Below are 56216 nucleotides of genomic sequence, written 5' to 3'. Positions count from 1 at the left end.
CGAGGCGTTGTCAGCCACCGCGCCGCCGGTGATGGCGATCCGCGCCGAAGGCGCTGACGAGCCGCGCATCACCCTGACCCGACCGGTGCTGTCGAATGCGATCCACACGCATCTGCTGATCATGGGCCCCGAAAAGCGCGAAGCGCTGGAACGGGCGCAGAAAATGGACCCGATCGACGCGCCGATCCGGGCGTTCCTGGATCAGGCGACCGTCCACTGGGCGGAATGAGAGGATTGAGATGAACGATATCTGGACCCGCCTGAAAGCCCACCGCGCTGCGCAGGACACCGCACGGATCGACGATCTGTTCGAAGCCGATCCCGCCCGCGCGCGCGATTTCTGCGTGGAAGCTGATGAACTGGTCTTTGATTATTCCAAGACCATGATCGATGCGGATGTGCGCGGCCTGCTGCTGGAACTGGCGCAAGATGCCCGGATCGAGGAACGTCGCGAGGCGATGTTCACCGGCGAAAGGATCAATGAAACCGAGGGTCGCGCCGTCCTGCACACGGCCCTGCGCAATCTGTCGGGCAGCGTCGTCGTTGATGGTCAGGATGTGATGCCCGCCGTGCGCGCGACCCATGAGCGGATGTCGGCGTTTGCGCGCGATGTGCGTTCGGGGGCATATCGGGGGCAGGGCGGTAGGATCACCGATATCGTGAATATCGGCATCGGCGGTTCGGATCTGGGCCCGTTCATGGCGACGCTTGCGCTGGCGCCCTATCACGACGGGCCTCGGGCGCATTTCGTCAGCAACGTCGACGGAGCCGACATCGCCGACACTCTGGCCGGGCTGAACCCCGAGACGACATTGGTGATCGTCGCGTCCAAGACCTTCACGACGATCGAGACGATGACCAACGCCCGAACCGCCCGCGAGTGGATGGCGAAGACGGTGTCCGCGCCGGCGGCGCAGTTCGCGGCGCTGTCTTCCGCCATCGACAAGACTGCCGCTTTCGGCATCGACGAATCGCGCGTCTTCGGTTTCGAGGACTGGGTGGGCGGACGCTATTCGATGTGGGGGCCGATCGGCCTGTCGCTGATGATCGCTGTCGGTCCCGATGATTTCGACCACTTTCTTGCCGGTGGCGCCGCGATGGACGCGCATTTCCGCAGCGCGCCGCTGGCCGAGAACCTGCCGGTGCTGCTGGCGCTGGTCGGCATCTGGCACCATCAGGTCTGCGGCTATCCGACCCGCGCGGTGCTGCCCTACGACAATCGCCTGATCCGGCTGCCCGCCTATCTGCAACAGCTAGAGATGGAATCGAACGGCAAGCGCGTGGCGATGGACGGCAGCGACCTGCCCACCGTTTCCGGCCCCGTCGTGTGGGGCGAGCCGGGGACCAACGGACAGCATGCCTTCTATCAGCTGATCCATCAGGGCACGATGCCGGTGCCGTGCGAATTCATTCTGGCCGCGCGCGGACACGAGGACGAACTGGCCCATCACCACATCCTGCTGGCCGCCAACTGTCTTGCCCAGTCCGAGGCGCTGATGCGCGGTCGCACGCTGGATGAGGCGCGGGCGCTGATGCAGGCCAAGGGGCTGGAAGGCGCTGAACTGGATCGGCAGGCGCGGCACCGGGTGTTCCCCGGCAACCGTCCCTCGACGACCCTTCTCATCCCGCAACTGACGCCCTTTGCGCTGGGGCAGATCGTTGCGCTTTATGAACATCGGGTCTTTGTCGAAGGTGTGATCCTGGGGATCAACAGTTTCGACCAGTGGGGCGTTGAACTGGGCAAGGAACTGGCACTGAAGGTCGAGCCGCTGTTGAAGGGCGAGGCTGCGCCCGGTCACGATCCATCGACCCAGCATCTTGCAGGGCTGTTCAGGTCGATGCGCGGCTAGGCTGTGTCCGAATGCGCGTCGTGCGACAGGGGGCCTTCGGCGGTCTGGAAAGCCGCTGGCGGCTTTTCCTTGGCGGCAAGACCGACTAGGTTCGCGCGCAGGAAAAGGATGCGGACATGTCGTTCTTCACGAAACTGCGCGAGCGGCTGACCCGCTCATCCTCGAAAATCGGCGAGGGGCTGGACGATATCGTCGGCGACGGCGCACCTGCGGATGATCGGGCAGTAGTGCCTGCCGACGATCAGGCGCAAGCACCAGCCGAGCCTTCACCAACTTCTGCGCCCGACCAACCTGCACCGCAGCAATCGTCCGGTCTGGTCGGACGGCTGTTCAGACGCGGCGACGCGTCAGCCCCCGACGAGCCGCGCCGGGCGCTGGACGACGAGATGCTGGAAGAGTTGGAGGATATGCTGGTCCAGACCGATCTGGGCGTCGAGACCGCGTTGCGGGTGACGGCCAACATCGCCGAAGGCCGGATGGGCCGGCGGGTGTCCTCGACCGAGCTGAAGCAGCTGCTGGCGGCCGAGATTGCGCGGATCATGACGCCGGTGGCCAAGCCTTTGCCGCTGTATCCCAGAAAGCCGCAAGTGGTGCTGGTTGTCGGTGTGAACGGGTCCGGCAAGACCACCACCATCGGCAAGCTGGCAAGCCAGTTCAAGGCGGCTGGCAAGAATGTCGTGATTGCCGCGGGCGATACGTTCCGTGCGGCCGCGGTCGAGCAGTTGCAGGTCTGGGGTCAGCGGGCGGGCGTTCCGGTCATGGTGGCCGCGCAGGGATCCGATCCTGCCAGCCTCGCCTTCGACGCGATGACGAGGGCCGAGGCGGAAGGCGCGGATCTGCTGATGATCGACACGGCAGGGCGGCTGCAGAACCGTCAGGATCTGATGGAAGAACTGGCCAAGATCGTCCGCGTGATCCGCAAGAAAGACCCCTCGGCGCCGCACAACACGCTTCTGGTGCTGGATGCGACGACCGGGCAGAACGCGCTGAGCCAGGTCGAGACATTCCGCAAGCTGGCCGATGTCTCGGGTCTTGTGATGACCAAGCTGGACGGCACGGCGCGTGGTGGCGTGCTGGTCGCGCTGGCCGACAGGTTCGGCCTGCCGATCCATGCGATCGGCGTGGGCGAACAGATCGACGATCTGGATGCATTCGACGCGGAAGAGTTCGCGCGCGCCCTTGTCGGCCTGTAGTCGATAGTCCGCAGCGGCCGGATGCGCGCCCGGAAAAGCGCGTTTGTCATCGCATGCCGATGCCACGCGCACATTCCGCGCAAGCACGCCAATTATCTGATCTGCAAGGGAAGTGGCAGCCCGTAGGGGAATCGAACCCCTCTTTCCAGGTTGAAAACCTGGCGTCCTAACCGATAGACGAACGGGCCACTTTCTGAACGCTTCCGGGCGACCCGGCGGCGTGGAGCGGTGTTTAGGCAAAGCGGCCGATAGGCGCAAGGGGAATTTTGGACGCCCCGGCGAATTTTTTCAGGCCTGCTGGCCGGGGTGTTTCTAACCGCTAAGCGAACCTGCAAGAACAAGCCACAAGGGCAGGGTCAGCGCTGAAAGAACCGTCTGCCAGGTGAACATGTCGGCATAGAATTCAGCGTCACCGCCCATCTGCCGCGCAAGGATATAGCCGACCGGGGCGCCGGGCGCCGCCGTTGCCAGAAGGCCCGAGGCAAGCTGGCCGCCGGGCAGCTCCATCAGAACCGCGACCCCCAGAAACAGCGCCGGACACAGCAGCAGCCGCATCGCGACGCCGATCCACATGGCCGGGTCGCTTTGCCACAGGCGCCGGATCTGGATCCCCGCACCCACCGTCAGCAGCCCCACGGCAAGCGCCCCCTGTCCCAGCCAGTCCAGCGGCGCGATGATCCACGGCGCAAGCTGGATGCCGCTGAGATTCAGCGCCAGCCCCGCGACGCAGGACAGCACCAGCGGGTTGCGCAGAACCTCGGCACCGATGCGACCAACGACCTGCGGGCCGGTCGTTCGCGGCCGAGAGGCGTCCTCGGGCGGAAACAGCGTCAGCGAGATGATCGCCGCAATATTGAAAGTGGGGATCAGGAACGCAAAGGCCACCGCCAGATCGCTGAGGGCACGCGGTCCCAGACCCTGTGCCGCGACCGCAAGGATCAGCAGCGAATTGAACCGCATCGCGCCTTGGAACATCGAGCTGGTGCGCGGATTGTTCAATCGCAACGGTCGCCGCAGGGCCAATGCCAGCGCGCCGGTGGTGCCAAAGGCAATCACCAGCGTCAGCAGGTACTGACCCAGCGCACCGATGGTCAGTTCCGACCGGTAGATCGAAGTCAGCAGGATTGCCGGGAACAGGATGCGGAACCCAAGCTGTTCGATGCCGGGCCAGTTCTGCGGCGCGATCAGGTTCCAGCGCCGCGCGGCATGTCCCAAGGCGACCAGCGCAATCACGGGAAGGATCGATAGGGCAGCTTGCATGACGTTCCTTGCGGATCAGCGGGCTTCTTGCAGCCTCTGTCGCGGGCTTGTAAACCGCCGCTGAACGAAAGGGAAAGCCATGTCGATCACCGAGGACGAGGCCCGCAAGGTCGCGCATCTGGCGCGCATCGCGGTCGAGGATGAGGCGCTGCCGGCGCTGGCGCGCGAACTTAGCGGAATCCTGCAATTCATGGAGCAGCTGAACGAGGTCGATGTCGAGGGAGTCGAGCCGATGACCGGGGTGATTCCGATGCGGTTGAAACGGCGCGAGGACGTCGTGACGACGGGCGGGATGCCCGACAAGATCCTGGCGAACGCGCCCGACGCCCGAGAGGGGTTCTTTGCGGTGCCGAAGGTGGTGGAATGAGCGACCTGAACACACTGACCATTGCCGACGCGCGGGACGCCCTGTCCGGCGGCGAGGTGACATCGGTCGAACTGACCGAGGCCTGCCTTGGGGCGATCGGGGCATCGGGGCCGCTGAACGCATTTGTTCACGGCACGCCCGAGAAGGCCGCCGAAATGGCCCGTGCGGCGGATGCGCGGATCAGGGCGGGCGATGCGGTCGCGATGACCGGCATTCCTGTCGGCATCAAGGATGTATTCTGCGTCAAGGGCGTGCCCAGCCAGGCGGCGAGCCGCATTCTGGACGGCTTCACCCCCGAATACGAATCCACCGTCACGCAGAATCTGTGGAATGCCGGCGCGGTGATGCTGGGCAAGCTGAACATGGACGAATTCGCCATGGGGTCCACCAACGAGGCCAGCTGCTATGGCCGCGCGGTGAACCCATGGAAAGGGGCCGATGGTCAGGAGTTGACGCCAGGCGGATCGTCGGGCGGATCGGCTGCGGCCGTGGCAGCGGATCTGTGCCTTGGTGCGACCGGTACCGATACCGGCGGCTCGATCCGTCAGCCCGCGGCGTTCACCGGCACGGTCGGCCTGCGCCCGACCTATGGCCGTGTCAGTCGCTGGGGCGTGATCGCCTATGCCAGTTCGCTGGATCAGGCAGGGCCGATGACCAAGACGGTGCGCGACGCGGCGATCATGCTGGGCGCCATGGCATCTGTCGATCCGCAGGATTCGACCAGCGCCGATCTGCCGGTGCCGGACTACGAATCGCTGCTGACCGGCGATATCCGCGGCAAGAAGATCGGCATTCCGCGGGAATACCGCATCGACGGCATGCCCGACGATATCGCCGCGCTGTGGGACAAGGGTGCCGACATGCTGCGCGATGCCGGGGCCGAGATCGTCGATATCAGCCTGCCGCACACGAAATACGCGCTGCCTGCCTATTACGTCATCGCGCCGGCCGAGGCGTCCTCGAACCTCGCGCGCTATGACGGCGTGCGCTATGGCCGCCGCGCCCGGCTGGGGCAGGGCGACGGGATCGTCGAGATGTATGAAAAGACCCGCGCCGAGGGTTTCGGCCCCGAGGTGCAGCGCCGCATCATGATCGGCACCTATGTGCTGTCGGCAGGCTTCTATGACGCCTATTACAACCGCGCCCGCAAGGTTCGTGCGCTGATCAAGCGCGATTTCGACACGGCGTATGCGGACGGCATCGACGCGATCCTGGCGCCGACAACGCCATCGGCTGCTTTCGCCTTGGGGGCGATGGACAATTCGGACCCTGTCGCGATGTATCTTCAGGACGTGTTTACGGTCACGCTGAACCTTGCCGGTCTGCCGGGCATCTCGGTCCCGGTCGGGCAGGACAAGCAGGGCCTGCCGCTGGGGCTGCAACTGATCGGCAGACCCTTCGAAGAGGGCGAACTGCTGAATCAGGCGCTGGTTCTGGAACGCGCCGCGGGATTTGTGGTCAAGCCGCAGCGCTGGTGGTAGGTTCCCAAAGAATGGAACGGTTGGCGGAGGCAATATGCGCGGCTGGGTGTTGATTTCGGTGCTGGCGCTGGCCGGCTGTGGCGAGCATTTGGGCTGGAATCCGAACTATCAGTTCGGCGCTTCCCGCTATGGTGAATACCGGGCGGCGCGCGAGATTGCCCTGACCACCGATCAGAACGCGCCGCAGACCATCCCGATCACGTTGCCGGCCAAGGCGCCGACCCCCGAGGACATCGCCGGGCAATCGCCTGTGCCGGTGCCCGCCACGATGGGCGTCGGCGCGCGGCGCGCCGCGGCGGCGCCGACGCAGATCGCCCCCAAGGCGATGCTGCCGACCACATCCAGCGGACCCTATCCCGGCACGACGCCGGTTCTGGTCCGCTACGCCTTTGCGGTCGATCATGCTCCGGGAACGGCGATTTACGGTCGATCCGGCGCGTCCGCCGCTCAGGCGGCGCGCGCCTGCGCAGGTTTTGCCAGCGACAACGATGCACAGACGGCATTCCTTGCTGCTGGTGGGCCGCGTCAGGATCCGCGCGGCATGGATCCGGATGGCGACGGCTTCGTGTGCGGCTGGGATCCCGCACCCTTCCGCCAATCGCAGCTTTGACATCGACAGGCCTCAGTCCGAATCACGGCGATCGCAGGGGCCAGCGCCCCGAGATGGTCGTGCTACACTATACCGGCATGGCGGATGCGACATCCGCGCGTGACCGTCTGTGTGATCCCTCGTCCGAGGTCAGCGCGCACTGGCTGATCGACGAGGACGGCACCGTCGAATCGCTGGTCCCCGAGGACAGACGCGCATGGCATGCCGGCGATGGATCCTGGCAGGGCCGCGACGACGTCAATTCCCGCAGCATCGGCATCGAGATCGTCAATCCCGGTGACCGGCCCTTTGCGGCGGCGCAGATGGATGCGCTGGTTGATCTGCTGGACGCGATCCGTTCGCGCTGGCAGATCGGTGCGGATGCGGTCATCGGGCATTCGGACATGGCGCCCGGTCGAAAATCCGATCCCGGCCCGCGGTTCGACTGGGAACGGCTGGCCCTTCAGGGGCATGCGACATGGCCGGGGCCGGATGCGGCGGCACGGCCTCTGTCGGAAAGCCTCGACAGGATCGGCTATCCACCCTGCGATCCCGAAATTCGCCTTGCGGCGTTCCGCCTGCGGTTTCGGCCATGGGCGCGCGGGCCCGAGACCGCCGACGACCGCCGCTGCGCCGCGGCGATTGCCACGGTCTGATCTTCCTTCTTGCGAAAACACCCCGTGGCAAGCCGTGCATCTTGCGTGACGGGGGCTGCGCCCCATTGACCGCGGCTGTCGCGCGCGCCATATCAGCCTCGCGCGGAGGGCCGGATGGCCGCGGCGGTGAAAGTCGTCGAGGAAAGTCCGGACTCCATGAGGCGACGGTGCCGGGTAACGCCCGGCGGGGGCAACCCCAGGGAAAGCGCCACAGAGAACAGACCGCCGCTGTCCGCAGCGGCAAGGGTGAAACGGTGGGGTAAGAGCCCACCGGGGGGCTGGCAACAGTGCCCGCATGGCAAGCCCCACCGGGAGCAATGCCGAATAGGGACCGCGCGCGGGGGCAACCCCGCAGGGCCGCCTTGCCCCAGCAGGTCCGGGTAGGCAGCTTGATCCGGTCGGTAACGGCCGGGCCAGAGGAATGGTCATCGCCCCGGCAGAATGTCGGGGGCACAGAATCCGGCTTACAGGCCCTCCGCGCGACAACTGCATGGCAGCCATGCAGACCACGAATCGCCGAAATTTTCAGCGATTCACGGTTGACTCTATAGGCCTCGCGGATAGAAGGCGGGTTCCAACGAATTCCACGGGGTCTCGCATGCTGCGACTTTCCCCGAAGCAGGAGCGAAGACCATGGCGAAGCCGACGACCATCAAGATCCGGCTGAACTCGACGGCCGGCACCGGTCACTTCTATGTGACCAAGAAGAACGCACGGACGATGACCGAAAAGATGACGGTTCGCAAATACGATCCGGTCGTGCGTCAGCATGTCGAATACAAGGAAGGCAAGATCAAGTAAGATCTTCCTGTCTTGACGGATTGCAGGGCCGCGCCATATGGCAGCGGCCTTTTCGTCGTTTTCGGGTCTGGCGCATCGCAGCCGTCTTGCGACCGCCCTGCGGGTTGCCTAGCTTGCGATCATGGAACTGACCGTCAACCGACAACGCCACCAGATCGACGCCGAAGCCGGGATGCCGCTGCTTTGGGTGCTGCGCGATATCCTGGGGCTGACGGGCACGAAATATGGCTGCGGCATTGCCCAATGCGGAGCGTGCACGGTCCATATCGATGGCGTGGCGGTCCGGTCGTGCCAGATCGCGCTGGCGGATGTCGGCGGCGAGGTCACCACCATCGAAGGTCTCGGCACGCCCGATGCGCCGCACCCGGTCCAGCAGGCCTGGATAGATCATCAGGTCGCGCAATGCGGTTACTGCCAATCGGGCCAGATCATGTCCGCCGCCGCGATGCTGGCCCTGCAGGGCGAACCTGATGACGCGCAGATCGACCGCATCATGTCGGCCAATCTTTGCCGCTGTGCCACCTATCCCCGCATCCGCGCTGCGATCCACGATGCCGCGCGCCGTCTGGCGACAGGCTGATGTCGCGGGCGGGACGCATCGCGCGACGCGGCTTTCTGGTCGGATCGGTCGCGATCGCGGGCGGTGTGGCATTCGGTGCGTGGCGCTATACCCGCCCGCTGCCCGATCCTTTCGCGAAGGGCCTGTCGCCCGGCACCGATGCGTTGAACCCTTATGTCCTGATCGACGCATCGGGCATCACGCTGATCGCGCCGCGCGCGGACAAGGGTCAGGGCGCGCGCTGGATCCAGGCCGCGCTGATTGCCGAGGAACTGGATATCGACCCGGCCGGCGCGCGCATCGAGCCCGGTCCCGTCAGCAAGACCTACTACAACACCGCGCTGCTGCAGGAAAATCTGCCCATCGATCCGACTGATACCGGCTGGCTTGCGCAGACGCTCCGGGCCGGGTCGGACGTGCCGGCGCGCCTGCTGGGGCTGCAGATCACCGGCGGTTCATCATCCGTGCCGGACGGGTTCGAGAAACTGCGGAGCGCAGGCGCAGTCGCGCGCGAGACACTGAAACAGGCCGCGGCGATGCGCGAAGGTCTGTCCCGCGCGGATCTTCGCACCGGCGACGGCAATGTCATCCTGCCCGATGGCCAGCGCATTCCCTATACCGAACTGGCCGCCGAAGCGGCGTCCATCGTGCCGGTGCAGGATGTCGTGCTGCGCGCACCCTCTCAATGGCGGATACTGGGCAAGCCCGTCCAGCGGGCCGATATCGTGGCGAAATCTACCGGCACCCAGCGATACGGCATCGATCTTGCTTTTGACGGGATGCTTTATGCATCGGTCAGGGCCGCGCCGGCGGGGTCAAGCGTCGCGAAGGTCGAGGCGGCGGCTGCCAAGGGGATGCGCGGCGTTCATTCGATCGTCCCGATCAGGGACGGGATTGCCGTCGTCGCCGACAATACCTGGCGTGCCATGCAGGCACTGCAGGCGATCACCATCGACTGGGCGTTCCCAGATCTTCCCGGCGATCAGCAGGCGGTCTGGGACGGCCTGACAGCGGCGCTGGACACGGCGCAGATCGACAGCCGACCCCGCGAAATCGGTGACGTCGAGAACGCCCTGGCGGCGGGAGCCGTGATCGAGGCCGAGTACCGTGTTCCGTTCCTTGCCCACGCGCCCCTGGAGCCGATGAATGCCACCGTCCGCATCACCGACAGCCAGTGCGAGATCTGGACCGGCACGCAGATCCCCGATTTCGTCGTCGCAAAGGTGGCCGCGCTGACCGGGCTTGGCGAAGACAGCATCCAGGTTCACAACCAGATGATCGGCGGCAGTTTCGGCCGGCGGCTGGAACTTGATTTCATCCTGCAAGCGGTTCAGATCGCGCAATCGGTGCCTGGCCGTCCGGTGAAGATGATCTGGTCGCGCGAGGAGGATTTCGCCCATGATCAGCCGCGCCCGGCGCAGATCGCGCGTGGCCGGGGGCGGGTCGCGAATGGGCAGATCGTGGCGCTTGATCTGGCCATCGCCACGCCTTCCGTCACGGCATCGTGGTTCGGTCGCGTCTGGCGCGCCCTGCCGGGACCTGACGCAACGATCACGGCTGGTGCAGGCGATCAGCCCTTGGCGATCCCGAACTATCGCGTCACCGGCCATCGCGCGGATGAGGTGTTTCCGGTCAGCAGCTGGCGCTCGGTCGGGGCATCCGGCAACGGGTTTCTGCATGGGTGCTTTCTGGACGAACTTTTCGCGGCTGCCGATCTTGATCCGCTGCAGGGCATGATCGACCTGTGTAGTCACGATGTGTCACGCCGAGTGCTGAACGAGTTGCGCGAAATCTCGGGATGGACGGGCCGCGCGGCAGGGCAGGGACGCGGCAGAGGGGTCGCGTTCTGCCTGTCCTTCGGGGTGCCTTGCGCCCAGGTCGTCGACGTGGCGGACACAGCGAAGGGGATGCGGATCACGCGTGCTTTCGCGGTCGCCGATATCGGCACGGTCCTTGATCCGGTGAACGCCCAGGCGCAGCTGTCCGGCGGGATGCTGTTCGGTCTGGGTCACGCGATGAACTGCGAACTGACCTACCGCGATCATGTGCCCGAACAAACGAACTTTCACGAGTATCAGGCGATGCGCCTGCATCAGGCACCCGAAATCACAGTCCGTCTTCTGGAAAACGGCCCGCTGCGTGGGCTGGGCGAACCCGGTGTGCCGCCTGCCGCGCCGGCCTTGGCCAACGCGATTTTCGCGGCCACCGGGCAGCGCATCCGGGAACTGCCATTGTCCCGGAAAGTTCGTTTCGTATGATCCGCGCCGCGCTTGTCCTGTTATTGCTTGTTCACCCCGCCGGGGCCGAGGTCATGTCATCCGTCGTGGCACCGCCCCAGGAAGGGTCGGTCATCCGCGAGGACGGGCTGGCCGCGTGGGATCGTGTTCATGCCGTGGTCTCGCATCCCAGATGCGCGAATTGCCATGTCGGTGCGGACAATGTCCCGATGTGGTCCGGCCCCGAATATCCGCAGACCGGGCCGCACGGCATGAATATCGACGCGGGCGACAGCCGGATCGGGGCCGAGACACTGCCCTGCACCACCTGCCACGTCACCTCGTCCGCGCCGGCAAACGGGCCGAACGACGCGCCCGCCGCGATGATCGACTGGCAGTTGGCGCCGGTCGAGATGATCTGGTTCGGCCAAAGCAGTGCCCAGATCTGCGCGCAGATGTCGGATCCCGCCCGCAATGGCGGCCGCGACTGGATCCAGCTGGCCGAACATCTTCGCGACGATGCCGCGCATGGTGGTTTTGTTGCCTGGGGGTTCGCGCCGGGAGGCGGGCGTCAGCCCGCGCCCGGTGACCTGCAATCCCATATTGACGACGTCCTGAAATGGGGCGCAGCGGGGCAACCATGTCCGGGATGATCACCGACCCATTCGTTGCGCTAGCGGTGCGGCCGGGTGGCGCGCTTGCCTTGCTGATCCGGGCCGAAGGCGGGTTTCCGCGTCGCCCCGGCGCGGTGATGGCGCTGTGGCCGGACGGCAGCCGTATCGGCCGTCTGGGGGCGGGGTGCATCGATGCCGACATCGCCGCCCATCTTGAAGGTCCCGATCCGGTCAAGCGGTTGATCTATGGGGTCGGCGGGCCGGTCGACCTGCCCTTGCCCTGTGGCGGCACGGTCGAAATCGCTTTGATCCGCAATCCCGACCCCGACTGGTTGAATGATGTCATGAACGACCGACGCGTCCGCACGACCGGTCAATGGACCGTGGATCTGACGACCGGGCGCGCAGCCCGCGACCCCTCAGGTCGGCACGGGCCGCGGGATTCGGGCTTTCATCTGACCCTTCCGCCCCCCTGCGCCGTGCATATCCACGGCAATGGCGACGAGGCTGAGGCATTGGCAGGAATGCTGCGCGGCCTGGGACTGGACTGTCATCTTGGCGCGCAGGCGGTGCCGGTCGATCAGCATACGGCCGTGGTCACCCTGTTTCACGATCATGACCGCGAACTGGCCCCCTTGAAGGCGGCACTGCAATCAGCTGCATTCTATGTCGGTGCGCTGGGATCGCGCCGCGCCCAGCTTGCCCGTCTTGCAGCATTGCGAGAGGCGGGGCTGACCGAGGCGCAACTGGTCCGGCTGCGTGGGCCGATCGGGGTCGTCGCACCCGTGCGCGAACCGAAACTGCTGGCCGCGTCGGTTCTTACCGAAATTCTTGCCGCCTATGAACAGGAATTCGGATGATCCGCGCCGGGCTGTTGCTGGCCGCCGGGGCTTCGCGCCGCTTCGGTGCCGACGACAAGCTGCTGGCATCGCTGCGGGACAAACCCCTGATCGCATATGCCGCCCAGGCGATGCGAGACACGGCGCTGGACCAGCGTCTGGCCGTGATCGCCAACCCCGCCCTGGTGCCGCATCTTGACGGGTTCAAGATCCTGCGGATCGTGCCCGGCATGCAATCCGACAGTCTTCGCGCCGGTCTGGCGGCACTGCGGCGCCCCGATCGGCTGCTGATCACGTTGGCCGACATGCCGTTCATCGACAGTCGTCATCTGGACCGTATCCTTGACGCGACCACGGATGACTGTCCCGCCGCAAGCAGCGACGATGGTCGGCCGATGCCGCCCGCGTGTTTTCCGTCAAGCTGGCTTGACCGCCTGTGCGGGCTGACCGGCGATCGCGGCGCGGGACAGCTGATCCGCGACCTTCCGACCGATGCGCTTGTGTCGGCGCCCGGGCGTCTTGTCGATATCGACACGCCGGATGATCTGGCCAAGGAAGAAGGGGCGACCTGAACAGGCCGCCCCTTGCGTTGATCGGATCGTGGGGATGCGATGATCCCGCGACGAACTAGCCCAGAACCTCGGCGATCGAATCCTTCGTGACCGACACAATCTGATCCGCCTCGGCCCTTGACAGGCACAGCGGCGGGGCAAAGCCCAGAATGTCGCCCTGCGGCATGGCCCGCGCGATGACGCCGCGCTTCAGCATCGCCGCCACGACCTTGGCCCCCTTGCCTTCGGAAGCGTCGAAGAACTGACGCTTGTCCTTGTCGGCGACCAGTTCGACCGCGCACAGCATGCCTTCGCCGCGAACCTCGCCGACATTGGCGTGCCCGCCGACCTGATCGCGCATGGTCTGCCAGAAATAGTTTCCGGTTTCGCCGGCGTTCTTCACCAGACCCAGATCGTCGATCAGCTTCAGGTTTGCGATTCCCGCCGCCGCGCCGATCGGATGGGCCGAATAGGTCCACCCGTGGCCCAGGACACCGTATTCGTCCGAACCCTTGACCAGCACGTCCCACATGCGCTGACCGACGATGCTGGCCGACAGCGGCGCATAGGCGCTGGTCAGGCCCTTGGCGCTGGTGATCAGGTCAGGCTTGATACCGTAGTGATCGCTGCCGAACATGCTGCCCAGACGGCCAAAGCCGGTCACGACCTCATCCGCGATCAGCAGGATGTCATGCCTGTCCAGCACCTTCTGGATCGCCGGCCAGTAACCTGCGGGGGGCGGCACGATGCCGCCGGTACCCAGGACCGGCTCGCCGATGAAGGCTGCGATGGTGTCGGCGCCCTCGGCGGCAATCAGGTCTTCCAGCTTCTGAACGCAATGGGCGACGAAATCGGCCTCGGACATGTTCAGGTCCGGACGGCGATAGTAATAGGGCGCCTCGGTATGGATCACCTGGCTCAGCGGCAGGTCGAACTTCTTGTGGAACAGCTCCAGCCCGGTCAGCGATCCGGTCATCAGCCCCGATCCGTGATAGCCGCGCCAGCGGCTGATGATCTTCTTCTTTTCGGGGCGGCCAAGGATGTTGTTGTAATACCAGACCAGCTTGACGTTCGTTTCGTTCGCGTCCGATCCGCCAAGGCCGAAATAGACCCGCGCCATGCCTTCGGGCGCCCGGTCCATGACCATCTTGGACAGGGTGATGTTGGCTTCCGAACCATGTCCCGCATAGGCGTGGTAATAGGATAGCTCGCGCGCCTGATCGGCGATGGCTTCGGCGATTTCCTTTCGGCCATAACCCACGTTGACACAGTAAAGCCCTGCGAACCCGTCCAGCAGCCTGTTGCCGTCGCGGTCGGTGATGAAGACGCCCTCACCGCCGGTCACGATCCGCTGCGGGGCATCGCCCCGCGCGAACTGACCCAGATTGGTCGAGGGGTGGAAAAAGTTCTCGCGATCCCATTTCGCCAGTTCGTCATTCGTCAGCATATTTTTTCCTTTCATCCCCAATCGCGGCAGACATACTTGATTTCGGTAAAGGCCTCGAGGCCTTGCCGGGCGCCCTCGCGGCCGATCCCGGATTGTTTCATGCCCCCGAAGGGGATCGGCGCGCCGGTGACCTTGGTGCGGTTCACGGCCACCATGCCATATTGCAGCGCCCGCGTCGCGCGGTAGATCCGGCGCGGATCAAGGCTGTGGACATAGGCCACAAGCCCGTATTCGGTCGCATTCGCGCGGGCGAAGACTTCTTCCTCGTCGTCGAACACGCTCAGCGCGGCGACCGGGCCGAAGGTTTCCTCGGACATGATCGCAGCCTCGTCGGTGACATCGGCCAGAACGGTCGGCTTGAAGAACAGCGGCCCCTTTTCCTCGTCCACGCCGCCGCCGCACAGCAGCTTCGCGCCCTTGGACAGCGCATCCTGCACATGGGTATTCTGCTTGTCGATCTGCCGGTCATGGATCAGCGGCCCGATATCGGGATCCTGCATGCCGTTGCCCAGGGTCAGTTTTTCGACCGCCGCGGTGAACTTGGCGCAGAACTCGTCGTAGATCGGGCGATGGATGTAGAAGCGGTTCGCGCCAAGGCAATCCTGACCCGAGGTCGCGAATTTCGCCTTGACCGCTTCGGTCACGGCGCGATCGATATCGGCACCCTTGAAGACGATGAAGGGGGCATGGCCGCCCAGTTCCATCACCAGTCGCTTCACGGTGTCGGCGGACTGGCGATACAGAAGCCGCCCCACCTCGGTCGAGCCGGTGAAGGACAGCGCCCGCACGCGGGCATCGCGCGTCCATTCGCCGACGATCGTCGCGGCGTCCCCGATCACCGTGTTGACGACGCCTTCGGGAAAGCCCGCGCGGCGCGCCAGTTCCGACAGCGCCAGCGCCGACAGCGGCGTTTCCGCGGACGGGTGGATGACCACCGTGCAGCCCGCGCCAAGCGCGGCGGCGGCCTTGCGGGTGATCATCGCGCAGGGAAAGTTCCACGGCGTGACCAGTGCGGCCACCCCGACAGGCTCGCGCCACAGCTCCATCTCGGCATCGGGCAAGTGGCTGGTGACGCCTTCGATATTCGGGCGCAGCGCCTCTTCGGCATAGAAGGTCACGAAACTGGCGGCATAGTCGATCTCGCCGCGGGCCTCGCTGATCGGCTTGCCCTGCTCTGCGACCATGATCCGGGCCAGATCTTCCTTGGCCTCGAGAATCATCGCGTGCCAGCGATGCAGGATCTGGGCACGGTGTTGGGGCAGCATCGCGGACCACTGCCAGAATGCCTGCTGCGCGGCATCGACGGCATCGCGTGCGCCGGTCGCGTCGCTGATGGCAACCTGCGCCACCAGTTCGCCGGTCGCCGGGTCGCGCACCGCCAGCCGACCTTCGCCTGCGAAATCGCCACGGCCGGGCAGCAGTCCGGGATCGGTAATCTTGTCGGTCAGTTGGGAAGACAGATCGTCTAGCATCGCGCACCTCCTTGTTGCGACCTAGATGCATCCTGCCCGGCAGAGGATTTCACCAAACCACGCGCGACCGGCAGAGAAATCCGCTGGATATGCACGAATTTTCTGGAACTCTCTCTGTCCGGCAACCGCGCGAACCGGGCAAGACGAAGGGTCAGACACCAAGAATGGCAAGGGCAGGCGGCAGGTTCTTCACCGGCTTGGTGACGATATAGCTGAAATAGCGGCGAACCCCGGCGCGGCTTTCCAGCAATCCGTCCATCAGCGTCTGGAATGCCCCGACATCGACCGCAACGACCTGCATCAGATAGTCGTAGCCGCCGCCGATCGCCCAGCAACCGGTGATCTCGTCCATCCGTGCGACGGTGCGTTCAAAGATCTGAAAGCTCTCGGCACGGTGGCTGTCGAGTTCGACCGTCACGAAGACAAGGACATGCGGGCCCAGGCCCGAAAGGTCGATCTCGGCCCGGTAGCCGACGATCAGCCCGGCCTTTTCCAGCCGCTTCATCCGTTCCCAGCAAGGTGTCGGCGACAGGTTCACGCGGGCGGCAAGTTCAGTCTTGGAAATGCGCCCTTCGCGCGACAGCGTCGCGAGGATGGCGATGTCACGATCGTCAAGGCGTACAGGGTTCATGATTCGCTTCTTTCCCCAGCGCCGTGAATTGTCAATCTGGACAAGCGCCTGTTGCTTGGCGAATCTGGGCGTATGTCGCATTGGCCGCTGAGACGAGAGGATATCACCCGGCCTGCCTATCGCAGTCTGGCCCAAGGGATTGCCGCCGCCATCGACGCGGGCAGCCTGCGTCCGGGCGACCGGCTGCCGCCGCATCGCGATCTGGCGTGGCGACTGGGTGTGTCCGTCCAGACCGTCAGCCGCGCATATGAGGAGCTGATTCGCGCCGATCTCATCTCGGGCGAGGTGGGGCGCGGCAGCTTCGTCAAATCCGGACCCCGCGAAACGCTTGAGGTGCCATGGTTCAGGGCAGGGGTGGATGCGCGGCCCGTCGATCTGTCGATGATGACGCCCGTGCGGCTGCCGATGATCGTCCGCGCCTGGCAGGATTCGATGCGGCGTTTTGCCGAACGCCCCCCCGAACACGCGATCTGGTCGTTTCGTCCCCGTCAGGGGTTGTCCGCCTATTCGGGCATCGCCGCCGCGTGGCTTGCCAGATGTGGCGTCGTGGTGCCGGCGCAGCGCATCCTGCTGACAAACGGCTGCACGCCGGCGCTTGTGATCGCGCTGATGAGCGCCGCACAGCCGGGCGACGAGATCGCGACGGAAAGTGTGACCTGCCACACCCTGAAGCCCGCGATCCGTCACCTGAATCTGCGTCTTCGCGGCATCGCCTGTGATGCGCGCGGGATGCTGCCCGATGCGCTGATCGCTGCCGCGCGAATGCCGGGTCGCAAGTTGCGTGCGGTGTTCCTGCTGCCCTCGGGCGGAGGCCCCGAGGCGCGCATCGTCGATCGCGAACGCCGCGAGGAGCTGGCCGCAGCCGCCGCCGAATGCGGGCTGATCATCATCGAAAGCGACGTGCTGGGTCCGGTCGCGCCGCGACGGCCGCCGCCGGTCGCAAGCTTTGCCCCCGAGCGCAGCTTCTATTTCACCGGCCTGACGAAATGCCTGTCGCCGGGACTGCGGCTGGGGTTTCTCGCACTGCCCGAATCGTTGGCAGAGCGGGCATTGAATCGTCACCTTTCGGTTGCATGGATGGCAACGCCGATGGTCGCCGAAATCGCCGCCGACTGGATCGACAGCGGTGTCGCGGGCCAGATCCTGATTGCCCAACGGACCGAGTTGCTGGCCCGCAACAGGATGGCGCAGCGCATTCTGGGCAGTGCCAGCCTTGGCTTCAACCATGGCCTGCATCGCTGGATGCCGCTGCCCGAAGGGACAGACGAACAGGCTGTGCTGCATGCGGCACTGGCGCGGGGCATCGCGCTGGCCCCCGGTTCGGGCTTTGCGGTCATCGACCGGCGACCCGCGCTGCGGTTGTGTCTGGGGGGCGTCAGCCAGCGCGAACTGGAGGATGCGCTGCATGTTCTGGCGACAATTCTGCCTGGTGAAATCGGTGCGCTGCGGGCCTTTGGACAGGGGGCTGTTTGACACCCTCGGGCAAAATTGTCATGATTTAATATATGAATTGACTTGCAACGCGGTTGCTCAGAACTGTGCGAGTCAGACAGATCGGGACAACCTCCCGAATCCTGAAACCCGGAGGCCAAGGACGTGCCGCGTCACAAGGCCCCACAAACAGGAGGTATCATGACCTACAAGACAATCACCGCCGCCAGCCTTGCCGCCCTCATTCTGGGTGCGGGTGGCGCGATGGCCGACACTTGGCGCTACGCCTTTGAAGAGGCGATGGAAGAGGTGCAGGGCAAGTTCGCCCAGAAGTTCAAGGAAGAGGTCGAGGCCAATTCCGATCACGAAATCCAGCTGTTCCCGTTCGGAACGCTTGGCGAGTCCGCGGATATCATGGAACAGGCCCAGTCGGGCATCCTGCAGTTCGTGGACCAGTCGCCCGGCTTTACCGGCGCGCTGATCCCCGAGGCGCAGGTGTTCTTCGTGCCCTACCTGCTGCCTGAAGATCAGGACACGCTGGTGGAGTTCTTCCGCACCTCGAAGGCGATCAACGAACTGTTCCCGCCGCTCTACGCGGAGCAGGGCCTGGAGTTGCTGACGATGTTCCCCGAGGGCGAGGTCATGATGACCACGACCAACGAGGTGACCAGCCCCGAAGACCTGAACGAGGTGAAGTTCCGGGTCATGACCAACCCGCTGCTGGTGGGAAGCTATCAGGCATTCGGCGCCACGCCGACGCCGCTGCCTTGGGGCGAGGTCTATGGCGCGCTGCAGACCGGCATCATTCAAGGTCAGGAAAACCCTGCCTTCTTCATCGAGTCGACAAAGATGTACGAGGTGACCGACTACATCACGCGTGCAGGCCACAACAACTTCACGACCGCGGTCATGGCCAACAAGGAGTTCTTTGACGGTCTGTCCGACGAGGACAAGGAAGTCGTCCAGAACGCCATCGACGCCTCGTTCGACTATATCGTCGAGTATCAGGACGGGCTGACCGAAACCTCGCTGGAAAAGATCATGGAGGCCAAGCCGTCCATGACCATCACCTCACTGACCGAGGAACAGCGCGCGCCGTTCAAGGACACGGCAGAAGAGGTCGAAGCCGAGTATCTCGAGATCGGTGGGGATCAGGCGCAGGAGATCCTGGACCAGATGAAGGCCGACCTCGAAGCCGCAGCGGGCGGTTCCGAAGGGTAAGCCAAGCCGGACCCTGATTGGGTCAGCGATCGTGCCTGGTCACGGCCGCCTGACGATGTGACGCGATGGGGTCCGGCCGCCAGACGGCCGGCCGGATCCTGACAGCAGCCCTTTATCGCCCAGCACAAGGGACAGCGGCCATGACTCTTGACGACAAGCATGCCCCGAAACCCGATCCGGACGTGATCGCGGCGGCCGAAGTGGCGGCCGTTGACGAAGACGACATCGACGATTCCAAATATGTATCCGGTCTTCCGGGACTGTTGGGGGTGATCGATGTCGGGATCGCCCGGATCGAGGCCGTCCTGCTGGCGATTGGCGTGCTGCTGATGGCGCTGAACACCATGGCCAATGTCGTCGGGCGCTATGTCTTCGGCGAAAGCCTGTTCTTTTCCGAGGAATTGAATCGCGCCCTGATTATCCTGATCACCTTCGCCGGCATTTCCTACGCAGCGCGCCATGGCCGGCATATCCGTATGTCGGCATTTTTCGATGCGATGCCGTTCAGGATGCGCAAGACGATGATGATCGTCATCGCCGTCGTGACATCGGCTGCGATGTTTCTGCTGACCTGGTATTCCGTTGATTATTTGCTCTCCCAGGCGTCGCGCGGGCGGTTGTTGCCGGCGCTGCAGATCCCGCAATGGTGGATCATCGTCTGGGCGCCGCTTGGGTTTTTCCTGACCGGGCTGCAATACGGGCTGACCGCCATCAAGAACCTGATCGACAAGGATATCTGGCTGTCGACCAGTACCCTTGAAGGCTATGACGACAGTGCGGAAGAGGAGGTCTGAGCCATGATGACGTGGATGATTTTCGGCACCATGATCGTCCTTCTGCTGTTGGGCTTTCCGATGATGATCCCGCTGATCGCGGGGTCGCTGATCGGGTTCGTGGGACTGTTCGGCGGCTTCGGCCAGCTGGATACGATGGTGCAGCAGATCCTTGGCGGTATCCGACCCGCCAGCCTGATCGCCGTGCCGATGTTCATTTTCGCCGCCGACATCATGACGCGCGGGCAGTCCGCGACGCGCCTGATCGATCTGGTCATGTCGTTCGTCGGTCATTTTAAGGGCGGGCTTGCGATTGCAACGGCCGGGGCCTGCACCATGTTCGGTGCGGTGTCCGGTTCGACGCAGGCGACGGTTGTCGCGGTCGGCGGTCCATTGCGGCCCCGCATGCTGAAGGCCGGATACAACGACAGCTTCATCCTTGCGCTGATCGTGAATTCATCCGACATCGCCTTCCTGATCCCGCCCTCGATCGGCATGATCATCTATGGCGTCGTGTCGGGCACCTCGATTTCCGAACTGTTCATCGCGGGGATCGGGCCGGGGCTTCTGATCCTGGTGATGTTCTCGATCTACAGTTATTTCTACGCCTTGCGGAACAATGTTCCCACGTTACCCAAATCGACCTGGGCCGAGCGTAGGCAGGCGGTCTTGCGGGCGCTGTGGCCGCTGGGTTTCCCGGCGATCATCATCGGCGGCATCTATGGCGGGATCTTCTCGCCGACCGAGGCGGCAGCGGCCTGTGTGCTGTATGCGCTGTTTCTCGAGATGGTCGTCTTCCGCGAAATGGGGCTGAAGCAGCTTTATTCGACCGCAAAATCGACGGGCCTGATCACCGCCGTGGTGTTCATCCTGGTCGGTGCGGGTGCGGCCTTCAGCTATGTGATCAGCTTCGCGCAGATCCCGCAGCATATCCTTGGCAGCATCGGCATCGACGAGATGGGCCAGTATGGCGTCCTGTTCACCATCTCGATCGCGTTCTTCGTCGGCTGCATGTTCGTGGACCCGATCGTCGTGATCCTGATCTTTGTTCCGATCTTTGCGCCGGTGGTGCAATCGGTCGGACTGGACCCGGTGCTGGTCGGCACCATCATCACCCTGCAGGTTGCCATCGGCAGCGCGACGCCACCGTTCGGCTGTGACATCTTCACTGCCATCGCGGTCTTCAAGCGGCCCTATGTCGAAGTGGTCAAGGGCACGCCGCCCTTCATCATCATGCTTCTGACAACGGCGGTGCTGCTGATCTTCTTCCCGCAGATCGCGCTGTTCCTGCGTGACCTTGCCTTCAACAAGTAAGAGGCCGTTATGTTCGAGAGGATCCTTGTCCCCTATGACGGGTCCAGCGGGGCCGAACGGGCGCTTACGAAGGCGACCGAACTGGCGAAGCTGTGTGACGCGCATGTGATCATCCTGACCGTCTATCGCCATCACTCGATGCTCGAGGCGTCGTTATCGATGGTGCGCGGCAGCATGGATCCCGGCGGCAATCTGGACGAGACCATGCGCCAGACCGCGCGTGACGCGGCCGATTATGCGAAAAGCCATGCGAAGGATGCGGGGGTTGCCAAGGTCAGCGCCTTCATCAAGGCCGGTCAGCCGGCGCGGACCATCGTCGCGATGGCGCATGACAAGGAATGCGATCTGATCGTGCTGGGCTCGCGCGGGCTTGGATCAACCGAAGGGTATCTGCTGGGATCAGTCAGCCACAAGGTCACGGGCCTTGCGGAATGTCCGGTTCTGGTCGTGTAAGGAGAGGCGGCATCCTGTATGTGGCGCGACAATCTGAATCGTTTTGGGCTGATTGCCCTTGCCACCGATCTGACGATCGAGGGTGACGCCCTGCGGCTGCTGCCGCAGGACTGCCGCCTGCACGTGACACGGATCGCGTTCGACAATCCCACCACCGCCGAGAATCTGAAGAAGACCGGGCCGCATCTGAAGGCGGCATCCGATCTGCTTGTGCCCGGCGTCGAACTGAAAGGGATCGGCTTCGGCTGCACCTCGGCCTCGGCAGTGCTTGGCGACGGGGTGCAGACCGCCATCGGCGACCGCGCCCCGATCAGCACGCCGGTCGCCGCCGCCTTGCGCGGCTTCAAGGCGCTGGGGGTCGACCGGATCGCCCTGATGACGCCCTATCTGCGCGAAACCACCGATCTGGTCGGCGATCACTTCGAGGCGAACGGGCTGGGCGTCGTGTCGCGGCAATCGATGGGCCATGCCGACGACCGTGACATGGCGTTGCTGTCAGGCGACGAGATTGTCGATTTCGCGCTGGAATCCGATCACCCGGATGCGCAGGCCCTGTTCATGTCCTGCACCGCGCTGCCCGCCGTATCGGTGATCGAGCGGATCGAGAAGGCGCTTGGCAAGCCGGTGGTCAGTTCCAACCTCGCGCTGTTCTGGTCGATGCTGGATGTCGCACGCATTCCCGCTGCCGGGCCGGGCAAACTGTTTCAGGTGCGCACATGGTAACACTGGAAGATGTCGGCACGGCGGCCGAACGCATCCGCGACATGATCCGCATCACGCCGGTCAAGGCGTCGGCCAGCCTGTCCCGATTGGCCGGCGGCCCGGTCTGGCTGAAATGCGAACACCGGCAGGAAACCGGCGCCTTCAAGCTGCGCGGTGCCTCGAATGCGGCGGCGCGGCTGGGGCATGTGGCGGGTGTCACGACCGCATCGACGGGCAATCACGGTCGCGCGCTGGCGCATGCGGCGCGACAGTTGGGTCTGCCCGCTGTCATATGCGTGTCGCGGCTGGTGCCCAGGAACAAGCTGCAGGCGATCGAGGCGCTGGGGGCCGAGGCCCGCGTGATCGGCGCCAGCCAGGACGAAGCCTTTGAAGAGGCGCGGCGTCTGCGCCGGGACGAGGGGTTCGCGCTGATCCCGCCATTCGACCATCCCGATGTGATCGCCGGGCAGGGGACTTTGGGACTGGAGATCCTCGACCAGATCCCCGACGCCGCGACCATCGCGGTCCCCTTGTCGGGCGGTGGTCTGCTGGCCGGTGTGGCGCTGGCGGTGAAGGGACTGCGCCCTGATATTCGCATCATCGGTATCAGCATGGAACGCGGTGCGGCGATGGCGGCCAGTCTGAAGGCCGGTCATCCGGTCGAGGTCGAAGAGCTTGAGACCCTGGCAGACAGCCTTGGCGGCGGTGTCGGCCTGAAAAATCGCCTGACCTTTTCGATGTGCCGCGACCTGATGGACCAGGTCATCCTGCTGACCGAAGCCGAGATTGCCGCAGGCGTCCGTCATCTGGCGCTGGAGGACGGCGAAACCGTGGAAGGCGCGGCGGCAGTCGGCGCCGGTGCCATCATCGCGGGCAAGCTGCGCGCCGAAGACGGCCCGCTGGTGCTGATCCTGTCGGGCCAGAATATTGATCCCGGCCGCCACGCCGCCATCGTCAGGGGAGAGGCATGAGCGATATCCGCATTCTCACCGAAGACCAGCTGCGCCAGCGCGTCCATCTGGACGCGACCGCGATCGATGTGATCGAGAACGCATTCGCGACCCTGTCAAAGGGGGGCGTCGTGATGCCGCCGATCCTGTCGATGCACATGCCCGACGTGAACGGCGAACTGGACGTGAAGACCGCCTATGTGCCGGGGCTGCCGGGCTTTGCGGTCAAGCTGTCACCCGGCTTCTTCGACAATCCCGGCAAGGGGCTGCCGTCGACATCGGGGCTGATGGTGGTGTTGTCCACCGACACGGGGCGCGTGCAGGCCGTCTTGCTGGACAACGGCTATCTGACCGATGTGCGAACCGCGGCGGCCGGCGGTGTGGCCGCAAGGCACCTGTCGCGCGCCGATGCCAGCCGTGCCGCGATCTTCGGCGCCGGTTTGCAGGCCCGGATGCAGTTGCAGGCGCTGGCCCTGGTCCGGCCGATCCAGCAGGCGGTGATCTGGGCGCGCGATCCGCAAAAAGCCGAGGCGCTGGCGGCTGACATGACGCGGGATCATGGCATGGTGGTTCGGGCCGAGGCCGACCCCGAAAAGGCCGCGGCTTTCGCCGACGTCATCGTAACCACGACCCCCGCCAGCCAGCCGATCCTGCGCGCCGAATGGCTGCGCCCCGGCCAGCACGTCACCGCCATGGGCAGCGATCAGTCCGGCAAGAACGAACTGGATCCGCACTGCCTTGACCGCGCGTCCCTGTATGTCGCCGACCGTGTCAGCCAGACCAGACTGATGGGAGAGCTGCGCGCGGCGCTGGATGCCGGGCTGCTGAGCGACAGCGATCCGATCCCCGAACTGGGCGACATCATCACCGGCCGCCATTCCGGCCGTACCTCACCCGACCAGATCACCATTGCCGATCTGACGGGCACCGGCGTGCAGGACACCGCCATTGCCACCCACGCGCTTGCCGCGTTTTCACACGAGACATGAATGCCTGAACTGCAAAGGACACCCGAGCGTTTCTCGACCGAAGAATACGAGGAACGCCTGCGCAAGACGCGCGCCAGCATGGCCAAGCTTGGTCTGGACCTGCTGATCGTTTCCGACCCGTCGAACATGGCCTGGCTGACCGGCTATGACGGCTGGTCCTTCTATGTCCACCAATGCGTGATCGTCGGCCCGGACGGTCCGCCGATCTGGTTCGGGCGTGGCCAGGACGCGCAGGGCGCGCTGCGCACGGTCTGGATGCCGGACGACAATATCATCGGCTATCCCGATTATTACGTGCAGTCGGTCGAGCGGCATCCGATGGATTACCTGTGGGCCCAGCTTGCCGACCGCAACTGGCATCGCGGTTTCATCGGCGTCGAGATGGACAATTACTGGTATTCCGCCAAGGCGCATGAGCGGCTGGTCCATGGCCTGCCCGAGGCGCAGATTCTGGATGCCACAGGGCTGGTCAACTGGCAGCGCGCGGTCAAGACGCCCAAGGAACTGCAATACATGCGCAAGGCGGCGCGGATCGTGGAACGGATGCATCGCCGTATCGCCGACCGGATCGAGGTCGGCATGCGTAAGTGCGACCTTGTGGCCGAGATTTATGATGCGGGGCTGCGCTTCGACGAATGGTCGCAGCATGGCGGCGATTATCCGGCCATTGTGCCGTTGCTGCCCTCGGGTCCCGATGCGGCGGCGCCGCACCTGACCTGGGATGATCAGCCGATGAAGGTGGACGAAGGCACCTTCTTCGAGATCGCGGGATGTTATCAGCGCTATCATGTGCCGCTGTCGCGCACGATCTTCCTTGGCACGCCGCCGCAAGAGATGCTGGACGCCGAAAAGGCTGTTCTGGAAGGGATGGAGGCGGGCCTGACCGCCGCGCGCGCGGGCAACACCTGCGAGGATATCGCGAACGCCTTCTTCACGGTTCTGGACCGCTACGGCATCGTCAAGGACAACCGGACCGGATATCCGATCGGCCTGTCCTATCCGCCCGACTGGGGCGAACGCACCATGTCCCTTCGCCGCGGCGACCAGACCGAACTGAAACCCGGCATGACGTTCCATTTCATGACCGGCCTGTGGATGGAGGGCTGGGGCTACGAGACGACCGAGTCGATCGTCATCACCGAGCGCGAGCCGGAACTGCTGTGCAACATTCCCCGTCGCATGCTGGTCAAGAAATGAGCGTGAATCCGATCACTCCGACCGTCGATCTTGACGCCAAGGGCAAGCATCACGGCTTTCTGCGTCTGCCCTATTCGCGCAACGACAGCGCATGGGGCAGCGTGATGATCCCGATCACCGTGATCGCCAACGGCAAGGGGCCGACCGCCCTTCTGACGGGGGGCAATCACGGCGATGAATACGAAGGTCCGATCGCGCTGCAGGCGCTGTCATGGGAAATCCAGCCCCAGGACGTCAGCGGTCGCGTCATCATCGTTCCCTACATGAACTACCCCGCGTTTCGCACGGGAACGCGGGTCAGCCCGATCGATCAGGTCAACCTGAACCGCGCCTTCCCGGGGCGGCCTGATGGCACCGTCAGCCAGAAGATCGCCCATTACTTTGCCGATGTGCTGGTTCCGATGTCGGACATCGTGCTGGACTATCATTCCGGCGGCAAGACGCTGGATTTCCTTCCCTATGCGGCCGCGCATTATCTGGACGACAAGGACCAGCAGGCGAAATGCGTCGAGGCGGTTCGGGCGTTCGGCGCGCCCTATACGATGATGATGCTGGAAATCGACAGTGTCGGCATGTTCGACACCACGGTCGAGGCGCAGGGAAAGGTCTTCGTCACGACCGAGCTGGGCGGCGGTGGCACCGCGACGGCGCGTTCGGCCGAGATCGCGATCCGGGGCGCAAGAAACGTGCTTCGCCACGCCGGGATTCTGTCCGGTCGGATCGAATGCCCGGAAGACAGCGTGATGCTGGACATGCCGGATGGTGATTGCTTCCATTTCGCCACGCGCGATGGGCTGATGCACCCTCTGGCCGATCTGGGCGATCAGGTGAAGGCGGGTCAGCCCATCGCGCAGATCTGGCCGCCCGACCGGACCGGCGTCGCGCCGGTCGAGGTCACGGCCAATCGCGACGGAGTCATCGCGGCGCGCCATTTTCCGGGGCTGATCCAGTCCGGCGACTGCGTTGCGGTCATCGCGACGCTCTGAACGAGGACACAGGCTTTCGGTGTTCGGCGGGCGATGTCAGTCGCCCGCCGAATGATTCGTGCATCCTGCATCGTCGGCAATGGCGCAGTCGCAGCATTTTTCCGTGGTATTGCCGCGATGCGGCGAATTGACGACGCATCATTGTTTCTGTATCCGGGTATCAACTGAAATATTGTTGCCAAGGAATTGCGATGGCCGAGAAGGACAAACCCTGGCTGTTCCGCACCTATGCGGGCCATTCGACCGCCGAGAAATCGAACGCGCTGTATCGCGGCAATCTTGCCAAGGGTCAGACCGGCTTGTCGGTGGCCTTCGATCTGCCCACCCAGACCGGCTATGACAGCGACCATATCCTTGCCCGGGGCGAGGTCGGCAAGGTCGGTGTGCCGGTCTGCCACCTGGGGGACATGCGTGCGCTGTTCGATCAGATCCCGCTGGAACAGATGAACACCTCGATGACGATCAACGCGACGGCGCCATGGCTTCTGTCGCTGTATATCGCTGTCGCCGAGGAGCAGGGCGCCGACATCGCCCGGCTGCAGGGCACGGTGCAGAACGACCTGATCAAGGAATACCTGTCGCGCGGCACCTATATCTGCCCGCCCAAGCCTAGCCTTGCCATGATCACGGATGTCGCGGCCTATACCCGCGAACATCTGCCGAAATGGAACCCGATGAATGTCTGTTCCTATCACCTGCAAGAGGCCGGGGCGACGCCGCAGCAGGAACTGGCCTACGCGCTGGCCACCGCCATCGCCGTGCTGGACGACCTGAAGACCAAGGTGCCCGAGGCCGACTTCCCGGCCATGGTTGGCAGGATCAGCTTTTTCGTGAACGCAGGCATCCGCTTCGTGACCGAGTTGTGCAAGATGCGCGCCTTTACCGAATTGTGGGACGAGATCACGGCCGAGCGGTACGGGATCGAAGACCCGAAGTTCCGCCGCTTTCGCTATGGTGTGCAGGTCAACAGCCTTGGCCTGACCGAACAGCAGCCCGAAAACAACGTCTATCGCATCCTGCTGGAGATGCTGGCCGTCACATTGTCCAAGAACGCACGAGCCAGGGCCGTGCAGTTGCCTGCCTGGAACGAGGCGCTGGGGTTGCCGCGCCCATGGGATCAGCAATGGTCGCTGCGGATGCAACAGATCCTGGCCTATGAGACGGATCTTCTGGAATATGCCGACCTGTTCGACGGCAACCCGGCGATCGAGGCCAAGGTCGGCGAACTGAAACAGGGCGCGCGCGATGAATTGCGCCTGCTGGACGAGATGGGCGGCGCGATCGCCGCCATCGACTACATGAAATCGCGGTTGGTCGAGGCGAATGCCGAACGGCTGAACCGGGTCGAGGCTGGCGAGACGGTCGTGGTTGGGGTGAACCGCTGGCAGCAGGGCGAACCCTCGCCACTGACGGCAGGCGATGGTGGCATCATGGTCGTCGATCCAGAGGTCGAGCAGGACCAGATCGACCGGCTGAACGCCTGGAAGGCGGATCGCGACGAGCAGGCCGTCCGTGCGGCGCTGCAGGCGTTGCGCACGGCCGCGCAGCAGGGGCGCAACGTCATGCCTGCATCCATCGATGCGGCGAAGGCCGGGGTGACGACCGGCGAATGGGCAGGCGTGATGCGCGAGGTGCATGGCGAGTATCGCGGGCCTACCGGCGTCGCGGCCAGCCCGTCGAACCGGACCGAGGGATTGGAAGAGATCCGCGAGGCGGTCGATGCGGTCAGCGCCCGGCTGGGGCGCCGTCTGAAATTCGTGGTCGGCAAGCCAGGGCTTGACGGCCATTCGAACGGTGCCGAACAGATCGCCTTTCGGGCCCGCGATTGCGGCATGGACATCACCTACGAGGGGATCCGCCTGACCCCCGAACAGATCGTCGCCCGCGCGCAGGAACAAGAAGCGCATGTGGTCGGGCTGTCGATCCTGTCGGGCAGCCACCTTCCGCTGATCGAGGATCTGATGACGCGAATGCGCGAGGCAGGTCTGGGCAAGACCCCGGTTGTCGTCGGCGGTATCATCCCCGACGAAGATGCACGACGCTTGCTGGCGATGGGGGTCACGCGGGTTTACACGCCAAAGGATTTCCAGTTGAACACGATCATGATGGACATCGTGGCGCTGGTCGAGCCGGGAGCCGCTGCGGCCTGATGGGCGGAATTTGACCGACAGCTTTTAGCGAGGTGAACCCTGGCCCGCCTCGGCTGTTTATCCGGTTGGATAGACAGCGGAGGTCGGATGACCCAGATGACGAACCGAAACAGCGCGATCGACCCTTTGCGCCTTGTGCTGGCGCTTTGCGTGATCGCGCTGCACACGGGATTCCCGGACGGGATCGGCGCGGTGGCGCAACAGGTGCTGGTGAACGGGATCTTTCGCCTTGCCGTGCCGGTCTTCGCCCTGATCGCCGGATTCTTCTTCCTGGGCGCGCTTCGGTCGGGCCGTGCGCGCGCCTATGCCCTGAGGATCCTTTCGGTCTATGCGCTGTGGATGGTCATCTACCTGCCGATCTATGGGCCGGACTTTACCTCTGTCGGGCATGTCCTGCAGACGGTCCTGTTCGGCTATTTTCACCTGTGGTTTCTGCCGGGACTGCTGATCGGCGCGTTGCTGGTGGCCGCGCTGCATCGGGCGGGTGCAGTGCCGCTGGCGCTGGTCGCCGCAAGCTGCGCCTTGACCGGGCTGATCCTGCAATGGCTGGTTCTGTCGGGACGTGTCACGATGTCGTTGGACTATTACCGCAACGGGCTGTTCGTGATCTTTCCCTTCTTTGCGACGGGGTATCTTCTGGCGCTTGCCGAGCCCCTGCCCAGGATACGCTGGCAATGGCCCGCATTGGCGCTGATCCTGGTCGCTGTCGAAAGTATGGTCTGGTTCCGGATAGCGGGTGGTGGTTTCGGGGTTGATACCCTGTTCAGCCTCTATCTGGCGGCGCCTTTGCTGTTTCTTGGCGCGCGCCAAGCCAGTGGGGGTTGGGACGGCAAACGCATCGCATCGATGGCGGCGTTCGTCTATTTCAGCCATATCCTGATCATGATTTCGGCCAGCCGCTTTGGCTTGTCCGGAAACGTCAAGGCGCTGGTGGTGGCGGCTGTCGCGCTAGGGGTCGCATGGTGGCTGGGGTCCGAACGGCGCCGTCCGGTGCTGGCGTTGCTGACCTGACGCCAGAATGAAAAACGCCGCCCTTGGGGGCGGCGTTTCGTCTGTATCGTCCGTGGGGCGGATCAGAAGCCGAGGCCCGCGTATTTGTTCTTGAACTTCGACACGCGACCGCCGGTGTCCATCAGGCGCGAAGAGCCGCCGGTCCAGGCAGGGTGCGTGGTCGGATCGATGTCCAGCGACAGCGTGTCGCCTTCGGCGCCCCAGCTGGAGCGCGTTTGATAGACCGTTCCGTCGGTCATCTTGACGTCGATCATGTGATATTCGGGGTGAATGCCTTTTTTCATCGGGGGACCTCTCAGGCGCCGGCTTTGGGCTTGTAGTTGGTTTTTTCGGCGATACGGGCCGACTTGCCGCGACGATCGCGCAGATAGTACAGCTTGGCGCGGCGAACCTTGCCGCGGCGCACCACCTCGATCGCATCGATGTTCGTCGAATACAGCGGGAAGACCCGCTCGACGCCCTCACCAAAGCTGATCTTGCGCACGGTAAAGCTGGCTGCGATGCCGTTGCCGCCCTTGCGCGAGATGCAGACGCCTTCATAGGCCTGCACACGGGTCCGGGTGCCTTCGGTCACCTTGTAGCCGACGCGAACGGTGTCGCCGGCCTTGAAATCGGGAATGGTCTTGCCAAGCTCGGCGATCTGCTCGGCTTCAAGTTCTGCGATCAGATTCATCGCTAGGGTTCCTTGTCATGCTCGCGGTGATTCCGCGATTGGTCTGATGCGCCCGAGAGCTGTCGGTCCTTAGCCGGGTCCATCTGCGTTTCCGCAAATGCCCGCCACAGGTCGGGGCGGCGTTCCTTGGTCAGCCTTTCGGCCTCGGTTTCCCGCCAAGCATGAATGGCCGCGTGATTGCCCGAAAGAAGAACATCCGGGATCTCGCGGCCTTCCCACAGGGCGGGCTTCGTGTACTGAGGAGCTTCGAGCAGGCCCCGATTGCCGATGGAAAAGGATTCCTCGGCCAGAGAGTCCTGATTCCCCAGCACGCGCGGTATAAGGCGAACCGTCGCGTCGATCAAGACCTGAGCGGCGATCTCGCCGCCGGTCAGGACATAGTCGCCGATGCTGATTTCCTCGACCTCGTGGGCGTCCAGAACGCGCTGATCCACGCCTTCGAAACGGCCGCAGATCAGGGTCACGCCGGGGCCGTCGGCCAGTGCGCGGGCGCGGGCCTGGGTCAGGGGTTTGCCGCGCGGGGACATGTAAAGGACGGGTCCAGCGGCGTGCCGCCGGGCGTCGCGCAGGGCGGCGTCCATCACATCCGCGCGGATCACCATGCCCGCGCCGCCGCCGGCGGGGGTGTCGTCTACATTCCGGTGCCTGCCGACGCCGAATTCGCGCAAGGGCACCGTGCGCAGGTTCCACAGTCCCTGAGACAATGCCCGGCCTGTCAGCGACAGGCCGAGAATGCCGGGAAACGCCTCGGGGAACAGGGTGATGACGCTGGCGGTCCAGACACCTGCGACCTGCGGCTCGGCCATCAGGTCGCGTGGCCGCAGGCTGGGCCGGATCGACAGGCGGCCGTGGGACTTCGCAGCGTCCGTCATTCGTCGCTTTCCGGGGGATCGGCGACGATCCGTCGGGCGGTCAGGTCCACGGTCGGCACGACCGCACGGGTGAAGGGCAGCAGCAACGTGTCACGGCCGCCCACAACCTCAAGGATGTCGCCCGCGCCGTGATCGAAGATTGCGCGAACGCGGCCCAGAACCTGCCCGCCGGTATCGACGACCTCCAGACCGATCAGGTCGGCATGGTAGAATTCATCATCGGGCAGCGAGGGCAGGGCGGCGCGCGGGGCCCACAGCGTGGTGCCCTTCAGCGCTTCGGCATCTTCGCGCGTGGCCACGCCCGACAGGCGCGCGCCAAGCCCCCCGGTGACCGGGCGCGTCAGCTTCACGGTAAAGCTGCGCTTGCCATCCTCGGTCGTCAGCGGGCCGTAGCCCGCGATGTCCGAAGGTTCGGCGCAGAAGCTTTTCAGCCGCACCTCGCCCTTGACCCCGAAGGCCCCGGCAATCGCGCCGACGCAAATGCGATCATCGGTCAAACCATTCCTCACATCTTGGATCGTCAGGATCGTATGACAGAACGGCGGAGTCATCGAGGCAGATGTCGATTTGGTCGTTGATGCGCCAGCACTGCACGATCAGGCCGCTGCCGAGCAGGAGCGCGGCAACGGCGGCAAGCTTCAGAGCACGAGACAGGGCTATTCAGCCGCTTCTTCGGCCGGGGCGGCGGCTTTCGCGGCCTTTTCCTCGGCCCGCTTCTTGGCCTTGTCGCCCGGCTCGGCCTTCTTCATGTTCTTGCGCTCGGCCTTGTCGCGCACGCCGGCGGCTTCCAGGAAGCGCGCGATGCGGTCAGTGGGCTGGGCGCCCTGCGCCAGCCAGTGCTGCACGCGTTCCACATCCATCTTGATGCGGTCTTCGCTGTCTTTGGGCAGCAGCGGGTTGTAGGTGCCCAGCTTTTCCAGGAAGCGGCCGTCGCGCGGCATGCGCGTGTCGGCGGCGACGATGGCATAGTGGGGGCGCTTCTTGGAACCACCACGGGCGAGACGGATCTTGACGGCCATTCTAGTTTCTCCTTTGAAATGGCTGATTTGGCGGGGCTTCAGGCCCCAGCCTGCGATTGATGTTGCTCGTGATGCCGGATCACTTCGGCGATCACGAAATTCAGGAATTTGCGCGCGAATTCCGGGTCCAGATCGGCCTCGCGCGCGAGGCGTTCCAGCCGCTCGATCTGTTGCGCTTCGCGCGTGGGATCGGACGGAGGAAGGTCGTGGTCGGCCTTGAGGCGGCCGACGGATTGGGTGTGCTTGAACCTTTCGGCCAAGGTATAGACAAGGATCGCGTCCAGCCGGTCGATGCTGGCGCGGTGTTCCTTCAGCAGGTTTGCCGCACGGATCGCGGGATCGGTCATGCTGCGCTTCCTTGGCTTGGGGCTGGGGAAGGATGGCGATAGACAAGGCAGGGTTCGTCCGGGTGCGGTACGGGCGCGGCATCGTCGCGGGTCGCGCCAAGGCGTTCGGCAAGCGCGATGGAACGGCGATTGTCGGGCGCGATATAGCTGACGGCCCCATCCCATCCCAGTGCGCCATGGGCGTGCGCCCGCGCGGCGCGGGCGGCCTCGAACGCATAGCCCTTGCCCTCGGCCATGGGCGACCAGACGGTCCAGCCGATCTCGCGTTCGGGCCAGCCCTCGGGGAACCAAGGTCCGGCCATGCCAAGCGGCGTGTCATCGCCCTGCAGGCAGAAGACGAACATGCCCCAGCCGCGCATCGCCCAATGGCCGATCACGTGCCCGAACGCGCGCCACGCCGTGGCATCGTTGCTGTCCTTGGGGCGGATAAAGCGCGACCTGTCGCTGGCCGCGAAATCGCGCCACGCGGGCCAGTCGCTGCCCATGGGCGCGCGCAGCGTCAGTCGCCGGGTGGTCAGGATGGGTGTCGGTGACAGCAGGATCATCGCGCGGCCCCCAGCGTCGAGATGCCATAGACATCGCGCGCGGCACCATCGGGAAACTTTGCGCGACGCAGCTTGCGTCCGCCCAGCTTTTCCGTCAGGCGGCAAGCGGCGATGTTGTCGTCGCGAAAATGCGTCTCGACCTCGGTCAAGCCAAGGCTGTCGCGTGCCCAGGACAGGACCGCTGCCGACGCCTCTTGCGCAATTCCGGTGCCGCGCGCTTCGGGCAGCAGCCACCAGGTCAGTTCATGGCTTGGCCAGCCTTCGGGATGAACGATGCCGCAGCCGCCCAAGGTCTTGCCGTCAAGGATGATCGCGAACTTGCCGAAGCCGCGCAGATGCCAGTGGCCGATATCGCGGCACAGCACGCCATAGGCCTGATCCCGCCGCATCGGCCCGCCGTAGAAGCGTGATGCATCGGCGTCGGCCAGGAAGGCCGCATATGCCGCAAGATCCCCCGCCTCTGGCACGCGCAGGATCAGGCGCTGAGTCTTCAGCACCGGCGCGTCAGCCGAAAGGGGGGCGGTCGTCGTCATGGATTATTTCTTGCCGAACATGCCCGACAGGCCACCGGGCAGCCCGGCCTTGGACAGATCGCCGCCCAGCCCCTTGGGGTCCTGCAGCATCTTGGTCGCCTCGGCCATCTTCGACGGGTCCATGTTGTCCATGTCAGGCAGGCCGCCGCCCTTGCCGGTCATCGCGCGCATGGCCTGCTTCAGCATGCCACCCTTGCCCATTTTTCCCAGCTTCTTCATCGTGTCGGCCATCTGCCGCTGCATCTTCAGCAGCCGGTTCAGTTCGGCCACATCCATGCCGGCTCCGGCGGCGATGCGTTTCTTGCGGCTGGCCTGCAGGATCGCGGGATTGGCGCGTTCCTTCTTGGTCATGGAATTGATCAGCGCGACCTGGCGGCGAATGGCGCTGTCGTCCATGCCCGCGGCCTCGGCCTGTTTGGCCATTTTCTGCATGCCCGGCATCATGCCCATGATGGACTGCATCCCGCCCATCTTCTGCATCTGTTCCAGCTGGCCCTTCAGGTCGTTCATGTTGAACAGACCCTTCTGGAACCGCTTCATCATGCGCTCGGCCTGCTCGACCTCCAGCACTTCCTGGGCCTTTTCGACCAGCGCGACGATATCGCCCATGCCAAGGATGCGACCGGCGATTCGCTGTGCGTCAAAACCTTCCAGCGCATCCATCTTCTCGCCCAGACCGACAAAGCGGATCGGCTTGCCGGTCACGGCGCGCATCGACAGGGCGGCACCGCCGCGCCCGTCGCCGTCCATCCGGGTCAGCACGACGCCCGAAACGCCGACCTTGCCGTCGAATTCAGTCGCGACATTCACCGCGTCCTGACCCGTCAGGCCATCGACGACCAGCAGCGTCTCGCGCGGGTTGGCGATGTCGCGGACCGCCTGAACCTCGTCCATCAGGACCTGGTCGATATGCAGACGGCCGGCGGTGTCCAGCATGTAGACGTCGTAGCCGCCAAGACTGGCCTGCTGCTTGGCGCGCTGCGCGATCTGGGTCGCGGTCTGGCCCGGCACGATCGGCAGGGTATCGACGCCGATCTGCTGGCCCAGGATGGCCAACTGTTCCATGGCCGCCGGACGGTTCGTGTCCAGCGAGGCCATCAGGACGCGTCTCTTTTCCCGATCCTTCAGGCGCTTGGCCAGCTTTGCCGTCGTGGTGGTCTTGCCCGAACCCTGCAGGCCGACCATCAGGATCGGCGCGGGCGGGTTGTCGATGCGCAGGGCCTCGGGCTCTTCGTCGCCCTGCAGAACCTTGATCAGTTCGTCATGAACGATCTTGACGACCTGCTGGCCCGGCGTGACCGATTTCGTGACCGCCGCGCCGGTCGCCTTGGACGTCACCGATTTGACGAAGCTGCGTGCCACCGGCAACGAGACGTCGGCCTCCAGCAGGGCGACGCGTACCTCGCGCATGGCGGCGGTGACGTCATCCTCGGACAGCGCACCCTGCTTGGTCAGCCGGTCGAAGACGCCGCCAAGCCGGTCGGACAGATTCTCGAACATCGCGGGCCTCCTGAGGTCCAAAGCAGTTTCGCCCCCGTGGGCGCAACGCGCTGACGGGGGGCGATCCCCGCAGCATACGGGGACCGGAAGGGGTGTCCTTCCGGGAATTCCGGGTTCTGATAGGGAAAAACCGACGCCGAGTCAACGCGCGTCGGCATTGATCATCGAATCGAGTGGCATGACCGGCATCCAACCGGCAGATGCGATATCAAAGAATGGCGGCGCGGCAAGCCTTGCCGCGCCTGCCGGATGTGTCGTCACGATCCGCTGCGTGCCGTGACCGGCATTCCCGCGATGATCACGCGGCGATCCGGTCCAAGGCCTCTTGCGCGCGTGCCAGTCCGGCATCGTGATCCATCGCAAGCCGGTCGGCGGCGATGAATTCGACATCGGTGATCCCCAGAAAACCCAGGATATGGCGAAGATAACCCGAGGCGAAATCAATCTCGGACCCGATCGGGGTGCCTGCCGACGTGTAGGCGATGATGGCGCGTTTTCCGGTCAGAAGACCTTCGGGACCGGCTTCGGTATAGCGGAAGGACAGTCCGGCGCGCGCGATCTGGTCCAGCCAGTTCTTCAGCTGCGCCGTGATTGCGAAGTTGTAGATCGGCGAGCCGATCACCAGCACGTCCGCGTCCTGCACGTCCGCCAGATAGGCGTTCGAGGTTTCGATCAGCTGTTTCTGGTCATCTGTCGGTGCCTCAGGTGCCATGCGCACGGCGTGGAACCAGTCGGTGTCGATTGCCGGAACGCCTTTGTTCAGGTCGCGATAGGTCACGCCGGCGTCCGGATTTGCGGCCTTCAGCCGGGCCACGATATCGGCGGTCAGCTTGCGCGAAACGGATGCCTCGCCCGTGATGGCGCTGTCGATATGAAGAATGTTCATTTCGGTCGTCCTTTGCGGAGGGGATATTCTTGTAAGGCAGACTTAGGGCGTTGCGTTTTCGAACGAAACAGCAATAGTCGCGCAGGATCTGTGCAGAGGCGCACATGACGGTGGAAAACTGGGACGATATCAGGGTCGCGCTTGCGGTCGCCCGTGCCGGGACTGTCAGCGGCGCGGCCGAAGCATTGGGCGTGCATCATGCGACGGTGATCCGACGCATCGACGCGCTGGAGACGCAGCTTGGTGCGCGGCTGTTTCAGCGCCACCCGCGCGGCTATGCGCTGACCGAGGCCGGGCAGGCGCTGCTGGTTGCGGGCGGCGCGGCAGATGAACGATTCGCACAGATGGCCGCGCAGATCGCCGGGTCCGGCGACCGGATCGAGGGCGAACTTGTCGTCACGTCGCTGCCGGAACTGGCCGGGTTCGTCATGCCCCGCCTGAACGCGCTTTTGCGCCGCCATGACGGATTGCGGCTGCGTTATGTGACCGATGCCCGGCTGTTCCGGCTGGACGCGGGCGAAGCCCACGTCGCGATCCGCGCTGGCGCGCAGCCGACCGAACCGGACTATGTGATCCGGCCGATGCAACCGGTCTGTCACCGGCTTTACGCGGCGCCGGCCTATCTGGATGCCCATGGTCCGGTCGCTGACGTCGCACGGCACAGGTTCTGCCTTCCGGGACCGGAAAGCCATGGCGCCCCGGTAATGCGCTGGCTTTCCGATCGTGTGCCGCCGGCCCATATCGTGATGATCAGCAATGACGCCGAGGCACGCGAGGCGGTCATCCGCGCGGGGCTTGCCATTGGCATCGTGGCGGACAGCCGCGCCGACGGGTTGACCGAGGTGATGTGCCTGCCGGAATGGAAATCGTCCCTGTGGCTGGTCACCCATGTCGATCTGCACCGCACATCGAAGGTGCAGGCGGCGGTGGCGGCGCTGCAAGGAAATGATATGGCCGAGGCCTGATCATGCAGACGAATGCCACGCCCGTTTCCTGCGCCCGCCGCAGACCTGATCCTGCCATGCACAGCCTTGGGCCGGACGGGTTCCATCTTGTCGCGGCCTGACGCAGATTGCCGCCCCGAGGAGAAACCGATGACCGACGCCCATCCCATCAGCCGATTTTCCGTTCCCGATCCGATGACCCTGCCCGAGGACATCCGGCAGGCAATCGCGAAAGTGTCCGAGAAGTCCGGTTTCGTGCCGAACATCTTTCTGGCCCTGGCGCACCGCCCGGCAGAATTCCGCGCCTTCTTTGCCTATCACGATGCATTGATGGACAAGGACGAGGGACTGACCAAGGCCGAGCGCGAATTGATAGTGGTCGCCACAAGCGGCCTGAACCAGTGTCAATATTGTGTCGTCGCGCATGGTGCGATCCTGCGGATCCGCGCGCGGAACCCACGTATCGCGGACCAGATCGCGGTCAACTGGCGCAAGGCCGATATCAGCGCACGCGAACGCGCGATGCTGCACTATGCCGAAAAGGTCGCGCTGAACGCGCAGCAGGTCGATGATACCGATCATCTGGCGCTGCGCGAGGCAGGCTTCGATGCCGACGAGATCTGGGACATCGCCGCGATCGCGGCGTTCTTCGCAATGTCGAACCGGCTGGTGAATGCCGCAGACATCCGTCCGAACGACGAATTCTACATGATGGGGCGGGAATGAGACCGCCACAGGTGACCGCGCCGGCGGGGATCTCGGCCCGGATGGCGGCGGCGGACTGGCTGCAACTGGGTTTGCTGTCGCTGGTTTGGGGCGGATCGTTCTTTCTGGTCGCGATCGCCGTGACCGGATTGCCGGTGCTGACCATCGTGGCGGTGCGCGTATCGGTTGCTGCGCTGGTGCTGTGGCTGATCGTGGTTGCCACCGGCCGCCACGCGCCGCGCGATCCGCGCATCTGGGCTGCGTTCCTGATCATGGGCGTGCTGAACAATGCCGTGCCGTTTTCGCTGATCGTCTTCGGGCAGACGCAGATCCCATCGGGCCTTGCCTCGATCCTGAACGCCACAACGCCGCTGTGGACGGTGATCGTCTCGGGGCTTGTTCTTGCCGATGAACGCGCCAGCATCCGCAAGCTGGCCGGGGTCGTCCTGGGTTTGGGGGGCGTCGCCGTCATGATCGGGCTGGACAGCCTGGCCGGGGTCGGACATGCGGTCTGGCCGCAGCTGGCGGTGCTGGGCGCTGCGATCTCGTATGCGTTCGCCAGCGTCTTCGGGCGACGGTTCCGGACGATGGGCGTCGATCCCGTGGTGACAGCCGCCGGCATGGTGACCGGATCAAGCGTCATCCTGCTGCCCTGCGCCTTGGTATTCGACGGTTGGCCCGCGGCCGCGCCGGGGCAGGCATGGCTGGCTGTGGGCGTGCTGGGGGTGATCTGCACGGGGTTGGCCTATGTGCTGTATTTCCGGGTGCTGGCGCGTGCGGGGGCCACGAACATCTCGCTGGTCACGTTCCTGGTCCCGGTCTCGGCGATCCTTCTGGGTTGGCTGTTTCTTCGCGAAACCCTGGGGATTGCGCATGTCATGGGGATCGGGCTGATCGGCGCGGGGCTTGCCCTGATCGACGGGCGTTTGCTGGGCGCGCGCGCATGACGCTGGCCGCACGCCGCGAAGGATTGCGCGGCCACGCCGCGATGCTGTTGTTCTCGGGGCTTGTGGCGGGCTCGTTCTCTCTGGGATCGCGGGCGGCGAACCTGATAGATCCGGCCGCGATCAACGCCGCGCGCTTCGTGATCGCGGCGGGGGTGATCGGTGGTGTCGTGCTGGCCGGGCGCGGCGTGCCGCGTCACTCGTTTCGCGCACCGTGGCGCTATCTTCTTCTGGGGGCCGTGTTCACCAGCTATTTCGTGCTGATGTTCCAAGGGCTGAAGACGGCGCTGCCTGTCAGCGCCGCTGCGGTCTTCACCCTGACCCCGCTGATGGCCGCGGGCTTTGGATGGCTGCTGATGCGGCAACGTCTGACACTGCGCATCGCCGGGGCGCTGATCCTGGGCGGGCTGGGGGCGTTATGGGTCATCTTTCGCGGCGATCTGACGGCGATGGCCCGTCTGCAATTCGGACGCGGCGAGGCCATCTATCTGGTCGGCTGCGCGGCGCATGCGTTCTACACGCCGCTTGTGCGCAAGCTGAATCGCGGGGAAACGCCGCTGGTCTTTTCGCTGGGGACGCTGATCGCAGGGGCGATCCTGCTGCTGACTTGGGGGGCTCCGGCGATCCTCGGCACGGATTGGGGCAATCTGCCACCGATCGTCTGGATCACGCTGATCTATGTTTCGGTCTTTGCCAGTTCAGTGACTTTCGTGCTGGTGCAGTTCGCGACCTTGCGGCTGCCGGCGGCGAAGGTGATGGCCTATACCTATCTGACCCCGGTATGGGTCATCGTTCTGGAAGCCGCGTTCGGCACCGGCCTGCCCGGCGCAGTCATCCTTCCCGGTATCGCCATGACGCTTTTCGCGCTGGCGTTGCTTCTGAAGGGCGAGGAAGGCTGAACGTCAGGCCGCGCGCGGGTCTGAAAACAGCCGCTTTTCATCACCTCACGCACTCGTTAGGGTCCGCCCGATATCTGGGGCAGGAACGAGGCGGGCGGTGGCGCATATCATCGTTGTGGGCAACGAAAAGGGTGGTTCGGGCAAGTCCACGACCTCGATGCATGTCGCCACGGCGCTGGCACGGATTGGCCACCGCGTGGGCGGGCTGGATCTGGATGTGCGTCAGCGCAGTTTCGGCCGTTACCTTGAGAACCGCGCCGCCTTCGTCAAACGAGAAGGGTTGGACCTGCCGATGCCGGTGATCGGGCAGTTGGGTCAGGGCAACGATCCCCTGACCCCGGCGCTGACCGAGCTTGATGCATCATGCGATTTCATTCTGCTGGATTGTCCTGGCTCGCACACCCAGCTCAGCCAGATGGCGCATACGGTCGCCGATACGCTGCTGACGCCGATGAACGACAGTTTCGTGGATTTCGACCTGCTGGCGAGACTGACGCCCGAAGGGAAGGTTCTGGGTCCGTCGATCTATGCCGAGATGGTCTGGGCGGCACGGCAGATGCGCGCCGAGGCGGGGGCCGGACCGATCGACTGGCTGGTGCTGCGCAACCGTCTGGGAACACAGGCGATGCACAACAAGCGCAAGGTCGGCGGCGCGCTGGCCACGCTGTCGAAGCGGATCGGTTTTCGCGTCGCGCCGGGGTTTTCCGAACGGGTGATCTTTCGCGAATTGTTCCCGCGCGGGCTGACCCTGCTGGACCTGAAGGACATCGGGACGGAACAGCTGTCGATGTCGAATATCGCCGCGCGTCAGGAACTGCGCGATCTGATAAACGAACTGAAGCTGCCGGGTGTCGAGGTCAGTTTCTGATCCCGTTCTGCGACGACACGCGGCATCACGCCGGCACCGGTTGCAAGGTCGTCCGTGCGGGCGGATGCACCCCTGAACGGTAACGGTCGGGTGAAGACAATGCCCGTGCCGCCGTGTCGCAGATTGACGCGGGGCGCGGCGTCTGAATGATCGGTCAGGAACCGCAGGCAGGGAAAGCTTCGATGCGAAACATCTTGTTCACGCTTCTTGCCGTGGCCGCCATGGCCGGTTCCGCCTTGTCGCAGGAAAGCGACGAGGCGGTTCAGCGCAGCATTCCGACGGTTACGGTCGCATCTGCCGTCACGACCGAGATGCAGGCCCGCGTGCCGGTTTCGGGCACACTGGTCGCGCGTCAGCAGGTGCAGGTCTATCCGCGCGTCAGCGGCTACGAGATCACCGAGATCCTCGCCGAGGCCGGGGACACGGTCGAAAAGGGGCAGGTGCTGGCGCGACTGTCCACCGACACGCTGTCGGCGCAGTTGGCGCAGGCCGAGGCGGAATATCAGCGCGCCGAGGCCGGCGTCAGCCAGGCCCGCAGCAATATCGACAGTGCCGAGGCGTCGCTGACGCAGGCTAGAACCTCGTTAGAGCGGGCGCAGCGGCTGCGTCAGGGCGGCAATGCGTCGCAGGCAGCCCTGGATCAGGCGGTCGCAGCCGAGGCCAACGCGCGGGCAAGCGCTGCATCGGCAGGCGATGGGCTGGCGTTGGCGCAGGCCGCGCTGGCCCAGGCCGACGCCGCCCGCAGCATTGCCCGGCTGAACCTTGATCGGGCGGAAATCGCGGCCCCGGTCGCGGGGCTGGTCGTTGGGCGCAACGCCGAACTTGGCGCGCTGTCGGGCGGCTCGGCCGAGCCGTTGTTCATGATGATCGCCAACGGATCCGTCGAGATGGAGGCCGAGGTGATCGAGACCGCCCTGCGCAGCCTGTCGGTCGGCGACCCCGCCGAGATAAATGTCGCGGGGCTGGGGGATATCGGCGGTTCGGTGCGACTGATCCCGGCATCGGTCGATCCGGTCACGCGGCTTGGCCTGATGCGTGTGTCGCTTGAACCGCATCCGGGTCTGAGGACCGGGCTGTTCGCCAGCGGCTGGATCATCACCGCACGCCGCGACGCCGTCGCGGTTCCGGCGACGGCGGTGCTGTCGGATGCGGGTGGGCAACGGGTTCAGGTGGTCAGGGACGGTGTCGTCGAAACGCGCGAGGTCCGTGCCGGGCTGCTGTGGGACGGCAAGCGCGAAATCCTGTCGGGTCTTCGCGACGGCGAACAGGTGATCGCGCGGTCCGGGGCATTCTTCCGCGATGGCGATCAGGTCAGCGCCGTGCCGGTGGAATCGTCCGACGCACAGGCCGCCCCCGCCAATGAATCCGCCAGTCTGGCCGACCCGGCTGCCGAGGGGGGGCGCCAGCCATGAACATGTCCACCTGGTCCATCCGGCACCCGGTTCCGCCCATCGCGCTGTTCCTGGTTCTGGTCGTGGTGGGGCTGTTCAGCTTCAGCCGGCTGCCCGTGACCGCCATGCCGAACATCGACCTGCCGATCGTCAGTGTCAGCATCGAACAACCCGGTGCCGCGCCGGCCGAACTGACAAGCCAGGTCATCCAGCCGGTCGAGGACAGCATCGCGTCGGTCACGGGGGTCCGCCATATCACCTCGACCGCGACGGACAGCAGTGCCAGCATCACCGTCGAGTTCGAACTTGAAACCGACAGCGACCGGGCCGTGAACGATGTCAAGGACGCGGTCTCGAACGTGCGGGCCGAACTGCCCGACAGTATCAGCGAACCGATCGTTCAGCGGGTCGATGTGACCGGGTTTCCGATCCTGACCTATGCGGTCAGCGACCCGACCCAGTCGATCGAGGCGCTGTCGAAGTTCGTCGATGATGTGATCGGTCGGGAATTGTCCAACGTGGATGGCGTCGCCCGGACGACCCGGATCGGCGGGGCCGAGCGGCAGATCAAGGTCGAACTGAACCCCGACCGCCTGTTGGCGCATGGTCTGACCGCTGCCGATGTCTCGGACCAGCTGCGCGCCAAGAATATCGACATGGGCGGCGGTCGCGGTGATCTGGCCGGCACCGAATATTCGATCCGCACCCTGGGATCGGCGGATACCGTCGCCCAGCTTGCTGCCAGTCCCATCGCCATTGCCGCAGGACGCACGATCCGTCTGGACCAACTGGGTGACGTGATCGACGGCGCCAGCGACGAACGCAGCTTTGCATTGCTGGACGGCCAGCCGGTGGTCGCGTTCGGCGTCTATCGCGGAAGCGGCGAATCCGATCTGGCGGCGGGCGACGCCACCAAGGCCAAGCTGGAGGAAATCCGCCAGCGTCATGCCAATACCCGGATCACGCTGATCGACGATTCCTCGACCTATACCGCCGCAAGCTATCACAGCGCGATGGAAACGCTGTACGAGGGCGCGGCGCTGGCGGTGATCGTGGTGTTCCTGTTCCTGCGCAACTGGCGCGCCACGCTGATCGCCGCCGTCGCACTGCCGCTGTCGATCATTCCGACCTTTTTCGTGATGCAGTGGCTGGGCTTCACGCTGAACGGCATCAGTCTGCTGGGGATCACCCTGGTGACCGGCATCCTTGTCGATGATGCCATCGTCGAGATCGAGAATATCGTCCGGCATATCGGCATGGGTGCGCCGCCCTATGAGGCCAGCGAGGAAGCCGCCAACGAAATCGGTCTGACGGTCATCGCGATCAGCTTTTCGATCGTCGCGGTGTTCGCGCCGGTCAGCTTCATGGGCGGTATTCCGGGGCAGTATTTCAAGCAGTTCGGGCTGACGGTCGCCGTGTCGGTGCTGTTCTCGCTGCTGGTGGCGCGGATCATCACGCCGATGATGTCGGCCTATTTCATGCGCGGCGTGGTGCATGACGAAGGGCGCGCGGACGGGATGGTGATGCGCGGCCTGATGGCAGTTTGTCGCTGGACGATGCGTCATCGCGGGCTGACCCTGTTGGGCGGCGTGGGGATCTTTGCGGTCTCGATCTATTCCGCGACGCTGCTGCCGACAGAGTTCATTCCGGCGCAGGATGTGGGCCGCAGCCAGATCGAGCTGGAGATGCCTCCGGGATCGACCATCCTTGAGACCGAGGACGCCGCCCGCCGCGTGACCCGCCGGATCGAAGGCACCCCCGAGGTGAAATCGGTCTTCGCCTACAGCGACGGATCGGACGTGACCCATTCGCGGGTCATGATCAACTATGGCAGCAAGGAGACACGGGAACGGTCGCAGTTCACGCTGGAGGCGGAACTGAAACAGCGCCTGGCCGATCTGCCGGACATGCGGATCAATTTCCAGAACGAGAATGGCGAGAACGACTTCACGATCAACGTGCTGGGCGATACCGAAGACGGCGCGGCCCTTGCCGCCGAACGTCTGGCCGCTGCCATGGGGCAACTGCCGACGCTGGAGGGCGTGACATCGTCGGCCAGCCTGCAGCGCCCCGAGATCCAGATCCTGCCCAAGTCCGACATCGCGGCGCAGCTTGGGGTGACGGCCAGCGCGATGGCCACAACGCTGCGGGTCGCGACGCTTGGCGATATCGAAGCCAATCTTGCCAAGTTCAACACCGGAGACGAACAGCTTCCGATCGTCGTGCGCCTGAACGAGGCCGCCCGCAACGACCTGATGCAGGTCCAGAATTTGCGGGTGCCAAGCTCTGCCGGGCAGATCCCCCTGGCGACCGTCGCGGATGTCACGCTGTCGGCCGGCGCGACCCAGATCGGTCGCTATGATCGCCAGTATCAGACGACGGTCAGCGCGAACCTGGCCGATGGCGCGCTGCTTGGCCCGGTGAATGCGCAGGTGACCGAATTGCAGGACCGGATCCAGATGCCGCCCGGCACCAGCATCCAATCGGCCGGCGATGCCGAGATCATGGCCGAGGTGTTCGCGGCGTTCGGGCTGGCGATGGGGTCGGGGGTGATGCTGGTCTATGTCGTTCTGGTGCTGCTGTTTCATAACTTCGTGACGCCGGTCACCATCCTGCTGTCGCTGCCGCTGGCGATCGGCGGCGCGATCCTGGCGCTGTTCATTACCGGCAATTCGATCAGCATGGCGGTGGTGATCGGATTCCTGATGCTGATGGGAATCGTCACCAAGAATTCGATCATGCTGGTCGAATTCGCACTGACATCGATGGCGGCGGGAACACCCAAGCGCGAGGCGATCCTTGACGCGGTACACAAGCGCGCCCGACCGATCGTGATGACCACGATCGCCATGAGCGCGGGCATGGTGCCGTCGGCCATGGCCACCGGCGAGGGGGGCGAGTTCAGGGCGCCGATGGCGATTGCAGTGATCGGCGGGCTGGTCCTGTCCACGGTCCTGTCGCTGCTGTTCGTGCCCTCGCTGTTCTCGGTCATCCATGGCGGCCAGCACCGGATCTTCGGCTGGATCGCAAGGCGGATCGGTCTGAACAAGGCGCGGGATATACCGGCCGAGTAGGTCTTGGAACCTGCCTGCCGCGGGGCGCATTGGGTGGGCAGATACCAATCCGAAAGGAGGCCGAGATGGCCAATATCCTGATCATGGCATCCGATGGGTTCGAGCAATCCGAACTGTTCGTTCCGTTGGAGCGACTGAAGACCGCAGGCCACAACGTCCGCATCGCCGCCCCCGAGACGGCAGAGATACGGGCATGGGGCAAGGAAGGCTGGGGCAAATCCGTTCAGGCCGACATGTCGATCGCGGATGCATCCGTTGCGGATTACGACGCGCTGGTCTTGCCGGGCGGTGTCATCAACCCCGACACCTTGCGACAGGACGAGAAGGCAATCGGGGTGATCCAGGCTTTTGCGAAGGCGGAAAAGCCCGTCGCCGCAATATGCCATGCCCCATGGTTGCTGATCGAAGCGGGGCTGGCCAGTGGCCGGAAAATGACCGGCTATGGCTCGATCCGGACCGATATCAGCAATGCCGGGGCGGATGTGGTCGATGACAGCGTGGTCGTTGACCGCGGGATCATCACAAGCCGCAGTCCGGATGATCTGGATGACTTCGTCGCCGAGATCGAAAAGGCCGTCGCCTGATCGGCCCATTAGGACCGCGTTCGATCAACGCAAAAGAAAAGGGGGCCCAAGGGCCCCTTTTTTTGTTTGCTGGTCCAAAAGACCTGTCAGGCCAGCATGCCCATCGGGTTTTCCAGATGGCTGACGATGGCTTCCAGAAGCTGGGCACCAAGCGCACCGTCGATCACCCGGTGATCGACCGACAGGGTCATCGACATCACGTTGCGGATCACGACCTCGTCACCCTCGACGACCGGCGTCTTGATGCCCGCGCCGACGGCAAGGATCGCGCCATGTGGCGGGTTGATCACGGCGTCGAAATTCTCGATCCCGAACATGCCCAGATTACTGATCGCGAAGCTGCCACCCTGGTATTCATGCGGTGCCAGCTTCTTCGTCTTGGCGCGTGTCGCCAGATCCTTCATTTCAGTCGATAGCCGCGACAGCGTCTTGATCTCGGCGTCCTTCAGGACCGGGGTGAACAGCCCCCCCTCGATCGCCACGGCCACCGCGACATCCGAGGGTTTCAGCTTGATGATCCGGTCGCCCGCCCAGACCGCATTCGCGTCAGGCACCTGCTGCAGGGCCAGTGCACAGGCCTTGATGATGAAGTCGTTCACCGACAGCTTTACGCCGCGCCCTTCAAGCTGCTTGTTCAGCGTGCCGCGGAACTTCATCAACTCGTCCAGCTTGGCCGAACGGCGCAGATAGAAATGCGGGATGGTCTGCTTGGCTTCGGACAGCCGGGCGGCGATGGTGCGGCGCATGCCGTCCAACGTCACCTCTTCCGTTTCGCGGTCGGCATAGATCTTGGCGACAGCGTCGGCCGATGGGCCCTTGGGGGCTTCGGCGGCGGCGGCAGGCGCGGCTTTCGGCGCATCAGCCTTGGCCGGCGCGGCACCGGGCTTGGCGCCCTCGACATCGGCCTTGACGATGCGACCGCGCGGGCCCGATCCCTTGATCGAGGCAAGATCCAGGCCCTTTTCCGCCGCGATCCTGCGCGCCAGCGGTGACGCGAAGATCCGGTCACCCTTGTCGGAACTGGGCGCCGGCGGGGCCTTGGCGGGGGCGGCTTCAGCTTCGGCCTCTTTCAGGGCTTCCGCGGGGGCGTCGGTTTTCGGTGCGTCGGCCTTTGGGCTCGATACGTCACCGATATCGTCGGCGCTTTCACCTTCTTCCAGAAGAACGGCGATGGGGGTGTTGACCTTCACCCCGGCGCTGCCTTCCTCGACAAGGATCTTGCCCACCGTGCCCTCGTCAACGGCCTCGAATTCCATCGTGGCCTTGTCGGTCTCGATCTCGGCAAGGATATCGCCGGATTTGACCTCGTCGCCCTCTTTCACCAGCCATTTGGCCAGCGTGCCTTCCTCCATGGTCGGAGACAGCGCGGGCATCAGGATTTCTGTCGGCATCTCGGCTGCTCCCTTACTTGTAGGTAACTTTCTTCACCGCCTCGACGACCTCGGGGGCCGTGATCAGCGCGTGTTTTTCAAGATTGGCGGCATAGGGCATGGGCACGTCCTTGCCGGTGCAGTTGATCACCGGGGCATCCAGCCAGTCGAAGGCGTTCTCCATCACATAGGCCGAGATGTGGTTGCCGATCGCGCCGACCGGGAAACCTTCCTCGACGGTGACGAGGCGATTGGTCTTCTTCACCGACTCGATCACCGTGCCATAGTCGATCGGACGCAGCGTGCGCAGGTCGATCACCTCGGCCTCGATGCCCTCTTCGGCAAGCTTGTCGGCCGCCTCGAGAGAATGCGCCATGCCGATGCCGAAGCTGACGATGGTCACGTCCTTGCCGGACCGTGCGATCCGCGCCTTGCCGAAGGGAATGGTGAAATCCTCAAGATCCGGAACCTCGAAGCTGCGACCATAAAGGATCTCGTTCTCAAGGAAGATCACCGGGTTAGGATCGCGGATCGCCTGTTTCAGCAGACCCTTCGCATCGGCGGCGGTATAGGGCATCACCACCTTCAGACCGGGGATCGCCGCATACCAGGCCGCGTAATCCTGGCTGTGCTGGGCGCCCACGCGTGCAGCGGCGCCGTTGGGACCGCGGAAGACGATGGGACATCCCATCTGACCGCCCGACATATACAGCGTCTTGGCAGCCGAGTTGATGATATGGTCCATCGCCTGCATGGCGAAGTTGAAGGTCATAAACTCGACAATCGGGCGCAGCCCTGCCAGTGCGGCGCCGGTGCCGATGCCCGCGAAACCGTATTCGCTGATCGGCGTGTCGACCACGCGGCGGGGGCCGAACTTGTCCAGCAGGCCTTGGCTGATCTTGTAGGCGCCCTGATATTCGCCGACCTCTTCGCCCATCAGGAAGACGGTTTCGTCGCGGCTCATTTCTTCTTCCATGGCTTCGCGCAATGCTTCGCGCACGGTCATGGATTTCATTTTGGTGCCTTCCGGCCAATCCGGGCTGGCATTCGCCGATGGCGTCTGCGGGCCTGCGTCGGCGGATGCGGCGGGCGTGGGCTCTGCCTTCGACTCGGCCGGGGCGGCATCGCCGGAGGATGCGGGGGACGACGATGCCTCGATGTCGTCGGCGCTTTCGCCTTCCTCGATCATCACGGCGATCGGGGTATTCACCTTTACGCCCTCAGAGCCTTCCTGGATCAGGATCTTGCCAAGGATGCCTTCATCGACCGCCTCGAATTCCATCGTGGCCTTGTCGGTCTCGATCTCGGCCAGGATGTCGCCGGACTTGACCTCGTCGCCTTCCTTTTTCAGCCATTTCGCCAGCGTGCCTTCCTCCATGGTCGGCGACAGGGCGGGCATCAGGATTTCGGTTGCCATTCTTCGTCCCTCCCTCAGGCGTTTTCTTCGGCGCTGCCCTGGGGCAGGTCTGCGGCATAGATGTCGGTCCACAGCTCATCGAGGGCCGGTTCCGGGCTTTCCTTGGCGAATTCGGCGGACTCGTTCACGATCTCCTTGATCTCCTTGTCGATGGCCTTCAACTCGTCCTCGCTTGCGTGGCTGCCCTGCAGCAGCAGGTCGCGGACATGTTCGATGGCGTCGCGTTCGTCGCGCATCTTCTGGACCTCTTCACGGGTCCGGTACTTGGCTGGGTCGGACATCGAATGGCCGCGGTAGCGGTATGTCATCACTTCCAGGATATAGGGGCCCTTGCCCGCGCGGCAGTGCGCGACGGCCTTTTCACCCGCCGCCTTCACCGCCAGGACGTCCATGCCATCGACCTGCTCGCCCTCGATCCCGAAAGCGGCGCCGCGTCCGAAAAGGCTGGTCGATTTGGTCGAACGCTTGACCGACGTGCCCATGGCGTACTGGTTGTTCTCGATCACGAAGACGACCGGCAGGTCCCACAGCTCGGCCATGTTGTAGGTCTCGTAGACCTGGCCCTGGTTGGCAGCGCCGTCACCGAAATAGGTGAATGTGACGTTGTCGTTGCCCAGATACTTGTCGGCGAACGCCAGTCCGGCACCCAGCGGCACCTGTGCTGCGACGATGCCGTGGCCGCCATAGAAGTGCTTTTCGCGGCTGAACATGTGCATGCTGCCGCCCTTGCCCTTGGAATAACCACCCTCGCGGCCGGTCAGTTCGGCCATGACGCCCTTGGGGTCCATGCCGCAGGCCAGCATGTGACCGTGGTCGCGATAGCTGGTGACGCGCTTGTCACCTTCCTTCGCCGCGGCTTCCAGCCCGACGACGACTGCCTCTTGCCCGATATAGAGGTGGCAGAAACCACCGATCAGGCCCATGCCGTAAAGCTGGCCGGCCTTTTCCTCGAAACGCCGGATCAGCAGCATGTCGCGGTAATATTGCAGCAGATCGTCCTTGGATATGTTCGCGGGCGCATCCTTGGCGGCTGCGGGTTTCCTGGCCATGCTTGGTGTCCTCCTGGATGCCTGGTCGGAATAGTTCAGCGTTAAACTATCCGTAGCGCATCGTTTCGGGGGGTGCAATGCGCTAAGCGGGGCTTGCGCGGGCGCGCGCTAGCGCAGGATGATCTCGTCCGCGCGGGCGTATCCCAGAACCTCGCGCGCGCGCTCGTCCAGCAGATCCAGATCCAGATATTCATCCGAGAGCCGGCGGGTCAGGTTCTGCATGCGTGCGACTTCGGCGCGCAGACGATCACGCTCGACCGCAAGCTCGGCCGTTTCGGATTCGATCTGGATACGGCGAAGAATGCCTGACGGTCCCTGAACTGCGGCGAATGCGAAATACAGCCCAAGGGCCAGCGCCAGAACGAAGAATATGGTGGCGCTGATGGAGAGGCGTTGTGACATGCTTGGGCCGATTACCTGAATTTCCGACGATCATGCCACACTGCGGGGGGCAGGGGAATCCCCGCAGGCTCAGGCACGTTGTCGAAACAGCGATTCGAGCCGGGCGGCCTCGTCAGCCAATCCGTAGGGCGCGTTCAGCACCCACATTCCCGATCCGATCATGGAATGGCCCGCGCGCGCGGGCGGGAAACGAACTTCGCTGCGCAGGGCATCCGGATATGCCTGTGTCAGTTCCGCCAGCATCCCGGCGTGCCGGCTGTCTGTCAGCAGCGGATACCACAGCGCGATGACACCGATGTTCCATTTGCGCGCGATACGGCCGATCTGGCGCGGGACCGCCGCATAGTCGGCCTTGACCTCGTAGCTGGGGTCGATCAGCAGCATGCCCCGGCGGGGGGTCGGCGGGCAGATCGCCAGGGCCATCTGGAACCCGTCCTGGCGATGGACCTTTGCGAACCCTGCCGTATCGGCCAGCGCCGCGTATTCGGCCGGATGCAGTTCTGCAAGATGGGCGCGATCCTGCGGGCGCAGGAAATGCGCGGCGATCAACGGGGATCCGGGATAGGCGGCCGCGCCGTGCGTCGCGCGGATCGCGCTGATTGCCTTGCCAAGGGGGTGGTCGCGGTGAAGCCAGTCTTCGGTTTCGGCACGCAGGATGCCCATCTGCGCCTCGCCCGTCTTGCGGGCCTCGTCGCCGTCAAGGCGATAAAGACCCCGTCCGGCATGGGATTCCAGGTAGGACATCGGCTTGTCCTTCCGGGTCATGTAATCCAGCGCGACCGCAAGCAGGGAATGCTTGTGCAGATCGGCCATGTTCCCGGCGTGATAGGCGTGCTGATAGCTGAGCATCGGTCAGCCATAGCGCCGTTCGGACCTTGCCGGAAGGGGGCGTTTTCGCGCCGATGTCGATCTGTCTCGGGGAAGGATTGCGGCGGCGCCCAGGGAGGAGGAGGGGCGCCGCCGCTCAACGCTGGCCCAGGGAGGAGGGAGGGCCGCGTATGGGGTGCGGTGCATGGCCCGGGAGGAGGATGGGCAAGCACCGCGTGCGAAGCGAACCCGGGAGGAGGAGGGGGGTCGTCGCATCTGGCTGCCGCGACCAGGGCGGCTATGGGGTGCGGCGTAGGCCCGGGAGGAGGTGGGCGTTCGCCGCGAACGACAGGCTCGGGAGGGAGGAGGAGAGAGCCGTCGTGTCGGTGTGCCGCAGATCGGGGCGGCTATGATTTTGCGGCGACCCCTCGGGAGGAGGAGAGAGGGGCCGCCGCCCGCGCGAGAAGCCCTGAGGGAGGAGGAGCGGGCTTCGTCACGATCTTCGGGCGGCATCCTCCGGGGAGGAGGAGAGGAGGATGCCGCCAATCCCTGCCCCAGGGAGGAGGAGAGGGGCGGGAAAGCGAATTCTTATTTCGATCCCCAGGCGGCTTCATGCGCCAGACGGGTGATCATCGAACGGCTGATGCCCAGATCGTCCAGATCACGGGTGGTCAGGGCGTTCAGTTCGCGTACGGTCTGCCGATACACCGCCCGGCGGGCACGGTTTTCCTGCATCTGCTGGATAGCTGCCAGCAGGCGTCCACGCAGGCCGGATGCGGCAGCGGGGCTGTGAGAATGTGCGATAACGGCCATTGCCAGTTTCCTTTCGCGTCTCATCGTCTTGCGCTTGGCCCGGATGGCCCGGCGCTTTCGTTGAGACAAAGATGGGGCAAATGCTGCATCTGCACAATGGCCGGTTTCCGAATGCTGCCATGCAGCAACCGCATGGCTGGCCGTCGAGTAACAGCCGCGTTATCAATGAATTCTTGGCATAATCTCTGAAAGGTGGGTTTGTTAGCGATCACGCTGCAGCCGCAAAGAACCTGAATTCCAAAGCGCTTACCAGTGCGGGCGACAGGTTGTCGCAGGGGTGGTTGTGGTCTGTCTGGCCATGGCTCATGCTGGCCGCGACACTCACGAACAGGTTCATGACATGACTGTGACGCGCGAAGTTGCCCTAGGGGAAATCTCTGACATCCCCTTGCCGAACGGAAAATCCCTTGGAGAGGCCGATATCGTGCGCGCCATGACGGTCGAGGCCGGCGCGGTGCGATTCGTGCTTGAGGTGGCGGACGCCGACGCCGCGCGTGCGTTGGCCCCGGTCGAAGCCGAGGCGCGGCGCCGGTTGCTGGCACTGGAGGGTGTCGAGACCGTGCGAATCGTCATGACCGCGCCCGCGGGGCGGCCAGAACCAGCGAAAACCTCGGGCGAGGGCGCGGCGCCATCGCTGAAGGTCGGGCGGCACCCCACGGCGCAGGCCGGTCCGCAGCCCGTTCCCGGCGTTCGCCATATCATCGCCATCGGTTCGGGAAAGGGCGGGGTCGGGAAATCGACCGTGACATCGAATCTTGCCGTGGCGCTGGCCAAGGCCGGGCGCCGGGTCGGGGTCCTGGACGCAGATATATATGGTCCGTCGCAGCCGCGGATGCTGGGTGTGTCCGGCCGTCCCGCCAGCCCGGATGGCCAGCGGATAGAGCCGATGCATGCCCATGGCGTCACGATGATGTCCATCGGCCTGATGCTGAAGGAAGGCGAGGCGGTGGTCTGGCGCGGTCCCATGCTGATGGGCGCGCTGCAGCAGTTGCTGCAACAGGTCAACTGGGGCGAACTGGACGTCCTGCTGATCGACCTGCCTCCGGGAACCGGCGATGTGCAGCTGTCGCTGTGCCAGAAAGCGGCGGTCAGCGGCGCATTGATCGTATCGACCCCGCAGGATGTCGCGCTGCTGGACGCGCGGCGCGCAATCGACATGTTCAACAAGCTGAAAACCCCGGTTCTGGGCCTGATCGAGAACATGTCGACCTATGTCTGCCCAAGCTGCGGTCACGAGGCGCATCTGTTCGGCCATGGCGGCGTCGCGGCCGAGGCGCAGGCGCTTGGCCTGCCGTTCCTGGGTGAGTTGCCGCTGCAACTTGATGTGCGGCTGGCAGGCGATTCGGGTCGGCCTGTCGCATTGGGCGATGGCCCGGCAGCCGAGGCCTATGCAAGGCTGGCCGACCGTATGGTGCAAGGCGGCGTCGCCTGAGATTCAGGCGCGCGTCGCGGGTGATCGCGTCCCCGGTTCCCTCTGGGAATTTGCTCCACTTGTTTGGGAAGCTCCTCCCATGTCCGTGATTCGGCGTGATCGTGGCCGTTTTTTCTGTGAATCACACTTATCTTGAGGGAAGTCCGGGCATGTTCTGGCCGAGGCGTGGACTTTTTGGGAAAGCGCGCCACTTTCCTGCCGGCCGAGGGCGCTGTCTATATCTAGCGACTTCGGTCCAATATTCATCCATCAGTGGTATCTGGCGTCTCTGCGCGGCATGTGCCCCTGCCGATACTGTGCGTGCGCAGCAGGGGTGTGACCCAGCTGTGGCGAAGAAATCCATTGCTTCCCATGAAATCCCATGTCACAACTTACTCACGAGAACGGGCAGCAAGGGGCGCTCAAGACCCCACGAGGCGAAGCAGGTTTCATACAGGCACCCGTTTTCCAAAAAGGCACCGCCCCCGCGTGCGAGCAGCACCTCCCCCAGGTGGCGCGCGACAGGGCGGGCAACCCCTAAACGGGGCCCAGTCAATGGGAACGAGGGCGGCGGATCGGGCAGTGGCAGCGGCCCGATCCGCCTTTCTCTTTCGGGTGGGCGGAAGAGGCGGGACAGTGAGGGCAGGCCAGGGTGGCGCGCAAGTTCAGGGGCACCGAGACCGTAAAGGTCGACAGCAAGGGCCGCATGTCGGTTCCCGCCCGGATGCGCAAGCATTTCGAACAATGTGATCCCGCCTTTGCCACCTCGAACACCGGGCGCGCGCAGTTGGTCGCTGTTCACGGGCCCGACTGGTGGAACTGGCTTGAACTGTACACAATAGATGCAATCGAAGAAATTGATCAGCAGATCGACAAGATGCAGCGCGGCAGTGTCGAACGGCGCTGGCTGGAACAGCTGATGAATGCGCAATCGGTCGATCTCGAAATCGACCGCGAAGGCCGCCTGATGCTTCCTCAGAAACTGCGCGAGAAGCTGGGCTTCGACAACGGCGCCGAGATTACCTTCGCGGCCAGCGGCGACTATCTGAAGATGTATCTGCCCGATTCGCCGCCCAAGGATATCGTCGAGGTCGAGGAATTCGCCGCGTCCAAGGGTCCCGGCTTCGATCCGCGCAGTCTTGCCGCGCAATCGGCCGGGGACGAGGGCTGAGCCATGGCCGATCCGCATATCCCGGTCCTGCTGAAGCCGCTTCTCAGGGCGGTCGAGCCCGTTTCGGGCATCTGGCTGGACGGCACCTTCGGTGCCGGCGGCTATGCGCGTGGGCTATTGCAGGCCGGGGCAGACCGGGTGATCGGCGTGGACCGCGATCCGACAGTCTTCGCGATGGCGAAGGCCTGGTCGGGCGACTACGGCAACCGGTTGCGGCTGGTCGAAGGGACGTTTTCGGATCTGGACGAACTGGCCGGCGAGGCGTTGGACGGCGTGGTCCTGGATCTGGGGGTCAGCTCGATGCAGCTGGACCAGTCCGAGCGCGGTTTCTCGTTTCTGCGCGACGGCCCGCTGGACATGCGGATGGGTGGGGACGGGCCGTCGGCGGCCGACCTGCTGAACGAATCGGACGAGGCGGTGATCGCCGATGTGCTTTTCCACTATGGCGAGGAACGCGCTTCACGGCGGATCGCCCGCGCCATCGCCGCCGCGCGGCCGTTGACCCGGACCGAACAGTTGGCCGAGATCGTGGCGTCCTGCCTGCCGCGCCCCAAACCGGGGCAAAGCCATCCCGCAACGCGCAGCTTTCAGGCTATCCGTATCTGGGTGAATGACGAATTCCGGCAGCTGGTCGAGGGGTTGTCCGCCGCCGAACGCGCGCTGAAACCCGGCGGCAAGCTGGCCGTGGTCAGCTTCCACTCGCTGGAAGACCGGATCGTCAAGCGTTTCATGCAGGCGCGGTCGAACAGTGCAGGCGGCGGCAGTCGCCATGCACCGGTCGCGTACACCGAACCGGCGGCCTTCACGCTGCCGTTTCGTCGCGCTATCGGCGCGGACCCTGAAGAGACCCAAGTCAATCCGCGGGCGCGGTCCGCCCTGCTGCGGGTCGCGGTTCGCACCGATGCGCCCGCCGGCGAAATCGACGAGGGCGCATTGGCGATGCCGCGACTGCGCGTGAAGGGGGCGGGCTGATGCGTCCCCTGACCTATCTTGCGGTCACGCTTCTGGTCATGGGCCTTGCCTTCTGGGCCTATCGCGAGAACTACCGGACCCAGGCCGCCATCAGCCAGATGAGCCAGATCCAGCGCGAAATCGCCGGGCTGCGTGAAGATCTGGGCGTGCTGCGCGCCGAATGGTCCTATTTGAACCGACCCGAACGGCTGACCGAGCTGGTCGATCTGAATTTCGAACGTCTGCGACTGGTGCCCGTCGAATCGGGTCAGTTCGTTGATCTGGACAACATTGATTACCCCAAACCCCCCGCGCCGCCCGAAAGCGCGGAGGACACCGCGTCCGAGGAGGAAAAGCCATGATCCGCACACCCTTGCGCCCGCTGGCCCGCATCCTTCGAGCCCGCGACCGTGGTGAGAACCCCGACGAGATCGAGGCCGAGAACCGCCGCATCCGGCACGAGGCGATCCAGGACAAGGCACGCCGCCGCGCCGAAGGCCGGCTGGTGCTGATGTCGGCATGTTTCGTGCTGGCGTTCGGCACGGTCGGGGTGCGCATGGGCGCGCTGGCCTCAAGCGAACCCAGCGAGCCGCGCAGCCAGGTTCTGTCCGCGCAGATCATGTCGCAGCGCGCCGACATCACCGATCGGCGCGGTCGCGTTCTTGCGACCAACCTGCTGACGCATTCTTTGTATGCGCATCCGCATCAGATGGTCGATCCGGTCCGCGCCGCCAAGGCGCTGGCCAAGGTGTTTCCGGATCTGGACCAGGCGCGGCTGACCAAGGACTTTACCGGCAACCGCAAGTTCATGTGGATCAAGCGCAAGATCAGTCCCGAACAGATGCAGGCCGTCCACGATATCGGCGAACCGGGCCTGCTGTTCGGCCCGCGCGAGATGCGCGTCTATCCCAACGGGCACGTCGCCAGCCATATTCTGGGTGGTTCGGGCTTCGGCGCAGAAGGCGTCAGCAGCGCCGAGGTGCTGGGCGTCGCCGGGGTCGAGAAGGCGTTCGACAACTGGCTGCGCGATCCATCGCATGATGGTGCGCCGCTGGCGCTGTCGATCGACCTGACCGTTCAGTCGGCGATGGAAGAGGTGCTGAATTCCGGCATGAAGCTGATGAACGCCAAGGGCGCCGCCGGTATCCTGATGGAGGTCAAGACCGGCGAGATCGTGGCCATGGCCAGCCTGCCGGACTTCAATCCCAACGAAAGGCCGAGGCCGCTGTTGAAAGGCGATCCGTCGGACAGCCCGCTGTTCAATCGTGCCGTGCAGGGCCAATACGAGCTGGGCTCGACCTTCAAGATCTTCCCGGTCGCCCAGGCGTTGGACCTGAA

The 56216-nt window shown here is 64.5% G+C and carries 58 protein-coding genes, 1 tRNA gene and 1 other RNA gene (2 of these 60 running past the window's edge); 39 read left to right on the top strand and 21 right to left on the bottom strand.

Annotation, left to right across the window (positions count from 1 at the left end; all coding sequences use genetic code 11):
• From pgl to ftsY, 3 genes are all read left to right on the top strand, one after another.
• On the top strand, window positions 1-229 hold the 3' end of the coding sequence (gene pgl, locus J7359_RS10765; protein ID WP_209056671.1) for a 6-phosphogluconolactonase. Its footprint begins 443 nt before the window's first position; the window shows 229 of its 672 coding nt (coding positions 444-672); its start codon lies off the left edge, out of view; it ends in the stop codon at window positions 227-229.
• A gap of 10 nt (window positions 230-239) precedes the next feature.
• Window positions 240-1850 (top strand): glucose-6-phosphate isomerase, encoded by a 1611-nt coding sequence (gene pgi, locus J7359_RS10760; RefSeq protein WP_209056638.1) that lies wholly within the window; start codon window positions 240-242, stop codon window positions 1848-1850.
• 116 nt (window positions 1851-1966) lie between these two features.
• Entirely contained in the window at window positions 1967-3043 is a 1077-nt protein-coding gene (gene ftsY, locus J7359_RS10755) for a signal recognition particle-docking protein FtsY (RefSeq protein ID WP_209056637.1), read from the top strand.
• Window positions 3044-3156: 113 nt separating this feature from the next.
• Here the strand turns inward: ftsY and J7359_RS10750 are convergent.
• Window positions 3157-3231: transfer RNA gene (locus J7359_RS10750), tRNA-Glu, on the bottom strand.
• Window positions 3232-3355: 124 nt separating this feature from the next.
• Window positions 3356-4303: an AEC family transporter gene (locus J7359_RS10745; protein ID WP_209056636.1), complete on the bottom strand. Its 948-nt coding sequence runs from the start codon at window positions 4301-4303 to the stop codon at window positions 3356-3358.
• Between the two features lie 79 nt (window positions 4304-4382).
• On the opposite strand from J7359_RS10745, the gene gatC reads away from it, so the two are divergent.
• The 11 genes from gatC (at window position 4383) to J7359_RS10690 (ending at window position 12997) form a co-directional block, all read left to right on the top strand.
• On the top strand, window positions 4383-4670 hold the full coding sequence (gene gatC, locus J7359_RS10740; RefSeq protein WP_209056635.1) for an Asp-tRNA(Asn)/Glu-tRNA(Gln) amidotransferase subunit GatC: 288 nt from the start codon (window positions 4383-4385) through the stop codon (window positions 4668-4670).
• Window positions 4667-6151, top strand: a complete 1485-nt coding sequence (gene gatA / locus J7359_RS10735; RefSeq protein ID WP_209056634.1) for an Asp-tRNA(Asn)/Glu-tRNA(Gln) amidotransferase subunit GatA — start codon at window positions 4667-4669, stop codon at window positions 6149-6151. Before gatC ends, gatA begins: the two co-directional genes overlap by 4 nt.
• A 34-nt stretch (window positions 6152-6185) precedes the next feature.
• Entirely contained in the window at window positions 6186-6761 is a 576-nt protein-coding gene (locus tag J7359_RS10730) for a hypothetical protein (protein WP_209056633.1), read from the top strand.
• Complete coding sequence (locus J7359_RS10725; RefSeq protein ID WP_348524370.1) at window positions 6758-7396, top strand: N-acetylmuramoyl-L-alanine amidase; 639 nt, start codon at window positions 6758-6760, stop codon at window positions 7394-7396. The genes J7359_RS10730 and J7359_RS10725 overlap by 4 nt, the downstream gene beginning before the upstream one ends.
• A gap of 102 nt (window positions 7397-7498) precedes the next feature.
• An RNA gene (gene rnpB, locus J7359_RS10720) (RNase P RNA component class A) lies at window positions 7499-7879 on the top strand.
• A 150-nt stretch (window positions 7880-8029) separates the two neighbouring features.
• Complete coding sequence (gene rpmG, locus J7359_RS10715) at window positions 8030-8197, top strand: 50S ribosomal protein L33 (RefSeq protein ID WP_022707377.1); 168 nt, start codon at window positions 8030-8032, stop codon at window positions 8195-8197.
• Window positions 8198-8318: 121 nt separating this feature from the next.
• Window positions 8319-8777 carry a (2Fe-2S)-binding protein gene (locus J7359_RS10710; protein ID WP_209056632.1) on the top strand — a complete coding sequence of 153 codons (459 nt, stop codon included), beginning with the start codon at window positions 8319-8321 and terminating at the stop codon, window positions 8775-8777.
• Window positions 8777-11014, top strand: a complete 2238-nt coding sequence (locus J7359_RS10705) for a molybdopterin cofactor-binding domain-containing protein (protein WP_209056631.1) — start codon at window positions 8777-8779, stop codon at window positions 11012-11014. Before J7359_RS10710 ends, J7359_RS10705 begins: the two co-directional genes overlap by 1 nt.
• Window positions 11011-11625: a hypothetical protein gene (locus tag J7359_RS10700; RefSeq protein WP_209056630.1), complete on the top strand. Its 615-nt coding sequence runs from the start codon at window positions 11011-11013 to the stop codon at window positions 11623-11625. The genes J7359_RS10705 and J7359_RS10700 overlap by 4 nt, the downstream gene beginning before the upstream one ends.
• Window positions 11622-12446 (top strand): XdhC family protein, encoded by an 825-nt coding sequence (locus J7359_RS10695; RefSeq protein ID WP_209056629.1) that lies wholly within the window; start codon window positions 11622-11624, stop codon window positions 12444-12446. Before J7359_RS10700 ends, J7359_RS10695 begins: the two co-directional genes overlap by 4 nt.
• On the top strand, window positions 12443-12997 hold the full coding sequence (locus J7359_RS10690; protein WP_209056628.1) for a nucleotidyltransferase family protein: 555 nt from the start codon (window positions 12443-12445) through the stop codon (window positions 12995-12997). Before J7359_RS10695 ends, J7359_RS10690 begins: the two co-directional genes overlap by 4 nt.
• Before the next feature lie 55 nt (window positions 12998-13052).
• On the opposite strand, the gene J7359_RS10685 is transcribed toward J7359_RS10690, so the two are convergent.
• The 3 genes from J7359_RS10685 to J7359_RS10675 form a co-directional block, all read right to left on the bottom strand.
• Complete coding sequence (locus J7359_RS10685; RefSeq protein WP_209056627.1) at window positions 13053-14423, bottom strand: aspartate aminotransferase family protein; 1371 nt, start codon at window positions 14421-14423, stop codon at window positions 13053-13055.
• A gap of 11 nt (window positions 14424-14434) precedes the next feature.
• The gene (locus J7359_RS10680) at window positions 14435-15895 is read right to left on the bottom strand and encodes an NAD-dependent succinate-semialdehyde dehydrogenase (RefSeq protein ID WP_209056626.1); all 1461 of its coding nucleotides are present in this window, start codon (window positions 15893-15895) and stop codon (window positions 14435-14437) included.
• A 151-nt stretch (window positions 15896-16046) separates the two neighbouring features.
• Window positions 16047-16526 carry an Lrp/AsnC family transcriptional regulator gene (locus J7359_RS10675; RefSeq protein WP_209056625.1) on the bottom strand — a complete coding sequence of 160 codons (480 nt, stop codon included), beginning with the start codon at window positions 16524-16526 and terminating at the stop codon, window positions 16047-16049.
• A 72-nt stretch (window positions 16527-16598) separates the two neighbouring features.
• Here J7359_RS10675 and J7359_RS10670 point away from each other — a divergent pair, with 72 nt between their 5' ends.
• The 12 genes from J7359_RS10670 (at window position 16599) to J7359_RS10615 (ending at window position 29703) form a co-directional block, all read left to right on the top strand.
• On the top strand, window positions 16599-17999 hold the full coding sequence (locus J7359_RS10670) for a PLP-dependent aminotransferase family protein (protein WP_209056624.1): 1401 nt from the start codon (window positions 16599-16601) through the stop codon (window positions 17997-17999).
• A 159-nt stretch (window positions 18000-18158) separates the two neighbouring features.
• Window positions 18159-19178 carry a TRAP transporter substrate-binding protein DctP gene (dctP, locus tag J7359_RS10665; RefSeq protein WP_209056623.1) on the top strand — a complete coding sequence of 340 codons (1020 nt, stop codon included), beginning with the start codon at window positions 18159-18161 and terminating at the stop codon, window positions 19176-19178.
• Between the two features lie 140 nt (window positions 19179-19318).
• The gene (locus J7359_RS10660) at window positions 19319-19972 is read left to right on the top strand and encodes a TRAP transporter small permease (RefSeq protein WP_209056622.1); all 654 of its coding nucleotides are present in this window, start codon (window positions 19319-19321) and stop codon (window positions 19970-19972) included.
• Window positions 19973-19978: 6 nt separating this feature from the next.
• Window positions 19979-21265 carry a TRAP transporter large permease gene (locus J7359_RS10655; protein ID WP_209056669.1) on the top strand — a complete coding sequence of 429 codons (1287 nt, stop codon included), beginning with the start codon at window positions 19979-19981 and terminating at the stop codon, window positions 21263-21265.
• Window positions 21266-21274: 9 nt separating this feature from the next.
• Window positions 21275-21718 carry a universal stress protein gene (locus J7359_RS10650; RefSeq protein WP_209056621.1) on the top strand — a complete coding sequence of 148 codons (444 nt, stop codon included), beginning with the start codon at window positions 21275-21277 and terminating at the stop codon, window positions 21716-21718.
• A gap of 18 nt (window positions 21719-21736) precedes the next feature.
• Window positions 21737-22441, top strand: coding sequence for an ectoine utilization protein EutA (locus tag J7359_RS10645; RefSeq protein ID WP_209056620.1), 705 nt, complete (start codon window positions 21737-21739; stop codon window positions 22439-22441).
• Window positions 22435-23391 carry a hydroxyectoine utilization dehydratase EutB gene (gene eutB, locus J7359_RS10640; protein ID WP_209056619.1) on the top strand — a complete coding sequence of 319 codons (957 nt, stop codon included), beginning with the start codon at window positions 22435-22437 and terminating at the stop codon, window positions 23389-23391. Before J7359_RS10645 ends, eutB begins: the two co-directional genes overlap by 7 nt.
• Window positions 23388-24359, top strand: coding sequence for an ectoine utilization protein EutC (eutC, locus tag J7359_RS10635; protein WP_209056618.1), 972 nt, complete (start codon window positions 23388-23390; stop codon window positions 24357-24359). Before eutB ends, eutC begins: the two co-directional genes overlap by 4 nt.
• Window positions 24360-25556, top strand: coding sequence for an ectoine hydrolase DoeA (doeA, locus tag J7359_RS10630; RefSeq protein WP_209056617.1), 1197 nt, complete (start codon window positions 24360-24362; stop codon window positions 25554-25556). It begins immediately after the preceding gene.
• Complete coding sequence (gene doeB, locus J7359_RS10625) at window positions 25553-26542, top strand: N(2)-acetyl-L-2,4-diaminobutanoate deacetylase DoeB (RefSeq protein WP_209056616.1); 990 nt, start codon at window positions 25553-25555, stop codon at window positions 26540-26542. The genes doeA and doeB overlap by 4 nt, the downstream gene beginning before the upstream one ends.
• Window positions 26543-26733: 191 nt before the next feature.
• Window positions 26734-28692 (top strand): protein meaA, encoded by a 1959-nt coding sequence (locus tag J7359_RS10620; protein ID WP_209056615.1) that lies wholly within the window; start codon window positions 26734-26736, stop codon window positions 28690-28692.
• A gap of 87 nt (window positions 28693-28779) precedes the next feature.
• The gene (locus J7359_RS10615; protein WP_209056614.1) at window positions 28780-29703 is read left to right on the top strand and encodes an acyltransferase family protein; all 924 of its coding nucleotides are present in this window, start codon (window positions 28780-28782) and stop codon (window positions 29701-29703) included.
• A gap of 62 nt (window positions 29704-29765) precedes the next feature.
• Here the strand turns inward: J7359_RS10615 and rpmE are convergent, their stop codons facing one another.
• From rpmE to J7359_RS10565, 10 genes are all read right to left on the bottom strand, one after another.
• Window positions 29766-29987, bottom strand: coding sequence for a 50S ribosomal protein L31 (gene rpmE, locus J7359_RS10610; RefSeq protein WP_209056613.1), 222 nt, complete (start codon window positions 29985-29987; stop codon window positions 29766-29768).
• An 11-nt stretch (window positions 29988-29998) separates the two neighbouring features.
• On the bottom strand, window positions 29999-30376 hold the full coding sequence (gene rplS, locus J7359_RS10605) for a 50S ribosomal protein L19 (RefSeq protein WP_209056612.1): 378 nt from the start codon (window positions 30374-30376) through the stop codon (window positions 29999-30001).
• 2 nt (window positions 30377-30378) lie between these two features.
• Window positions 30379-31248: a tRNA (guanosine(37)-N1)-methyltransferase TrmD gene (gene trmD / locus J7359_RS10600; RefSeq protein ID WP_209056611.1), complete on the bottom strand. Its 870-nt coding sequence runs from the start codon at window positions 31246-31248 to the stop codon at window positions 30379-30381.
• Window positions 31245-31745, bottom strand: coding sequence for a ribosome maturation factor RimM (rimM, locus tag J7359_RS10595; RefSeq protein ID WP_209056610.1), 501 nt, complete (start codon window positions 31743-31745; stop codon window positions 31245-31247). The genes trmD and rimM overlap by 4 nt, the downstream gene beginning before the upstream one ends.
• A gap of 159 nt (window positions 31746-31904) precedes the next feature.
• Window positions 31905-32267, bottom strand: coding sequence for a 30S ribosomal protein S16 (gene rpsP / locus J7359_RS10590; RefSeq protein WP_209056609.1), 363 nt, complete (start codon window positions 32265-32267; stop codon window positions 31905-31907).
• 38 nt (window positions 32268-32305) lie between these two features.
• The gene (locus tag J7359_RS10585; RefSeq protein WP_209056608.1) at window positions 32306-32614 is read right to left on the bottom strand and encodes a chorismate mutase; all 309 of its coding nucleotides are present in this window, start codon (window positions 32612-32614) and stop codon (window positions 32306-32308) included.
• Window positions 32611-33159: a GNAT family N-acetyltransferase gene (locus J7359_RS10580; RefSeq protein ID WP_209056607.1), complete on the bottom strand. Its 549-nt coding sequence runs from the start codon at window positions 33157-33159 to the stop codon at window positions 32611-32613. The genes J7359_RS10585 and J7359_RS10580 overlap by 4 nt, the downstream gene beginning before the upstream one ends.
• On the bottom strand, window positions 33156-33692 hold the full coding sequence (locus J7359_RS10575) for a GNAT family N-acetyltransferase (RefSeq protein WP_209056606.1): 537 nt from the start codon (window positions 33690-33692) through the stop codon (window positions 33156-33158). The genes J7359_RS10580 and J7359_RS10575 overlap by 4 nt, the downstream gene beginning before the upstream one ends.
• Window positions 33693-33695: 3 nt before the next feature.
• Window positions 33696-35192, bottom strand: a complete 1497-nt coding sequence (gene ffh / locus J7359_RS10570) for a signal recognition particle protein (protein WP_209056605.1) — start codon at window positions 35190-35192, stop codon at window positions 33696-33698.
• Between the two features lie 298 nt (window positions 35193-35490).
• Window positions 35491-36078: an NAD(P)H-dependent oxidoreductase gene (locus J7359_RS10565; protein ID WP_209056604.1), complete on the bottom strand. Its 588-nt coding sequence runs from the start codon at window positions 36076-36078 to the stop codon at window positions 35491-35493.
• 104 nt (window positions 36079-36182) lie between these two features.
• Here J7359_RS10565 and J7359_RS10560 point away from each other — a divergent pair, with 104 nt between their 5' ends.
• From J7359_RS10560 to J7359_RS10525, 8 genes are all read left to right on the top strand, one after another.
• Entirely contained in the window at window positions 36183-37043 is an 861-nt protein-coding gene (locus tag J7359_RS10560; RefSeq protein ID WP_209056603.1) for a LysR family transcriptional regulator, read from the top strand.
• 129 nt (window positions 37044-37172) lie between these two features.
• Window positions 37173-37748 carry a peroxidase-related enzyme gene (locus J7359_RS10555; protein ID WP_209056602.1) on the top strand — a complete coding sequence of 192 codons (576 nt, stop codon included), beginning with the start codon at window positions 37173-37175 and terminating at the stop codon, window positions 37746-37748.
• Window positions 37745-38674, top strand: a complete 930-nt coding sequence (locus J7359_RS10550; protein ID WP_247740324.1) for a DMT family transporter — start codon at window positions 37745-37747, stop codon at window positions 38672-38674. The genes J7359_RS10555 and J7359_RS10550 overlap by 4 nt, the downstream gene beginning before the upstream one ends.
• Complete coding sequence (locus J7359_RS10545; RefSeq protein WP_209056601.1) at window positions 38671-39570, top strand: DMT family transporter; 900 nt, start codon at window positions 38671-38673, stop codon at window positions 39568-39570. Before J7359_RS10550 ends, J7359_RS10545 begins: the two co-directional genes overlap by 4 nt.
• Window positions 39571-39667: 97 nt before the next feature.
• Window positions 39668-40438, top strand: a complete 771-nt coding sequence (locus tag J7359_RS10540) for a division plane positioning ATPase MipZ (RefSeq protein WP_209056600.1) — start codon at window positions 39668-39670, stop codon at window positions 40436-40438.
• A gap of 182 nt (window positions 40439-40620) precedes the next feature.
• Entirely contained in the window at window positions 40621-41850 is a 1230-nt protein-coding gene (locus tag J7359_RS10535) for an efflux RND transporter periplasmic adaptor subunit (protein WP_209056599.1), read from the top strand.
• Window positions 41847-44903 (top strand): efflux RND transporter permease subunit, encoded by a 3057-nt coding sequence (locus tag J7359_RS10530; RefSeq protein ID WP_209056598.1) that lies wholly within the window; start codon window positions 41847-41849, stop codon window positions 44901-44903. The genes J7359_RS10535 and J7359_RS10530 overlap by 4 nt, the downstream gene beginning before the upstream one ends.
• Before the next feature lie 65 nt (window positions 44904-44968).
• On the top strand, window positions 44969-45487 hold the full coding sequence (locus J7359_RS10525) for a type 1 glutamine amidotransferase domain-containing protein (protein WP_209056597.1): 519 nt from the start codon (window positions 44969-44971) through the stop codon (window positions 45485-45487).
• An 86-nt stretch (window positions 45488-45573) separates the two neighbouring features.
• On the opposite strand, the gene J7359_RS10520 is transcribed toward J7359_RS10525, so the two are convergent.
• The 6 genes from J7359_RS10520 to J7359_RS10495 all read right to left on the bottom strand — a co-directional run bounded on the left by J7359_RS10520 (window position 45574) and on the right by J7359_RS10495 (window position 51345).
• Window positions 45574-46878: a pyruvate dehydrogenase complex dihydrolipoamide acetyltransferase gene (locus tag J7359_RS10520; RefSeq protein ID WP_209056596.1), complete on the bottom strand. Its 1305-nt coding sequence runs from the start codon at window positions 46876-46878 to the stop codon at window positions 45574-45576.
• A gap of 13 nt (window positions 46879-46891) precedes the next feature.
• Window positions 46892-48274 carry a pyruvate dehydrogenase complex E1 component subunit beta gene (locus J7359_RS10515; RefSeq protein WP_209056595.1) on the bottom strand — a complete coding sequence of 461 codons (1383 nt, stop codon included), beginning with the start codon at window positions 48272-48274 and terminating at the stop codon, window positions 46892-46894.
• A 14-nt stretch (window positions 48275-48288) separates the two neighbouring features.
• Window positions 48289-49323 carry a pyruvate dehydrogenase (acetyl-transferring) E1 component subunit alpha gene (gene pdhA / locus J7359_RS10510; RefSeq protein WP_209056594.1) on the bottom strand — a complete coding sequence of 345 codons (1035 nt, stop codon included), beginning with the start codon at window positions 49321-49323 and terminating at the stop codon, window positions 48289-48291.
• Window positions 49324-49431: 108 nt separating this feature from the next.
• On the bottom strand, window positions 49432-49725 hold the full coding sequence (locus tag J7359_RS10505) for a septum formation initiator family protein (protein ID WP_209056593.1): 294 nt from the start codon (window positions 49723-49725) through the stop codon (window positions 49432-49434).
• 69 nt (window positions 49726-49794) lie between these two features.
• Window positions 49795-50574: a 23S rRNA (adenine(2030)-N(6))-methyltransferase RlmJ gene (gene rlmJ, locus J7359_RS10500; RefSeq protein ID WP_209056592.1), complete on the bottom strand. Its 780-nt coding sequence runs from the start codon at window positions 50572-50574 to the stop codon at window positions 49795-49797.
• 546 nt (window positions 50575-51120) lie between these two features.
• Window positions 51121-51345 (bottom strand): DUF1127 domain-containing protein, encoded by a 225-nt coding sequence (locus J7359_RS10495; protein WP_247740323.1) that lies wholly within the window; start codon window positions 51343-51345, stop codon window positions 51121-51123.
• 340 nt (window positions 51346-51685) lie between these two features.
• On the opposite strand from J7359_RS10495, the gene J7359_RS10490 reads away from it, so the two are divergent.
• The 5 genes from J7359_RS10490 to J7359_RS10470 form a co-directional block, all read left to right on the top strand.
• Complete coding sequence (locus J7359_RS10490) at window positions 51686-52777, top strand: Mrp/NBP35 family ATP-binding protein (protein WP_209056666.1); 1092 nt, start codon at window positions 51686-51688, stop codon at window positions 52775-52777.
• A 631-nt stretch (window positions 52778-53408) separates the two neighbouring features.
• The gene (locus J7359_RS20235) at window positions 53409-53927 is read left to right on the top strand and encodes a cell division/cell wall cluster transcriptional repressor MraZ (protein ID WP_209056591.1); all 519 of its coding nucleotides are present in this window, start codon (window positions 53409-53411) and stop codon (window positions 53925-53927) included.
• 3 nt (window positions 53928-53930) lie between these two features.
• Window positions 53931-54899, top strand: coding sequence for a 16S rRNA (cytosine(1402)-N(4))-methyltransferase RsmH (rsmH, locus tag J7359_RS10480; protein ID WP_209056590.1), 969 nt, complete (start codon window positions 53931-53933; stop codon window positions 54897-54899).
• Window positions 54899-55240 (top strand): cell division protein FtsL, encoded by a 342-nt coding sequence (locus J7359_RS10475; RefSeq protein ID WP_209056589.1) that lies wholly within the window; start codon window positions 54899-54901, stop codon window positions 55238-55240. The genes rsmH and J7359_RS10475 overlap by 1 nt, the downstream gene beginning before the upstream one ends.
• Window positions 55237-56216: the 5' portion of a penicillin-binding protein 2 gene (locus tag J7359_RS10470; RefSeq protein WP_209056588.1), read on the top strand. The gene runs 853 nt beyond the window's last position; 980 of the gene's 1833 nt are visible here — the first part of the coding sequence; its start codon is at window positions 55237-55239; its stop codon lies off the right edge, out of view. Before J7359_RS10475 ends, J7359_RS10470 begins: the two co-directional genes overlap by 4 nt.

It is taken from the genome of Paracoccus sp. R12_2, assembly GCF_017744015.1.
Lineage (GTDB): Bacteria > Pseudomonadota > Alphaproteobacteria > Rhodobacterales > Rhodobacteraceae > Paracoccus.
The sequence above is the reverse complement of the archived record's forward strand: the minus strand, read 5'-3'. Positions and strand labels throughout refer to the sequence as shown.

Coding starts and splice junctions, on each gene's coding strand:
- pgi (WP_209056638.1), top strand. CDS start 240: ATGAACGATATCTGGACCCGCCTGAAAGCCCACCGCGCTGCGCAGGAC.
- ftsY (WP_209056637.1), top strand. CDS start 1,967: ATGTCGTTCTTCACGAAACTGCGCGAGCGGCTGACCCGCTCATCCTCG.
- J7359_RS10745 (WP_209056636.1), bottom strand. CDS start 4,303: ATGCAAGCTGCCCTATCGATCCTTCCCGTGATTGCGCTGGTCGCCTTG.
- gatC (WP_209056635.1), top strand. CDS start 4,383: ATGTCGATCACCGAGGACGAGGCCCGCAAGGTCGCGCATCTGGCGCGC.
- gatA (WP_209056634.1), top strand. CDS start 4,667: ATGAGCGACCTGAACACACTGACCATTGCCGACGCGCGGGACGCCCTG.
- J7359_RS10730 (WP_209056633.1), top strand. CDS start 6,186: ATGCGCGGCTGGGTGTTGATTTCGGTGCTGGCGCTGGCCGGCTGTGGC.
- rpmG (WP_022707377.1), top strand. CDS start 8,030: ATGGCGAAGCCGACGACCATCAAGATCCGGCTGAACTCGACGGCCGGC.
- J7359_RS10710 (WP_209056632.1), top strand. CDS start 8,319: ATGGAACTGACCGTCAACCGACAACGCCACCAGATCGACGCCGAAGCC.
- J7359_RS10705 (WP_209056631.1), top strand. CDS start 8,777: ATGTCGCGGGCGGGACGCATCGCGCGACGCGGCTTTCTGGTCGGATCG.
- J7359_RS10700 (WP_209056630.1), top strand. CDS start 11,011: ATGATCCGCGCCGCGCTTGTCCTGTTATTGCTTGTTCACCCCGCCGGG.
- J7359_RS10695 (WP_209056629.1), top strand. CDS start 11,622: ATGATCACCGACCCATTCGTTGCGCTAGCGGTGCGGCCGGGTGGCGCG.
- J7359_RS10690 (WP_209056628.1), top strand. CDS start 12,443: ATGATCCGCGCCGGGCTGTTGCTGGCCGCCGGGGCTTCGCGCCGCTTC.
- J7359_RS10685 (WP_209056627.1), bottom strand. CDS start 14,423: ATGCTGACGAATGACGAACTGGCGAAATGGGATCGCGAGAACTTTTTC.
- J7359_RS10680 (WP_209056626.1), bottom strand. CDS start 15,895: ATGCTAGACGATCTGTCTTCCCAACTGACCGACAAGATTACCGATCCC.
- J7359_RS10675 (WP_209056625.1), bottom strand. CDS start 16,526: ATGAACCCTGTACGCCTTGACGATCGTGACATCGCCATCCTCGCGACG.
- J7359_RS10670 (WP_209056624.1), top strand. CDS start 16,599: ATGTCGCATTGGCCGCTGAGACGAGAGGATATCACCCGGCCTGCCTAT.
- dctP (WP_209056623.1), top strand. CDS start 18,159: ATGACCTACAAGACAATCACCGCCGCCAGCCTTGCCGCCCTCATTCTG.
- J7359_RS10660 (WP_209056622.1), top strand. CDS start 19,319: ATGACTCTTGACGACAAGCATGCCCCGAAACCCGATCCGGACGTGATC.
- J7359_RS10655 (WP_209056669.1), top strand. CDS start 19,979: ATGACGTGGATGATTTTCGGCACCATGATCGTCCTTCTGCTGTTGGGC.
- J7359_RS10650 (WP_209056621.1), top strand. CDS start 21,275: ATGTTCGAGAGGATCCTTGTCCCCTATGACGGGTCCAGCGGGGCCGAA.
- J7359_RS10645 (WP_209056620.1), top strand. CDS start 21,737: ATGTGGCGCGACAATCTGAATCGTTTTGGGCTGATTGCCCTTGCCACC.
- eutB (WP_209056619.1), top strand. CDS start 22,435: ATGGTAACACTGGAAGATGTCGGCACGGCGGCCGAACGCATCCGCGAC.
- eutC (WP_209056618.1), top strand. CDS start 23,388: ATGAGCGATATCCGCATTCTCACCGAAGACCAGCTGCGCCAGCGCGTC.
- doeA (WP_209056617.1), top strand. CDS start 24,360: ATGCCTGAACTGCAAAGGACACCCGAGCGTTTCTCGACCGAAGAATAC.
- doeB (WP_209056616.1), top strand. CDS start 25,553: ATGAGCGTGAATCCGATCACTCCGACCGTCGATCTTGACGCCAAGGGC.
- J7359_RS10620 (WP_209056615.1), top strand. CDS start 26,734: ATGGCCGAGAAGGACAAACCCTGGCTGTTCCGCACCTATGCGGGCCAT.
- J7359_RS10615 (WP_209056614.1), top strand. CDS start 28,780: ATGACCCAGATGACGAACCGAAACAGCGCGATCGACCCTTTGCGCCTT.
- rpmE (WP_209056613.1), bottom strand. CDS start 29,987: ATGAAAAAAGGCATTCACCCCGAATATCACATGATCGACGTCAAGATG.
- rplS (WP_209056612.1), bottom strand. CDS start 30,376: ATGAATCTGATCGCAGAACTTGAAGCCGAGCAGATCGCCGAGCTTGGC.
- trmD (WP_209056611.1), bottom strand. CDS start 31,248: ATGACGGACGCTGCGAAGTCCCACGGCCGCCTGTCGATCCGGCCCAGC.
- rpsP (WP_209056609.1), bottom strand. CDS start 32,267: ATGGCCGTCAAGATCCGTCTCGCCCGTGGTGGTTCCAAGAAGCGCCCC.
- J7359_RS10585 (WP_209056608.1), bottom strand. CDS start 32,614: ATGACCGATCCCGCGATCCGTGCGGCAAACCTGCTGAAGGAACACCGC.
- J7359_RS10580 (WP_209056607.1), bottom strand. CDS start 33,159: ATGATCCTGCTGTCACCGACACCCATCCTGACCACCCGGCGACTGACG.
- J7359_RS10575 (WP_209056606.1), bottom strand. CDS start 33,692: ATGACGACGACCGCCCCCCTTTCGGCTGACGCGCCGGTGCTGAAGACT.
- ffh (WP_209056605.1), bottom strand. CDS start 35,192: ATGTTCGAGAATCTGTCCGACCGGCTTGGCGGCGTCTTCGACCGGCTG.
- J7359_RS10565 (WP_209056604.1), bottom strand. CDS start 36,078: ATGAACATTCTTCATATCGACAGCGCCATCACGGGCGAGGCATCCGTT.
- J7359_RS10560 (WP_209056603.1), top strand. CDS start 36,183: ATGACGGTGGAAAACTGGGACGATATCAGGGTCGCGCTTGCGGTCGCC.
- J7359_RS10555 (WP_209056602.1), top strand. CDS start 37,173: ATGACCGACGCCCATCCCATCAGCCGATTTTCCGTTCCCGATCCGATG.
- J7359_RS10550 (WP_247740324.1), top strand. CDS start 37,745: ATGAGACCGCCACAGGTGACCGCGCCGGCGGGGATCTCGGCCCGGATG.
- J7359_RS10545 (WP_209056601.1), top strand. CDS start 38,671: ATGACGCTGGCCGCACGCCGCGAAGGATTGCGCGGCCACGCCGCGATG.
- J7359_RS10535 (WP_209056599.1), top strand. CDS start 40,621: ATGCGAAACATCTTGTTCACGCTTCTTGCCGTGGCCGCCATGGCCGGT.
- J7359_RS10530 (WP_209056598.1), top strand. CDS start 41,847: ATGAACATGTCCACCTGGTCCATCCGGCACCCGGTTCCGCCCATCGCG.
- J7359_RS10525 (WP_209056597.1), top strand. CDS start 44,969: ATGGCCAATATCCTGATCATGGCATCCGATGGGTTCGAGCAATCCGAA.
- J7359_RS10520 (WP_209056596.1), bottom strand. CDS start 46,878: ATGCCGACAGAAATCCTGATGCCCGCGCTGTCTCCGACCATGGAGGAA.
- J7359_RS10515 (WP_209056595.1), bottom strand. CDS start 48,274: ATGGCAACCGAAATCCTGATGCCCGCCCTGTCGCCGACCATGGAGGAA.
- pdhA (WP_209056594.1), bottom strand. CDS start 49,323: ATGGCCAGGAAACCCGCAGCCGCCAAGGATGCGCCCGCGAACATATCC.
- J7359_RS10505 (WP_209056593.1), bottom strand. CDS start 49,725: ATGTCACAACGCCTCTCCATCAGCGCCACCATATTCTTCGTTCTGGCG.
- rlmJ (WP_209056592.1), bottom strand. CDS start 50,574: ATGCTCAGCTATCAGCACGCCTATCACGCCGGGAACATGGCCGATCTG.
- J7359_RS10495 (WP_247740323.1), bottom strand. CDS start 51,345: ATGGCCGTTATCGCACATTCTCACAGCCCCGCTGCCGCATCCGGCCTG.
- J7359_RS10490 (WP_209056666.1), top strand. CDS start 51,686: ATGACTGTGACGCGCGAAGTTGCCCTAGGGGAAATCTCTGACATCCCC.
- rsmH (WP_209056590.1), top strand. CDS start 53,931: ATGGCCGATCCGCATATCCCGGTCCTGCTGAAGCCGCTTCTCAGGGCG.
- J7359_RS10475 (WP_209056589.1), top strand. CDS start 54,899: ATGCGTCCCCTGACCTATCTTGCGGTCACGCTTCTGGTCATGGGCCTT.